Annotated in this window: 50 protein-coding genes (2 of these 50 running past the window's edge); 40 read left to right on the top strand and 10 right to left on the bottom strand. The window is 58.9% G+C overall.

Going from position 1 to position 57671, the window contains the following annotated elements:
- The 30 genes from yidD to nudK form a co-directional block, all read left to right on the top strand.
- Positions 1-237, top strand: partial view of a membrane protein insertion efficiency factor YidD gene (gene yidD / locus BM132_RS19280; protein WP_010465488.1) — the 3' portion only. It extends 9 nt beyond the left edge of the window; the window shows 237 of its 246 coding nt (coding positions 10-246); the start codon falls outside the window, past its left edge; it ends in the stop codon at positions 235-237.
- Between the two features lie 2 nt (positions 238-239).
- On the top strand, positions 240-1922 hold the full coding sequence (gene yidC / locus BM132_RS19275) for a membrane protein insertase YidC (RefSeq protein WP_092399621.1): 1683 nt from the start codon (positions 240-242) through the stop codon (positions 1920-1922).
- A 79-nt stretch (positions 1923-2001) separates the two neighbouring features.
- Entirely contained in the window at positions 2002-3372 is a 1371-nt protein-coding gene (gene mnmE / locus BM132_RS19270; protein ID WP_092399619.1) for a tRNA uridine-5-carboxymethylaminomethyl(34) synthesis GTPase MnmE, read from the top strand.
- Positions 3373-3933: 561 nt separating this feature from the next.
- Entirely contained in the window at positions 3934-5826 is a 1893-nt protein-coding gene (gene mnmG / locus BM132_RS19265; RefSeq protein WP_092399837.1) for a tRNA uridine-5-carboxymethylaminomethyl(34) synthesis enzyme MnmG, read from the top strand.
- A 5-nt stretch (positions 5827-5831) separates the two neighbouring features.
- Complete coding sequence (rsmG, locus tag BM132_RS19260) at positions 5832-6467, top strand: 16S rRNA (guanine(527)-N(7))-methyltransferase RsmG (protein ID WP_171061291.1); 636 nt, start codon at positions 5832-5834, stop codon at positions 6465-6467.
- 18 nt (positions 6468-6485) lie between these two features.
- On the top strand, positions 6486-7283 hold the full coding sequence (locus tag BM132_RS19255; protein WP_003187199.1) for a ParA family protein: 798 nt from the start codon (positions 6486-6488) through the stop codon (positions 7281-7283).
- 9 nt (positions 7284-7292) lie between these two features.
- Positions 7293-8165: a ParB/RepB/Spo0J family partition protein gene (locus tag BM132_RS19250; RefSeq protein WP_003207098.1), complete on the top strand. Its 873-nt coding sequence runs from the start codon at positions 7293-7295 to the stop codon at positions 8163-8165.
- A gap of 148 nt (positions 8166-8313) precedes the next feature.
- Positions 8314-8721: a F0F1 ATP synthase subunit I gene (locus tag BM132_RS19245; protein ID WP_047230099.1), complete on the top strand. Its 408-nt coding sequence runs from the start codon at positions 8314-8316 to the stop codon at positions 8719-8721.
- 16 nt (positions 8722-8737) lie between these two features.
- A complete protein-coding gene (gene atpB, locus BM132_RS19240; RefSeq protein WP_092399617.1) occupies positions 8738-9607 on the top strand; it encodes a F0F1 ATP synthase subunit A in 870 nt (289 codons plus the stop codon).
- A 132-nt stretch (positions 9608-9739) separates the two neighbouring features.
- Entirely contained in the window at positions 9740-9997 is a 258-nt protein-coding gene (gene atpE, locus BM132_RS19235; protein ID WP_003097235.1) for a F0F1 ATP synthase subunit C, read from the top strand.
- 58 nt (positions 9998-10055) lie between these two features.
- The gene (locus BM132_RS19230) at positions 10056-10529 is read left to right on the top strand and encodes a F0F1 ATP synthase subunit B (RefSeq protein WP_092399615.1); all 474 of its coding nucleotides are present in this window, start codon (positions 10056-10058) and stop codon (positions 10527-10529) included.
- A gap of 12 nt (positions 10530-10541) precedes the next feature.
- Positions 10542-11078 carry a F0F1 ATP synthase subunit delta gene (locus BM132_RS19225; protein WP_047230096.1) on the top strand — a complete coding sequence of 179 codons (537 nt, stop codon included), beginning with the start codon at positions 10542-10544 and terminating at the stop codon, positions 11076-11078.
- 21 nt (positions 11079-11099) lie between these two features.
- On the top strand, positions 11100-12644 hold the full coding sequence (gene atpA, locus BM132_RS19220; protein WP_025216279.1) for a F0F1 ATP synthase subunit alpha: 1545 nt from the start codon (positions 11100-11102) through the stop codon (positions 12642-12644).
- Positions 12645-12694: 50 nt separating this feature from the next.
- Positions 12695-13555, top strand: coding sequence for a F0F1 ATP synthase subunit gamma (gene atpG / locus BM132_RS19215; protein ID WP_092399613.1), 861 nt, complete (start codon positions 12695-12697; stop codon positions 13553-13555).
- A gap of 27 nt (positions 13556-13582) precedes the next feature.
- Positions 13583-14959 carry a F0F1 ATP synthase subunit beta gene (gene atpD / locus BM132_RS19210; RefSeq protein WP_092399611.1) on the top strand — a complete coding sequence of 459 codons (1377 nt, stop codon included), beginning with the start codon at positions 13583-13585 and terminating at the stop codon, positions 14957-14959.
- Positions 14960-15004: 45 nt separating this feature from the next.
- The gene (locus BM132_RS19205; RefSeq protein ID WP_060739915.1) at positions 15005-15430 is read left to right on the top strand and encodes a F0F1 ATP synthase subunit epsilon; all 426 of its coding nucleotides are present in this window, start codon (positions 15005-15007) and stop codon (positions 15428-15430) included.
- Positions 15431-15545: 115 nt separating this feature from the next.
- Complete coding sequence (glmU, locus tag BM132_RS19200) at positions 15546-16913, top strand: bifunctional UDP-N-acetylglucosamine diphosphorylase/glucosamine-1-phosphate N-acetyltransferase GlmU (RefSeq protein ID WP_092399609.1); 1368 nt, start codon at positions 15546-15548, stop codon at positions 16911-16913.
- A gap of 207 nt (positions 16914-17120) precedes the next feature.
- On the top strand, positions 17121-17897 hold the full coding sequence (locus BM132_RS19195; RefSeq protein WP_092399607.1) for a DeoR/GlpR family DNA-binding transcription regulator: 777 nt from the start codon (positions 17121-17123) through the stop codon (positions 17895-17897).
- A gap of 1 nt (position 17898) precedes the next feature.
- A complete protein-coding gene (gene glmS, locus BM132_RS19190; RefSeq protein WP_092457889.1) occupies positions 17899-19731 on the top strand; it encodes a glutamine--fructose-6-phosphate transaminase (isomerizing) in 1833 nt (610 codons plus the stop codon).
- 365 nt (positions 19732-20096) lie between these two features.
- A complete protein-coding gene (locus BM132_RS19185; RefSeq protein ID WP_092457886.1) occupies positions 20097-20813 on the top strand; it encodes a helix-turn-helix transcriptional regulator in 717 nt (238 codons plus the stop codon).
- 246 nt (positions 20814-21059) lie between these two features.
- Positions 21060-22124 (top strand): fatty acid desaturase family protein, encoded by a 1065-nt coding sequence (locus BM132_RS19180; RefSeq protein WP_092457883.1) that lies wholly within the window; start codon positions 21060-21062, stop codon positions 22122-22124.
- Between the two features lie 4 nt (positions 22125-22128).
- Positions 22129-23100 (top strand): proline dehydrogenase family protein, encoded by a 972-nt coding sequence (locus BM132_RS19175; protein WP_092457880.1) that lies wholly within the window; start codon positions 22129-22131, stop codon positions 23098-23100.
- Between the two features lie 13 nt (positions 23101-23113).
- Entirely contained in the window at positions 23114-24364 is a 1251-nt protein-coding gene (locus tag BM132_RS19170) for an ATP-grasp domain-containing protein (RefSeq protein WP_092457877.1), read from the top strand.
- Positions 24365-25567 carry an MFS transporter gene (locus BM132_RS19165; RefSeq protein WP_092457874.1) on the top strand — a complete coding sequence of 401 codons (1203 nt, stop codon included), beginning with the start codon at positions 24365-24367 and terminating at the stop codon, positions 25565-25567. It begins immediately after the preceding gene.
- 40 nt (positions 25568-25607) lie between these two features.
- A complete protein-coding gene (locus BM132_RS19160; RefSeq protein ID WP_177218193.1) occupies positions 25608-26690 on the top strand; it encodes an aminotransferase class V-fold PLP-dependent enzyme in 1083 nt (360 codons plus the stop codon).
- 649 nt (positions 26691-27339) lie between these two features.
- A complete protein-coding gene (locus BM132_RS19155; protein WP_092457868.1) occupies positions 27340-28311 on the top strand; it encodes a tripartite tricarboxylate transporter substrate binding protein in 972 nt (323 codons plus the stop codon).
- Between the two features lie 80 nt (positions 28312-28391).
- Positions 28392-28874, top strand: a complete 483-nt coding sequence (locus BM132_RS19150; RefSeq protein WP_092457865.1) for a tripartite tricarboxylate transporter TctB family protein — start codon at positions 28392-28394, stop codon at positions 28872-28874.
- 9 nt (positions 28875-28883) lie between these two features.
- The gene (locus BM132_RS19145; RefSeq protein ID WP_092399599.1) at positions 28884-30404 is read left to right on the top strand and encodes a tripartite tricarboxylate transporter permease; all 1521 of its coding nucleotides are present in this window, start codon (positions 28884-28886) and stop codon (positions 30402-30404) included.
- 122 nt (positions 30405-30526) lie between these two features.
- Positions 30527-31954 carry an FAD-binding oxidoreductase gene (locus tag BM132_RS19140; RefSeq protein WP_092458143.1) on the top strand — a complete coding sequence of 476 codons (1428 nt, stop codon included), beginning with the start codon at positions 30527-30529 and terminating at the stop codon, positions 31952-31954.
- 95 nt (positions 31955-32049) lie between these two features.
- A complete protein-coding gene (gene nudK / locus BM132_RS19135; protein WP_092457862.1) occupies positions 32050-32643 on the top strand; it encodes a GDP-mannose pyrophosphatase NudK in 594 nt (197 codons plus the stop codon).
- Between the two features lie 195 nt (positions 32644-32838).
- On the opposite strand, the gene BM132_RS19130 is transcribed toward nudK, so the two are convergent.
- Positions 32839-35052 (bottom strand): LTA synthase family protein, encoded by a 2214-nt coding sequence (locus BM132_RS19130; protein WP_177218192.1) that lies wholly within the window; start codon positions 35050-35052, stop codon positions 32839-32841.
- Between the two features lie 280 nt (positions 35053-35332).
- Between BM132_RS19130 and BM132_RS19125 the strand changes: the two genes are divergently transcribed.
- A complete protein-coding gene (locus BM132_RS19125; protein ID WP_092399593.1) occupies positions 35333-36235 on the top strand; it encodes a LysR family transcriptional regulator in 903 nt (300 codons plus the stop codon).
- Between the two features lie 125 nt (positions 36236-36360).
- Positions 36361-36987 carry a glutathione S-transferase family protein gene (locus BM132_RS19120; protein WP_092457856.1) on the top strand — a complete coding sequence of 209 codons (627 nt, stop codon included), beginning with the start codon at positions 36361-36363 and terminating at the stop codon, positions 36985-36987.
- Between the two features lie 58 nt (positions 36988-37045).
- On the opposite strand, the gene BM132_RS19115 is transcribed toward BM132_RS19120, so the two are convergent.
- The 8 genes from BM132_RS19115 to BM132_RS19080 are packed head-to-tail and all read right to left on the bottom strand — an operon-like array spanning position 37046 to position 46049.
- Positions 37046-38176, bottom strand: coding sequence for a glycosyltransferase family 4 protein (locus BM132_RS19115; protein WP_092457853.1), 1131 nt, complete (start codon positions 38174-38176; stop codon positions 37046-37048).
- Complete coding sequence (locus BM132_RS19110; protein WP_092457850.1) at positions 38177-39307, bottom strand: glycosyltransferase family 4 protein; 1131 nt, start codon at positions 39305-39307, stop codon at positions 38177-38179. It lies immediately after the preceding gene.
- A complete protein-coding gene (locus BM132_RS19105; protein WP_092457847.1) occupies positions 39298-40665 on the bottom strand; it encodes a glycosyltransferase family 4 protein in 1368 nt (455 codons plus the stop codon). The genes BM132_RS19110 and BM132_RS19105 overlap by 10 nt, the downstream gene beginning before the upstream one ends.
- Complete coding sequence (locus BM132_RS19100) at positions 40662-41927, bottom strand: ABC transporter ATP-binding protein (protein ID WP_092457844.1); 1266 nt, start codon at positions 41925-41927, stop codon at positions 40662-40664. The genes BM132_RS19105 and BM132_RS19100 overlap by 4 nt, the downstream gene beginning before the upstream one ends.
- Positions 41927-42724, bottom strand: a complete 798-nt coding sequence (locus BM132_RS19095) for an ABC transporter permease (protein WP_092457842.1) — start codon at positions 42722-42724, stop codon at positions 41927-41929. The genes BM132_RS19100 and BM132_RS19095 overlap by 1 nt, the downstream gene beginning before the upstream one ends.
- Positions 42724-44166: a mannose-1-phosphate guanylyltransferase/mannose-6-phosphate isomerase gene (locus BM132_RS19090; protein WP_092399579.1), complete on the bottom strand. Its 1443-nt coding sequence runs from the start codon at positions 44164-44166 to the stop codon at positions 42724-42726. The genes BM132_RS19095 and BM132_RS19090 overlap by 1 nt, the downstream gene beginning before the upstream one ends.
- Positions 44167-44169: 3 nt before the next feature.
- The gene (gene gmd / locus BM132_RS19085) at positions 44170-45138 is read right to left on the bottom strand and encodes a GDP-mannose 4,6-dehydratase (RefSeq protein WP_092457839.1); all 969 of its coding nucleotides are present in this window, start codon (positions 45136-45138) and stop codon (positions 44170-44172) included.
- Positions 45135-46049 (bottom strand): GDP-mannose 4,6-dehydratase, encoded by a 915-nt coding sequence (locus tag BM132_RS19080; RefSeq protein ID WP_092457836.1) that lies wholly within the window; start codon positions 46047-46049, stop codon positions 45135-45137. Before BM132_RS19080 ends, gmd begins: the two co-directional genes overlap by 4 nt.
- 425 nt (positions 46050-46474) lie before the next feature.
- On the opposite strand from BM132_RS19080, the gene BM132_RS19075 reads away from it, so the two are divergent.
- From BM132_RS19075 to BM132_RS19045, 7 genes are all read left to right on the top strand, one after another.
- Positions 46475-48070, top strand: coding sequence for a glycosyltransferase (locus BM132_RS19075; protein WP_092457832.1), 1596 nt, complete (start codon positions 46475-46477; stop codon positions 48068-48070).
- Complete coding sequence (locus BM132_RS19070) at positions 48064-49356, top strand: glycosyltransferase (protein WP_092457829.1); 1293 nt, start codon at positions 48064-48066, stop codon at positions 49354-49356. The genes BM132_RS19075 and BM132_RS19070 overlap by 7 nt, the downstream gene beginning before the upstream one ends.
- Positions 49353-50228, top strand: coding sequence for a class I SAM-dependent methyltransferase (locus BM132_RS19065; RefSeq protein WP_092457826.1), 876 nt, complete (start codon positions 49353-49355; stop codon positions 50226-50228). The genes BM132_RS19070 and BM132_RS19065 overlap by 4 nt, the downstream gene beginning before the upstream one ends.
- On the top strand, positions 50225-51379 hold the full coding sequence (locus BM132_RS19060; protein ID WP_092457822.1) for an acyltransferase family protein: 1155 nt from the start codon (positions 50225-50227) through the stop codon (positions 51377-51379). Before BM132_RS19065 ends, BM132_RS19060 begins: the two co-directional genes overlap by 4 nt.
- Complete coding sequence (locus BM132_RS19055) at positions 51373-52188, top strand: class I SAM-dependent methyltransferase (RefSeq protein WP_092457819.1); 816 nt, start codon at positions 51373-51375, stop codon at positions 52186-52188. Before BM132_RS19060 ends, BM132_RS19055 begins: the two co-directional genes overlap by 7 nt.
- Positions 52189-52267: 79 nt before the next feature.
- Positions 52268-53461 (top strand): DUF3142 domain-containing protein, encoded by a 1194-nt coding sequence (locus tag BM132_RS19050; RefSeq protein ID WP_092457816.1) that lies wholly within the window; start codon positions 52268-52270, stop codon positions 53459-53461.
- Positions 53448-55598 (top strand): hypothetical protein, encoded by a 2151-nt coding sequence (locus BM132_RS19045; RefSeq protein WP_092457812.1) that lies wholly within the window; start codon positions 53448-53450, stop codon positions 55596-55598. Before BM132_RS19050 ends, BM132_RS19045 begins: the two co-directional genes overlap by 14 nt.
- A 70-nt stretch (positions 55599-55668) precedes the next feature.
- On the opposite strand, the gene lpdA is transcribed toward BM132_RS19045, so the two are convergent.
- Complete coding sequence (gene lpdA, locus BM132_RS19040; protein ID WP_092457809.1) at positions 55669-57069, bottom strand: dihydrolipoyl dehydrogenase; 1401 nt, start codon at positions 57067-57069, stop codon at positions 55669-55671.
- Between the two features lie 319 nt (positions 57070-57388).
- Between lpdA and cfaB the strand changes: the two genes are divergently transcribed.
- Positions 57389-57671 carry the 5' end (the start) of a C17 cyclopropane fatty acid synthase CfaB gene (cfaB, locus tag BM132_RS19035; RefSeq protein WP_092399559.1) on the top strand. Its footprint extends 905 nt past the window's final position, so the window shows 283 of its 1188 coding nt (coding positions 1-283); the start codon lies at positions 57389-57391; its stop codon lies beyond the right edge, outside the window.

The following is a 57671-nucleotide window of genomic DNA, read 5'->3' as shown; positions in this document are numbered from 1 at the left end:
CTGGCACTCGTTCCGATCCAGTTTTATCGCTACGCCATTAGTCCCCTGATGGCCAGTCACTGTCGTTTCTACCCCAGTTGTTCTTGCTACGCGTATGAAGCCATAGAAAATCATGGCCTTCTGCGCGGTGGCTGGCTGACCTTTCGTCGTTTAGGTCGCTGTCATCCGTGGAATCCCGGCGGTTATGACCCGGTTCCGCCTATCCCTACCTCCCGTTCTTCTTCGATGGCCGAGTAATCATGGATATCAAACGCACGATCCTGATCGTCGCCCTGGCAATCGTGTCCTACGTAATGGTTCTTAAATGGAACCAGGACTATGGCCAGGCTGCCCTGCCGACTCAGAATGTTGCAGCCAGCAATACCGCACCGAGCTTGCCGGACACCACCACTGGCAATAATACCGCCAGCAATGACGACATCCCGCGCGCGGCAAACGATACCACTGCTCCTGCCGAAGCCCCTGTGGCTGCAAGCAAGGATCTGATCCAGATCAAGACGGACGTGCTTGAGCTGGCAATCGATCCACAAGGTGGTGACGTTGCTCAGTTGAAGCTGCCGTTGTATCCGCGCCGCCAGGACCATCCAGAAATTCCATTCCAGTTGTTCGATAACGGCAATGAGCGGACCTATCTGGCCCAAAGTGGTCTGATCGGCACCAACGGCCCGGATGCAAACCCGGCCGGCCGCCCGGTTTACTCCTCCGAGAAGAAGACTTATCAACTGGCTGACGGTCAGGACCAATTGGTCGTGGATCTGAAGTTCAGCAAGGACGGCGTCAATTACATCAAGCGTTTCACTTTGAAACGTGGCCTGTATGACGTGACCGTTTCCTACCTGATCGATAACCAGAGCGCACAACCCTGGTCCGGTGCGATGTTCGCGCAGCTCAAGCGTGACGCCAGCGATGATCCTTCCTCCAGCACCGCCACCGGTACCGCGACTTACTTGGGCGCTGCCCTGTGGACAAGTTCGGAGCCTTACAAAAAAGTGTCCATGAAAGATATGGACAAGGCGCAGCTCAAGGAAACCGTACAAGGTGGCTGGGTTGCCTGGTTGCAGCACTATTTTGTAACCGCCTGGATCCCGCAGAAAGGCGAGAACAACGTCGTCCAGACGCGTAAAGACAGCAAAGGCAACTACATCGTCGGTTATACCGGCCCGGCATTGATCGCTGCACCTGGTGCAACCGTCGAAACCAGCGCCATTTTGTATGCCGGTCCAAAAAGCCAAGCGGTGTTGAAAGAGTTGTCCCCAGGTCTGGAACTGACCGTGGACTACGGGTTCCTGTGGTTTATTGCCCAGCCAATCTTCTGGCTGCTGCAACATATCCACAGCATCGTCGGTAACTGGGGCTGGTCGATCATCTTCCTGACCATGCTGATCAAGGGGATCTTCTTCCCATTGTCGGCTGCCAGCTACAAATCCATGGCTCGCATGCGCGCAGTGGCACCGAAACTGGCCGCCCTGAAAGAACAACATGGCGATGACCGGCAGAAAATGTCCCAGGCCATGATGGAGCTGTACAAGAAAGAGAAGATCAACCCGTTGGGTGGTTGCTTGCCGATTCTTGTCCAAATGCCTGTGTTCCTGGCGCTGTACTGGGTGCTGCTGGAAAGCGTGGAGATGCGTCAGGCACCGTTCATGCTGTGGATTACCGACCTGTCGATCAAGGATCCGTTCTTCATCCTGCCGATCATCATGGGCGCAACCATGTTCATTCAGCAGCAGCTGAACCCAACGCCTCCGGACCCTATGCAGGCGAAGGTCATGAAGATGATGCCGATCATCTTCACCTTCTTCTTCCTGTGGTTCCCTGCGGGCCTGGTGCTGTACTGGGTTGTGAACAACGTGTTGTCGATTACCCAGCAGTGGTACATCACGCGTAAGATCGAAGCGGCTACGAAAAAAGCCGAGGCGTAACTTGCTCTGTGGATAACCACACAAAACGCCCCCTAGTGGGGCGTTTTGCTATCTGCCACTTTTGTCTGGATACCGGTTTATGAGCGCACCTCGTGAAACCATCGCCGCCGTTGCAACTGCCCAAGGTCGCGGCGGAGTCGGCATTGTCCGTATTTCGGGACCTTTGGCCAGCGTTGCGGCCAAGGCCATCAGCGGTCGAGAACTCAAACCGCGGTTTGCTCACTACGGCCCTTTTTTCAGTGATGACCAGCAAGTGCTCGATGAAGGCCTGGCTTTGTATTTTCCCGGTCCCAACTCGTTTACCGGCGAAGATGTGCTGGAACTGCAAGGCCATGGCGGTCCGATCGTCCTGGACATGTTGCTCAAGCGTTGCCTTGAACTGGGGTGTCGTCTTGCACGGCCAGGCGAGTTCAGCGAACGCGCATTCCTCAATGACAAGCTCGACCTGGCCCAGGCCGAAGCCATCGCTGATTTGATCGAAGCCAGTTCCGCACAGGCTGCGCGCAATGCGTTGCGTTCCCTGCAGGGTGCTTTTTCCCAGCGTGTGCATAACCTCACCGAGCAACTGATCGGCCTGCGGATCTACGTCGAGGCCGCGATCGACTTTCCTGAGGAAGAAATCGACTTTCTCGCCGATGGTCACGTGCTGAGCATGCTCGATAAAGTCCGCGATGAGTTATCCACAGTACTGCGCGAAGCCGGGCAAGGTGCCCTGTTGCGCGATGGTATGACGGTGGTGATCGCCGGAAGGCCAAATGCCGGCAAATCCAGCCTCCTCAACGCCTTGGCAGGCCGTGAGGCCGCGATTGTCACCGAGATCGCCGGCACCACCCGGGATATTCTGCGCGAACATATCCACATCGATGGCATGCCCCTGCATGTGGTCGACACGGCCGGCCTGCGCAATACCGACGACCATGTGGAAAAAATAGGCGTGGAGCGTGCGCTCAAAGCCATTGGCGAGGCTGACCGCGTGTTATTGGTGGTCGATGCTACGGCCCCGGAAGCGGATGATCCTTTCGCTTTGTGGCCAGAGTTTCTGGAAACCCGGCCTGACCCTTCGAAAGTCACGCTGATTCGTAACAAGGCCGACCTGACCGGGGAACCCGTGACCCTGGAGGTCAGTGCTGATGGCCACGTCACCATTAGCCTCAGCGCGAAATCCGCGGATATGGGACTGGAGTTGCTGCGCGAACATTTGAAGGCCTGCATGGGTTACGAGCAGACATCGGAAAGCAGCTTCAGCGCCCGCCGTCGGCACCTTGAGGCGTTGCGCCATGCCAGCGCGGCGCTGGAGCACGGTCGCGCGCAACTGACCCTCGCCGGCGCCGGTGAGCTACTGGCCGAAGATTTACGTCAGGCCCAGCAATCTCTCGGGGAAATTACCGGGGCCTTCAGCTCTGATGACCTGCTGGGTCGAATCTTCTCCAGCTTCTGCATCGGTAAATAACCCAATCCCTCAAGAACCGGGCTGCTATCGACCCTATAACGAGTCCATCCAGCCGGTTTTCTCCCCTTTTCTGGAACAATTGCCCTGCATGGCGGCTTGACTGTGGGCGGTGTCTGGATCAAAAGCCAGTTTTTCGAGGGATTAGGCCCTGTGAATAACTGGCCCTGAGCTCAGTTGATAAACCCCCTTCAAAACTGAAGATAACGGCCTCTGTGGATAACCATCCCATTCATCCACAGGCTTACACCGGTTATCCAACCCCCTCAGCCCCACATGGACACAGGGTTTTGAATCTCTGTACATATTGAATATAAAGGCCTTCAGAGCTTTATCCACAGAAATGCTGGTCAGTAAGAATAAACATAAAAACAAAGGTTTTATAAATTTCTTTCTTTTTAATTTCTTTAACCTCGACTTCTCCACAGCTGGTTAAATTTTGTGCAAAGGGTTCTTTAGGAAAGGGGAAGTCCCTATACTTGCCGACCTGGCTCGAAAAACGCCCAAAGCCAGGCTCAAACCTATTTTCCGAATTACCTGAATTAAGCAGGCACGAGGTGCGTGGTGGATTTCCCTTCCCGTTTTGAAGTGATCGTCATCGGCGGCGGTCATGCCGGTACCGAGGCAGCACTTGCATCAGCACGCATGGGGGCTAAAACCCTGTTGCTGACGCATAACGTGGAAACCCTCGGCGCCATGAGCTGCAACCCTGCCATTGGCGGGATCGGCAAAAGCCACCTGGTCAAGGAAATCGATGCCCTTGGCGGCGCGATGGCCATGGCCACCGATCAGGGTGGTATCCAATTTCGCGTATTGAACAGCCGCAAAGGCCCGGCCGTGCGGGCTACTCGTGCCCAGGCCGACCGTGTCCTGTACAAGGCCGCTGTCCGCGAAATCCTGGAAAACCAGCCGAACCTGTGGATATTTCAACAGGCAGCCGATGATCTGATCGTCGAGCAGGACCAGGTGCGCGGTGTTGTCACCCAGATGGGCCTGCGCTTCTTCGCTGATTCTGTGGTGCTGACCACCGGGACCTTCCTCGGTGGACTTATCCACATCGGCATGCAGAACTATTCCGGCGGTCGCGCAGGTGATCCCCCCTCAATCGCACTGGCTCAGCGTTTGCGTGAGCTGCCGTTGCGTGTCGGTCGCCTGAAAACCGGTACGCCACCGCGCATCGATGGCCGGTCTGTGGATTTCTCGGTGATGACCGAGCAGCCGGGCGATACGCCGATTCCGGTCATGTCGTTCATGGGCTCCAAAGCGCAGCACCCAAAACAGGTGAGCTGCTGGATCACCCATACCAACGCCCGCACTCACGAAATCATTGCTGCCAACCTGGATCGCTCGCCCATGTATTCTGGCGTGATCGAAGGTATCGGCCCGCGTTATTGCCCGTCGATCGAAGACAAGATCCATCGTTTTGCCGACAAGGAAAGCCATCAGGTCTTCATCGAACCCGAAGGCCTGACGACGCACGAGCTGTACCCAAACGGGATTTCCACCTCTCTGCCGTTTGACGTGCAACTGCAGATCGTCCAATCGATTCGCGGCATGGAAAACGCCCACATCGTTCGTCCGGGTTATGCCATCGAATACGATTACTTCGACCCGCGGGATCTGAAGTACAGCCTGGAAACCAAAGTCATCGGCGGCCTGTTCTTTGCCGGACAAATCAACGGCACCACCGGTTACGAAGAAGCCGGTGCCCAAGGCCTGCTGGCTGGCGCCAACGCCGCGCTGCGCGCCCAGGGCAAAGACAGTTGGTGCCCGCGCCGCGATGAGGCGTATATCGGTGTGCTTGTGGATGATTTGATTACCCTGGGTACCCAGGAGCCATATCGGATGTTTACCTCCCGTGCCGAATACCGCCTGATCCTGCGTGAAGACAACGCTGACCTGCGCCTGACCGAAAAAGGTCGTGAGCTGGGGCTGGTCGATGACGTTCGCTGGGCTGCGTTCTGCAAGAAACGCGAGAGTATCGAGCTGGAAGAACAGCGGCTGAAAAGCACTTGGGTTCGTCCCGGTACCGAGCAGGGCGATGCCATCGCGACCAAATTCGGCACACCGCTGACCCACGAATACAACTTGCTCAACTTGTTGAGCCGCCCTGAAATCGATTATGCCGGGCTGGTGGAAGTGACCGGTCAAGGCGCGCAGGATCCGCAAGTGGCCGAACAGGTTGAGATCAAGACCAAATACGCCGGCTACATCGACCGTCAACAGGACGAAATCGCCCGACTGCGCGCCAGTGAAGATACGAAACTGCCTGTGGATATCGATTACACGGGCATTTCCGGGTTGTCGAAGGAAATCCAGAGCAAGCTCGGTGCTACTCGCCCTGAGACCCTGGGCCAGGCTTCGCGCATCCCCGGTGTGACCCCGGCGGCGATTTCCCTGTTGATGATTCATTTGAAAAAACGCGGCGCGGGCCGTCAGTTGGAGCAAAGCGCTTGAGTTCGATGGTCACCTCGCAACACGCCGAAGAGTTATCCACAGGTGCCCGTCAGCTCGGCGTCAGCCTGACCGAAGCCCAGCACGCGCAACTGCTGGGCTATCTGGCCCTGTTGATCAAATGGAACAAGGCCTACAACCTGACCGCCGTGCGTGATCCGGATGAAATGGTTTCGCGGCATCTGCTCGACAGCCTCAGCGTCATGTCTTTCATCGAAGACGGTCGCTGGCTCGATGTCGGCAGTGGCGGTGGCATGCCGGGCATCCCGCTGGCGATCCTGTTTCCTGGCTCGCAAGTGACCTGCCTGGACAGCAACGGCAAGAAAACCCGCTTCCTGACCCAGGTCAAACTCGAACTCAAACTGGATAACCTGCAAGTTATCCACAGCCGTGTCGAAGCGTTCCAGCCTGCCCAGCCCTTCAACGGGATAATCTCCCGGGCATTCAGCAGCATGGAGAACTTCAGCAACTGGACTCGCCACCTGGGCGATGCCGATACGCGCTGGCTGGCAATGAAGGGCGTTCATCCGGCCGATGAGCTGGTAGCATTGCCGGCGGACTTCCACCTCGATAGCGAACACGCCCTGGCCGTACCCGGTTGCCAAGGCCAACGCCATCTGCTGATACTGCGCCGCACGGCATGATTGGGAATACAAGCAACAATGGCTAAGGTATTCGCGATAGCGAACCAGAAGGGTGGTGTGGGTAAAACCACCACCTGTATCAACCTCGCAGCATCCCTGGTCGCGACCAAGCGCCGGGTGTTGCTGATCGATCTCGATCCACAGGGCAACGCCACCATGGGTAGCGGTGTGGATAAACATGGCCTGGAAAACTCCATTTACGATGTCCTGATCGGCGAATGCGATCTGGGCCAGGCCATGCATTTCTCCGAACACGGCGGTTATCAACTGCTGCCGGCCAACCGTGACCTGACGGCGGCCGAAGTGGTTCTGCTGGAAATGCAGATGAAGGAAAGCCGCTTGCGCAGCGCCTTGGCGCCGATTCGGGAAAATTACGATTACATCCTGATCGACTGCCCACCGTCGCTTTCGATGCTGACCCTCAACGCCCTGGTGGCCGCCGATGGGGTGATTATCCCCATGCAGTGCGAGTACTTCGCCCTCGAAGGGTTAAGCGACCTTGTGGATAACATCAAGCGCATTGCCGAACTGCTGAACCCGGAGCTGAAAGTCGAGGGCCTGCTGCGGACGATGTATGACCCGCGCCTGAGCCTGATGAACGACGTATCGGCCCAGCTCAAGGAACACTTCGGCGAGCAGCTCTACGACACGGTCATTCCGCGTAACATCCGTTTGGCCGAAGCGCCGAGCTACGGTATGCCGGCCCTGGCCTACGACAAACAATCCCGGGGTGCGTTGGCCTACCTGGCCCTGGCGGGCGAGATGGTTCGCCGTCAGCGCCGAAACCCACGCACCGCTGCTGCCCAGCCAACTTAAGGAAACCCCATGGCCGTCAAGAAACGAGGTCTCGGACGTGGACTGGATGCACTGCTCAGTGGTCCCACTGTCAGTTCGCTGGAAGAGCAGGCCGTACAAGTCGATCAGCGCGAGCTGCAACACTTGCCCCTGGACCTGATCCAGCGCGGCAAGTATCAGCCGCGTCGGGACATGGATCCGCAGGCGCTGGAAGAGCTCGCCCAGTCGATCAAGAGCCAGGGCGTGATGCAGCCGATTGTGGTTCGGCCGATCGCCAACGGGCGCTTCGAGATCATCGCCGGCGAACGCCGCTGGCGCGCCAGCCAGCAGGCCGGCCAGGAAACCATTCCGGCGATGGTCCGCGATGTACCGGATGAAACCGCCATCGCCATGGCGCTGATCGAGAATATCCAGCGCGAAGACCTCAACCCGATCGAAGAGGCTGTGGCCCTGCAGCGTTTGCAGCAGGAATTCCAGTTGACTCAACAGCAGGTCGCCGAGGCGGTAGGTAAATCCCGCGTGACCGTGGCTAACCTGTTGCGCCTGATTGCGTTGCCGGAAGTCATCAAGACCATGCTGTCCCATGGTGATCTGGAGATGGGGCACGCCCGGGCATTGCTCGGTTTGCCGGAAAATCAACAGGTTGAAGGGGCGCGACACGTTGTCGCACGAGGTCTGACCGTGCGCCAGACCGAGGCACTGGTTCGTCAGTGGCTCAGTGGTAAACCGGCCCCTGTCGAAGCACCGAAAACCGATCCGGATATCGCACGCCTGGAACAGCGCCTGGCCGAGCGCCTAGGCTCTGCGGTGCAGATTCGCCACGGCAAGAAGGGCAAAGGGCAATTGGTGATCGGTTATAACTCCCTCGATGAGCTGCAAGGTGTCCTTGCGCACATTCGCTGAAACAATTGCTCTTGTAGCGCGCAGTCGGAAATCACTACCTGGCAGTTGAATAGGGGCAGAACCGCCCCTATACTCTGCGCGCATTTTGTCGGCACAAATTATGCCAAGTTATTGAATTATGGCGGCCGATCATTGGAGAGCAAAAGCGATGGAAACACGCACGCCAAACCGCTTGCCGTTCCATCGTCTGGCTGTTTTCCCGGTGTTGATGACCCAATTCGTCGTTGTACTGATCGCTGCTTTGGCGCTCTGGCAATGGAAGGGAGTCGTCGCCGGATACTCAGGGCTTTGCGGAGGCCTGATAGCCTTGCTTCCCAATATTTATTTCGCTCACAGGGCATTTCGGTTTTCCGGCGCCCGAGCAGCCCAAGCCATCGTCCGGTCTTTTTATGCCGGTGAGGCGGGGAAACTGATTTTGACGGCAGTGCTGTTTGCATTGACGTTCGCAGGTGTGAAGCCACTGGCGCCGCTGGCTGTATTCAGCGTCTTCGTGCTGACCCAACTGGTTAGCTGGTTCGCTCCCCTGCTAATGAGAACAAGACTTTCGAGACCTTAGGGCGTTTGAGGCAACCATGGCAGAGACAACCGCTTCGGGCTATATCCAGCACCACTTGCAGAACCTGACCTTCGGGCAGCTACCCAATGGCGGCTGGGGCTTTGCTCACACCGCAGCAGAAGCCAAGGAAATGGGCTTCTGGGCCTTCCACGTCGATACCCTCGGCTGGTCGGTCGCACTGGGTCTGATCTTCGTGCTTCTTTTCCGCATGGCGGCGAAGAAGGCGACTTCCGGTCAGCCTGGTGCACTGCAGAACTTCGTTGAAGTATTGGTCGAATTCGTCGATGGCAGCGTGAAAGACAGCTTCCATGGCCGTAGCCCGGTAATCGCACCGCTGGCACTGACCATCTTCGTCTGGGTGTTCCTGATGAACGCCATCGACCTGGTACCGGTCGACTGGATTCCTCAGCTGGCCATCCTGATCTCCGGCGATTCGCACATCCCGTTCCGCGCCGTGTCGACTACCGACCCGAACGCGACCCTGGGCATGGCGTTCTCGGTTTTCGCACTGATCATTTTCTACAGCATCAAGGTCAAGGGCATCGGCGGTTTCATCGGCGAACTGACCCTGCACCCGTTCGGCAGCAAGAACATTTTCGTTCAGGCCCTGCTGATCCCGGTGAACTTCCTTCTGGAGTTCGTGACCCTGATCGCCAAACCGATCTCCCTGGCCCTGCGTCTGTTCGGCAACATGTATGCCGGCGAGCTGGTGTTCATCCTGATCGCCGTGATGTTCGGCAGCGGTCTGCTCTGGCTCAGCGGCCTGGGTGTAGTTCTGCAGTGGGCGTGGGCTGTGTTCCACATCCTGATCATCACCCTGCAGGCGTTCATCTTCATGATGCTGACCATCGTCTACCTGTCGATGGCGCACGAAGAAAACCATTAAGGCCAGTCTCGACTAGTCTGATGTCCTTCCCGGTCACACGGGAAGGGGCCCGAACGGGCTTGATGAAACGATTTGTTTTACCGCTTTAATCTAAAAAACCTAAACCATACGACGTAAAAGTCGGGAGGAAAGATGGAAACTGTAGTTGGTCTAACCGCTATCGCTGTTGCACTGTTGATCGGCCTGGGCGCACTGGGTACCGCAATTGGTTTCGGCCTGCTGGGCGGCAAGTTCCTGGAAGGCGCCGCGCGTCAGCCAGAAATGGTTCCAATGCTGCAAGTTAAAATGTTCATCGTGGCTGGTCTGCTCGACGCCGTGACCATGATCGGTGTTGGTATCGCTCTGTTCTTCACCTTTGCGAACCCGTTCGTTGGTCAAATCGCTGGCTGATTACTCGGATGTCTCGAGTAGATTGGTGTGATGGACAACGTAACTGCGAGGTGTTGGCGTGAACATTAATGCGACCCTGATTGGCCAGTCCGTTGCGTTCCTGATTTTTGTACTGTTCTGCATGAAGTTCGTATGGCCTCCGGTCATTGCGGCATTGCACGAACGTCAAAAGAAGATCGCGGATGGTCTGGACGCTGCCAGCCGTGCAGCTCGCGACCTGGAGTTGGCCCATGAGAAAGTGGGTCAGCAACTGCGCGAAGCGAAAGCTCAGGCAGCTGAAATCATCGAGCAAGCCAAGAAACGCGGTACCCAGATTGTCGACGAAGCCCGTGAACAGGCTCGCGTCGAAGCTGACCGTGTGAAGGCTCAGGCTCAAGCCGAGATCGAACAGGAACTGAACAGTGTCAAAGACGCCCTGCGTGCCCAAGTGGGTAGCCTGGCCGTTAGCGGTGCTTCGAAGATCCTGGGTGCCACAATCGATCAAAACGCGCACGCAGGGCTGGTTGACAAACTGGCTCGCGAAATCATCTAAGCGAGGGCGATCATGGCAGAACTGACCACGTTGGCCCGACCTTACGCTAAGGCGGCCTTCGAGCACGCTCAGGCCCACCAGCAACTGGCCAATTGGTCAGCCATGCTCGGCCTGGCAGCAGCGGTGTCACAAGACGACACCATGCAGCGCGTGCTCAAGGCCCCGCGACTGACGAGCGCAGAAAAGGCCGCCACGTTCATTGACGTGTGCGGCGACAAGTTCGATGCCAAGGCACAGAATTTCATTCACGTCGTTGCCGAAAACGACCGTCTCCCGCTTCTGCCGGAGATCGCCGCTCTTTTCGACCTGTACAAGGCCGAGCAAGAGAAGTCGGTAGACGTGGAAGTGACCAGTGCTTTTGCATTGAACCAAGAACAGCAAGACAAACTCGCCAAGGTTCTCAGTGCACGACTCAACCGGGAAGTGCGTCTGGACGTTACGGAAGACCCTGCCTTGATTGGTGGTGTCGTTATCCGCGCCGGTGACCTGGTTATCGATGGCTCGATTCGCGGCAAAATCGCGAAACTTGCCGAAGCATTGAAATCTTGAGTTTGAAGGGGCAGCAGAGCAATGCAGCAACTCAATCCTTCCGAAATAAGTGAAATTATCAAGGGCCGCATCGACAAGCTCGATGTGACCTCCCAAGCCCGTAACGAAGGCACTGTCGTCAGCGTATCTGACGGCATCGTGCGGATTCACGGTCTGGCCGACGTCATGTACGGCGAAATGATCGAGTTTCCGGGCGGCGTCTACGGTATGGCCCTCAACCTGGAGCAAGACTCTGTAGGTGCCGTGGTATTGGGCGCGTACACGTCTCTGGCTGAAGGCATGAGCGCCAAGTGCACCGGCCGCATCCTCGAAGTTCCGGTTGGTAAGGAACTGCTGGGTCGCGTAGTCGACGCACTGGGTAACCCAGTTGACGGCAAAGGTCCGCTGAACAACACCGAGACCGATGCGGTCGAGAAAGTTGCTCCAGGCGTGATCTGGCGTAAGTCGGTAGACCAGCCTGTACAGACTGGCTACAAGGCTGTCGATGCCATGATCCCTGTCGGCCGTGGCCAGCGTGAGCTGATCATTGGTGACCGTCAGATCGGTAAGACCGCTCTGGCAATCGACGCGATCATCAACCAGAAGAACAGCGGCATTTTCTGCGTCTACGTGGCAATCGGTCAGAAGCAATCGACCATCGCCAACGTGGTTCGCAAGCTGGAAGAAAACGGCGCCCTGGCCAACACGATCATCGTGGCTGCCAGTGCTTCGGAATCTCCTGCGCTGCAGTTCCTGGCACCGTACTCCGGTTGCACCATGGGCGAATACTTCCGCGACCGCGGTGAAGACGCGCTGATCGTTTATGACGATCTGTCCAAGCAGGCAGTGGCTTACCGCCAGATCTCCCTGCTGCTGCGCCGTCCACCAGGCCGTGAAGCTTACCCAGGCGACGTGTTCTATCTCCACTCCCGTCTGCTGGAGCGCGCATCCCGCGTTTCGGAAGAGTACGTAGAGAAGTTCACCAACGGCGCAGTGACCGGCAAAACCGGTTCCCTGACCGCACTGCCGATCATCGAAACCCAGGCTGGCGACGTTTCCGCGTTCGTTCCGACCAACGTGATTTCCATCACCGACGGTCAGATCTTCCTGGAATCGGCCATGTTCAACTCCGGGATCCGTCCTGCTGTGAACGCCGGTGTTTCGGTATCCCGTGTGGGTGGTGCCGCTCAGACCAAGATCATCAAGAAGCTCTCCGGTGGTATCCGTACCGCTCTGGCTCAGTACCGTGAACTGGCGGCATTCGCCCAATTCGCGTCTGACCTGGACGAAGCGACCCGTAAGCAACTTGAGCATGGTCAGCGCGTTACCGAGCTGATGAAGCAGAAGCAATACGCTCCGATGTCGATTGCTGACATGGCGTTGTCGCTGTATGCCGCTGAACGTGGGTTCCTGACTGACGTCGAAATCGCCAAGGTCGGCAGCTTTGAACAAGCGCTGATTGCTTACTTCAACCGCGATCACGCCGATTTGATGGCGAAGATCAACGTGAAGGGTGACTTCAATGACGAAATCGACGCTGGCATGAAAGCCGGTATCGAGAAGTTCAAGGCCACCCAAACCTGGTAAGCCGCAGCGGGAGTCGCAAGGCTCCCGCTTGCTAACCTGATAGGTGTTACATGGCAGGCGCAAAAGAGATTCGCAGTAAGATTGCGAGCATCAAAAGCACGCAAAAGATTACCAGCGCCATGGAAAAAGTGGCGGTCAGCAAAATGCGCAAGGCACAAATGCGCATGGCTGCTAGCCGTCCCTACGCGGAGCGCATCCGCCAGGTAATTGGTCATCTGGCCAACGCCAACCCGGAATATCGCCACCCGTTCATGATCGAGCGCGCCATCAAGCGCGTCGGTTACGTTGTGGTGAGCAGTGACCGTGGTCTGTGCGGTGGCTTGAACACCAACCTGTTCAAGGCCCTGGTCAAGGACATGGCTGTAAACCGTGAACAAGGCGTCGAGATCGATCTGTGCGTGATTGGTAGCAAGGGTGCGGCTTTTTTCCGCAACTTCGGCGGTAACGTCGTTGCAGCTATCAGCCACCTGGGTGAAGAGCCGTCGATCAATGATCTGATCGGCAGCGTCAAGGTGATGCTGGATGCTTACCTGGAAGGCCGTATTGACCGCCTGTCCGTGGTATCCAACAAGTTCATCAACACCATGACGCAACAGCCTACCGTGGAGCAGTTGATTCCACTGGTGGCGACCCCGGAACAGGAACTCAAGCACCACTGGGACTACCTCTACGAACCGGATGCCAAAGAGCTGCTTGACGGCTTGATGGTCCGCTACGTGGAGTCGCAGGTTTACCAGGCGGTGGTCGAGAACAACGCAGCTGAACAAGCGGCGCGGATGATCGCGATGAAGAACGCTACCGACAACGCCGGTGATCTGATCAGTGATTTGCAGCTGATCTACAACAAGGCGCGTCAGGCTGCGATCACCCAAGAGATCTCGGAAATCGTCGGCGGCGCTGCCGCGGTTTAACGGTTCAAATATTCAGAGGATCCAGCTATGAGTAGCGGACGTATCGTTCAAATCATCGGCGCCGTTATCGACGTGGAATTTCCACGCGACAGCGTACCGAGCATCTACAACGCGCTGAAAGTACAAGGCGCGGAAACCACTCTGGAAGTTCAGCAGCAGCTGGGCGACGGCGTGGTTCGTACCATTGCGATGGGTTCCACCGAAGGCTTGAAGCGCGGTCTGGACGTGATCGACTCTGGCGCTGCCATCTCCGTACCGGTCGGTAAAGCGACCCTGGGCCGGATCATGGACGTACTGGGCAACCCGATCGACGAAGCTGGCCCGATCGCCACCGAAGAGCGCTGGGGCATTCACCGTCCTGCGCCATCCTTCGCTGAACAGGCAGGCGGCAACGACCTGCTGGAAACCGGCATCAAGGTTATCGACCTGGTTTGCCCGTTCGCCAAGGGCGGTAAAGTCGGTCTGTTCGGTGGTGCCGGTGTGGGCAAGACCGTAAACATGATGGAACTGATCCGTAACATCGCCATCGAGCACAGCGGTTATTCCGTGTTCGCCGGTGTGGGTGAGCGTACTCGTGAGGGTAACGACTTCTACCACGAGATGAAGGATTCCAACGTTCTGGACAAAGTGGCACTGGTTTACGGTCAGATGAACGAGCCGCCGGGAAACCGTCTGCGCGTAGCTCTGACCGGCCTGACCATGGCCGAGAAGTTCCGTGACGAAGGTAACGACGTACTGTTGTTCGTCGACAACATCTACCGTTACACCCTGGCCGGTACTGAAGTATCCGCACTGCTGGGCCGTATGCCTTCGGCAGTAGGTTACCAGCCGACCCTGGCTGAAGAGATGGGCGTTCTGCAAGAACGTATCACTTCGACCAAGGAAGGTTCGATCACCTCGATCCAGGCGGTATACGTACCGGCGGACGACTTGACCGACCCGTCGCCAGCGACCACCTTCGCCCACTTGGACGCCACCGTCGTTCTGTCCCGTGACATCGCTTCCCTGGGTATCTACCCAGCGGTAGATCCACTGGATTCGACTTCGCGTCAGCTGGACCCGAACGTGATCGGCCAAGAGCACTACGACACCGCTCGCGGCGTTCAGTATGTGCTGCAGCGCTACAAAGAGCTGAAGGACATCATTGCGATCCTGGGTATGGACGAGCTGTCGGAAACCGACAAGCAGTTGGTATCCCGCGCTCGTAAGATCCAGCGCTTCTTGTCGCAGCCGTTCTTCGTGGCTGAAGTCTTCACCGGTGCCTCGGGTAAATACGTTTCCCTGAAAGACACCATTGCTGGCTTCAAAGGCATCCTCAACGGTGACTACGACCACCTGCCAGAACAAGCGTTCTACATGGTCGGCGGCATCGAAGAAGCGATCGAGAAAGCCAAGAAACTGTAATCCCGGCGCCCGGCAACGGGCGCTAATTTAGGTTGAGGCAATCAGATGGCTATGACAGTCCATTGCGATATCGTCAGTGCGGAAGGGGAAATCTTCTCCGGTCTGGTCGAGTTTGTGGTTGCGCACGGTGAGCTGGGTGATCTTGGTATCGCCCTGGGTCACGCACCGCTGATCACCAGCTTGAAGCCAGGTCCGATTACTCTGACCAAGCAGGGCGGGGAAAGGGAGGTGTTCTACATCTCCGGCGGTTTCCTCGAGGTTCAGCCGAACATGGTCAAGGTCCTTGCCGACACCGTGCAACGTGCCGCCGACCTGGACGAGGCCTCTGCTCAGGAAGCCGTCAAGGCTGCCGAGAAGGCTTTGCACGAGCGGGGCGCGGAGTTCGACTACGGTTCTGCTGCCGCACGTCTGGCCGAGGCCGCAGCTCAGCTGCGCACCGTCCAGCAGATCCGCAAGAAGTTCGGCGGCTAAGCCGTCTGCTTTCTGTGCGATTGATTAAAAAGGGTAGCCTCGGCTACCCTTTTTTCTTTTCCCGATACTTATCATCTGGTCGCAGCCGCTGACCACCCAGGATTGGTAGCCAGTCATGTCTCTCGAAATCGTTATCCTCGCGGCGGGTCAAGGCACTCGCATGCGTTCGGCGCTGCCCAAGGTATTGCACCCGGTGGCCGGCAACTCCATGCTCGGTCATGTTATCCACAGCGCCCGGCAACTTGATCCACAGCGCATTCACGTGGTGATCGGCCACGGGGCGGATGCTGTGCGTGAGCGCCTGGCGGCGGATGACCTTAATTTTGTCCTGCAGGATAAACAACTGGGGACCGGCCACGCGGTGGCCCAGGCGGTGCCATTTATTACCGCTGATACGGTACTGATTCTCTACGGCGACGTTCCGCTGATTGAAGTCGATACCTTGCAGCGTCTGCTCAAGCACGCTGCTCCCCAGCAATTGGGCCTGTTGACCGTCGAGCTGGACGACCCCACTGGTTACGGCCGCATTGTGCGCAACGCCGACGGCCAGGTAACAGCGATTGTCGAGCAAAAGGACGCCAACGAAACCCAGCGCGCGATCACCGAAGGCAACACCGGGATCCTTGCCGTGCCGGCTGAGCGACTGGGCGACTGGATGAGTCGTTTGTCGAACAACAATGCCCAGGGCGAGTACTACCTGACCGATGTGATTGCCATGGCTGTCAACGATGGGCTGGTGGTCGCCACCGAGCAGCCGCTGGATGCCATGGAAGTGCAGGGCGCCAACGATCGCCGGCAACTGGCTGAACTGGAGCGTCACTATCAATTGCGCGCCGCCCGCCGCCTGATGGCGCAGGGCGTGACCCTGCGCGACCCGGCCCGTTTCGACGTGCGCGGTGAAGTCAGCGTCGGCCGCGATGTGGTCATCGACATCAACGTTATCCTCGAAGGCAAGGTCATCATTGAGGACGACGTGGTCATTGGCCCGAACTGTGTGATCAAGGACAGCACCCTGCGCAAAGGAGTGGTGATCAAGGCCAACAGTCACCTCGAGGGCGCCGTGATGGGCGAAGGCAGCGACGCTGGCCCATTTGCTCGCCTGCGTCCGGGTACCGTGCTGGAAGCCCGCGCCCATGTGGGTAACTTCGTCGAGCTCAAGAATGCCCACATGGGCGAAGGCGCCAAGGCCGGTCACCTGACCTATCTGGGTGACGCTGAAATCGGTGCACGCACCAACATTGGCGCCGGCACCATCACCTGCAATTACGACGGTGCCAATAAGTATCAGACGACTATTGGTGAGGACGTGTTCATCGGCTCCAATAATTCGCTGGTTGCACCGGTGACCATCGGTGATGGATCAAATACCGCAGCAGGTTCAACCATCAATCAGGATGTGGATAAGTCCCAACTGGCTGTGGCCCGTGCGCGGCAGCGCAACATCGATGGCTGGAAGCGCCCGGTAAAGATCAAGAAAAGCTAAGTTATCCACACATCCTCTGTGGCAGCGGGCTTGCTCGCGAAAGTGGTGTATCAGGTAAAGCAGTACCCGCCTGACACGCCGCTTTCGCGAGCAAGCCCGCTCCCACATTGTGTTTATGATTTCTGAATTTTTCTTCCCTCGCCTTGACGATTTCGCTGCAATAGGTTTTGATTACTTACGTTATCTTTCGAATCGAAACTTATCCTTATGTCCAAGCGCAACACACCACAGCGCCGCCACAACATCCTTGCCTTGCTTCAAGAGCAGGGCGAAGTCAGTGTTGATGAGTTGGCCAAGCGCTTCGAAACCTCGGAAGTTACGATTCGCAAGGATCTCGCCGCGTTGGAAACCAATGGTTTGCTGCTACGTCGTTACGGTGGCGCGGTGCCCATGCCGCAGGAACTGGTCGCCGATAACGGGCAAGCCGTCTCCAAATACAAACAAGCCATTGCCCGGGCCGCCGTGAAGCGGGTCCGCGAACATGCGCGGATCATCATCGACAGCGGCAGCACCACCGCGGCAATGATTCCTCAGCTTGGACTGCAACCGGGGTTGGTGGTGATGACCAATTCTCTGCATGTCGCCAGTGCCCTGAGCGAGCTGGAGCATGAACCGGTGCTGTTGATGACCGGTGGCACCTGGGATCCTCATTCCGAGTCGTTCCAGGGCCAGGTCGCGGAGCAGGTCCTGCGCTCCTACGATTTCGACCAGTTGTTTATCGGTGCCGACGGGATCGATCTGGTCCGAGGCACCACCACCTTTAACGAACTGCTGGGCCTGAGCCGTGTGATGGCTGAGGTTGCCCGCGAAGTGATCGTGATGGTGGAGGCCGACAAGATCGGCCGAAAAATCCCCAACCTGGAACTGCCGTGGAGCAGCGTCCATACCCTCATTACCGATGATCGCCTGCCCGTGGAGGCCCGCGATCAGATTCAGGCCCGTGGGATCCATGTGATCTGCGCGTCTGTCAGCCAGGAGAAATAGCATGTGTGGAATTGTCGGCGCCGTTGCTGAACGCAACATTACTGCAATCTTGCTCGAAGGCCTCAAGCGCCTCGAATACCGCGGTTATGACAGCGCCGGTGTGGCGGTGTTTACCAACGACAAGAAGCTTGAGCGCATGCGACGCCCAGGCAAAGTCAGTGAACTGGAGCAAGCGCTGGACGCCGAGCCGCTGGTGGGGCGCCTGGGCATTGCCCACACCCGCTGGGCCACTCATGGCGCGCCGTGCGAGCGTAACGCCCACCCGCATTTCTCCGACAACCTGGCGGTCGTGCACAACGGCATTATCGAGAATCACGAAGCGCTACGTGAGCAACTCAAGGCACTCGGCTACGTATTCACCTCCGACACTGACACCGAAGTGATCGCCCATCTGCTGAATCATAAGCTTAAAGACCTGATGGACCTGGCTGCGGCGCTCAAGGCCACCGTCAAGGAACTGCACGGTGCCTATGGCTTGGCGGTGATCAGCGCCAAGCAGCCGGATCGTCTGGTAGCCGCCCGCAGCGGTAGCCCGTTGGTGATCGGTCTGGGCCTTGGGGAAAATTTCCTGGCTTCCGATCAGTTGGCACTGCGTCAGGTCACTGACCGCTTCATGTACTTGGAAGAGGGCGATATCGCCGAAATTCGCCGCGACAGCGTGCAGATCTGGGACATCGACGGCAAAGCCGTGGAGCGTGAGACTGTTCAATACCGTGACGGCGCCGAAGCCGCCGACAAGGGCGAGTTCCGCCACTTCATGCTCAAGGAAATCCACGAACAACCGGCTGTGGTGCAACGCACCCTGGAAGGCCGCATGAGCCAGAGCCAGGTGCTGGTCCAGGCGTTCGGGCCACAGGCCGCCGAGCTGTTCGCCAAGGTTCGCAACGTGCAGATCGTTGCCTGCGGCACCAGCTACCACGCCGGGATGGTTGCTCGTTACTGGCTGGAAGAGTTGGCCGGTATTCCGTGCCAGGTCGAAGTCGCCAGCGAATTCCGTTACCGCAAAGTGGTGGTGCAACCCGACACCCTGTTCGTGACCATTTCCCAGTCCGGTGAAACCGCCGACACCTTGGCTGCCCTGCGTAACGCCAAGGAGCTGGGTTTCCTCGCCAGCCTGGCGATCTGCAACGTGGGCATCAGCTCGTTGGTACGCGAATCCGACCTGACCCTGCTGACCCAGGCTGGCCGTGAAATCGGTGTGGCTTCGACCAAGGCGTTCACCACGCAATTGGTGGGGCTGCTATTGCTAACCCTGTCCCTGGGCCAGGTACGCGGCACGCTGGGTGAGGGTGTCGAGGCAACACTGGTAGAAGAACTGCGCCGCCTGCCGACCCGCCTGGGCGAAGCCTTGGCCATGGACAGCACAGTGGAAAAGATCGCCGAGCTGTTTGCCGAGAAGAACCATACCCTGTTCCTGGGCCGTGGCGCCCAGTTCCCAGTGGCGATGGAAGGGGCCTTGAAGCTCAAGGAGATTTCCTACATCCATGCTGAAGCCTACCCGGCCGGTGAACTCAAGCACGGCCCCCTGGCCCTGGTGGACAACGACATGCCAGTGGTCACCGTGGCACCCAACAACGAGCTGCTGGAAAAGCTCAAGTCCAACTTGCAGGAAGTGCGCGCTCGTGGCGGCCAACTGATTGTCTTTGCTGACGAGAAGGCCGGCATGACCAATGGCGAAGGTACTCATGTGGTGCACATGCCGCACATTCACGACATCCTGTCGCCGATTCTCTACACGATCCCGCTGCAGTTGTTGTCGTACTACGTCGCCGTGCTCAAGGGCACTGATGTCGACCAACCGCGTAACTTGGCGAAGTCTGTGACAGTGGAGTAAAGCTCGGCAACCGGGACAGGGCGACTCGCTCGATCGTAACGGAACAGGAAAGCGGCTGGCGGCCTCGCGTTTGAATTCAGTGGAAACGGAGCGAGGTTGTTGGTCATCAAACACCTCTATACGTCGAGCGTTCTCGTTTCGCGAGGTGTTCGAAGCGCAGAGCGCCTGACCAGAACGGGCCTCGCCTGCCCACTCTCGGCTCCTTGTCGGAGCACTGGACAAGGCTGGTAGGGCATGTTCTATTCTTGTCTTTGATATGGGAAATTTCCTACAGGGTGGTTCGACTCTGATGAGGTGCTTCAGGATTAAAGCGCCTCCTCCAGATCGCTAGTCTCCGCCGTTGTCACTTATCAGGGATGATATTCATGCGAAGCGATAGTCCAACCAATAACAACGCGCCCGTGCAGCCCGTCGACGTGCACCAATTGCTCGATGCTGAGCTGAGCAAGCGTGGCCTTGGGCATTTCGAGGTCTATCAGTGCGGGCCGACGCTGGATGAAGCGGAAATCATCACCAATTATCCCGATGCGTTGGACCGCGGTGACTCTGCGGATGACTTCTACCAACGCGGTCAATTGCTGTCTTTGTCCAAGCGCCGCATAAAACCGTTTTTCTGGAGCGATGAAAACATTCTAGCGCCTGCAGCAGAAGCGGTCCCGGTGCCGGGGCCCTGTGCACCCGTCGGCGAGGGAGCCAGTTTTATCGTGCATGGCAATCGGGGTTTTTATTCCATCCTCAACCTGTGCAGCTTCGGCGAACACCAGCAGTTTCGCGAGAGAGTGCTGGCTAACAAAAGTGAGCTGCAGATGCTGCTGGTCTCGGTCTACGACGAGGCCTTGGAAAGCGACGTAGCCGTGCGCCCCCCCGTTTTACAGGAAACTGTACTCACGCCTCGGGAAACGGAGGTATTGTCCTGGACCAGCCTGGGCAAGACCTATAATGAAATAGCGCTCTTGGTTTCAATGAGCCCGCGCACCGTCAAGTTCCATATGAAGAATATCTTCAGCAAGTTGGATGTCACCAACGGAAAGTCCGCAATTTGCAAAGCCTTGCAACTGGGCTACATCCGCGAACAGGCCTGATCAGCAGGCATTCCCATCTGCCAGTGCGACGCCAGCCGGTGAATTTTCACCGGCTGCCGTGTGAGTGCGCGCGTAATTTGGCCCTACCTGTCTAAAAGGGCAGCTTGTTCGCGATCAAGCGGTGCTTTAGTTTTTTTGCGGCCGATGGGTCTAGCTCAGGCAAACAAACAATAGCCGCAACCCCTGAAAAACTTAGCCCAGCAATGAGCCTGGTGTTGCAGCGTGCCGCTTAATTATGGAGTGATTATGCTGGTCGATAAAAACAAAGAGCCTGCTGGCGAATACGCTGTGGGTATTTCCCGTGAAACCTTCGGAATGCTCAAGCATCTGTGCAAGAAGGATAACTATCACTGGGCCATAGCGCTGGGTAAGGACTATGCAATCATCGTCTTTGCCATCTACCTGTCCCTGGGTGTCAGCTACTGGTTCTATCCGCTTTCGCTATTTCTGATCGGTACCACCCAACGTGCCCTGACGAATGTGCTACACGAGTCAACCCACAAGGTCTTGGCGAAAAACCGCGCGATCAACTGGGTCGCCGGTACATTTCTCTCGGGCTACCTGGTTTTCCATCTGTATCAGTCCTACAGCACATCGCACATCAAGAACCACCATGTGCACTTGGGGCATCCGGAAAAAGACCCTGACTACAATTTTCATCTCAAATGCGGCTTATACGACTTGCAACAGAGCGAGCATGAGTTTTTCTTGAAAAACGTGGTGATGGCGCTGTCCGGCTACAGGACCCTTCAGTACATCAAGTATGTGGTCAAGGACCGGGTCCAGGGCCAGGACCCCCGCATCCGCAATGAACGCAGAGTGATGTGGGCCTACTGGGCGGTGATTCTGGCGGTGGCCGTCTGGTTTGGCGTGGTCGCTGAACTGGTGCTGTTCTGGCTGGTACCGCTATTCACCACCGCCGTCGCCGTAGGCTGGATCATCGAACTCGCCGAGCATTATCCGCTGCCTGCCGCAGAGACCGACAAGCTCTTGCTGACGCGTAACCGTAAAGGCAACGTGCTGGAGAACTTCTTTTTTGGTCGCCATGACGATAACTATCACCTTGTGCACCACCTGCACCCGTCGATACCCCATTGGAATATGCGCAAGGCACATAAGCTGCTGATGTCCCACCCTGAGTACGCGCGCTGGGACAACATGTGGGCCGGTATTTTTACTCGCGACCGGCATAGCCGCCACAAAGAGACCCTCCTCAGTTACGCGGCCAAGTTCCGCGCCCACAAGATTGCCAATCAAGGCGACGATTCGAGTTTCGCACGTCGCATGCTCAACCTGGCTTACGGGGTTTAACGCCATGAACATTACTGATAACAGCTTGCTGGCTACCCTGGCCCTGAAGAAACTGGCGGCGAACAAGACCTATCGTGACTTGTTCCTGGCCAGCGAGACGCTGCGTGATTTCCTGCGGCCTGCAGCCCTTCGCTACATCATTTCCGAAGACCGCCTGGAGATGCTCGACAAGCTGGCTGCCCTGTTGGGAAAAGGCTATCGCACGGGCGTCGAGTTCGTCGGCGAGGAAGCGACTACGTTGGCCGAAGTGACCACTGCAACCGACGAATACCTGAAGCTGATCGACTTGATCGTGCAGCATCCCAAGCTCGGCGAACCACCTCAACTGGGGTTCGACCTGTCTAACGTCGGCACTATCATTTCTCGGGAACTGGCGATCGAGAACTGCTCGAAGATCCTGACCTATGCGGCCGACAAGAATGTCGGTGTGATCATCAGTATGGAGCGCTCCCAATGGACGGACTCGATCCTCGATATCTTCCTGCAACTGATCGGGCGCTTCCCCAACGTGGGGATCACCCTGCAGGCGCAGTTGAACCGAACCTCGGATGACCTGGGGGCGGTCCTGGAAACCGGCTGCAAAGTGCGCCTGGTCAAAGGCGTCTATGCTGAGCCTGCCGCGATTGCTTTGCCCCGCGGCGAGGCCCTCAACGAGCGTTACCTGGGGCTGCTGGACCGGATCAATGGCGGCCGTGGGCAGTTTGCTTTCGCGACCCAGGACCCGTTGCTGATTGAAGAAATCCTCACCAGCCACATCGCCGACCGCGGCGAGCTGGAGATGCTCCACGGCGTGCGCCCTGAACTGATCAAGGCGGTAAAAGACCAAGGCCAGGTCAGGGCCCGGGTATCGGCGGTGTATGGCACCAACTGGTACTTGCATCTGCTGCACCGTGTGGCTGAGTTTCCGCAGAACATTTTCCTGGCGCTGGATGACGTGGCTTCGCCACGGGCTTCTGAAACCGCCACTCATTACTGAAAAGGACATTCTTATGAAGCAGTATGTCGCGTTGGTGGATGTCTATTCGAGCGGTAATTTCCTGCCGCAGTATTTCCGGGATGCCGGTTTCAGCCTGATCCATGTACAAAGCACCCCCGAGTTGATGCCGAGCATGCTCGGGCCGAACCTGTCGGAGTTCGAGCACAATTTGGCATTCAACGACAATGCCGAAGAGATCGTACGACGCCTGCGTGAATTCAACGTAGTCGCCGTCATTGCCGGCCAGGAGCCTGGCGTGCCATTTTCCGACTACTTGAGTGAACAGTTGCAATTGTCCACCTCCAACGGCAGCGCTGGCTCACGCGCCCGCCGCGACAAGTTTGAAATGATCAAAAAAGTCGCCGCCGCGGGCCTGTTGACGGCACGTCAGATCAAATCGTCTGACCCCGCCGAGCTGCTGGCCTGGGTAGAGGCCGGCCAAGTGTTTCCCTGCGTGATCAAGCCGCTGAGCTCGGCCTCGACCGACGGGGTTTCGATCTGCCATAACGTCGAGGACGTCAAGCGTGCTTGTGAGGAAGTGGTGTCTAACCTGGATATCTTCGGCTTGGCCAATACCGAGATTCTTTGCCAGTCCTACCTCAAAGGCCCGGAGTACATCGTCGATACTGTCAGCCGTGATGGGCAGACCTACGTCTGTGGAATCTGGCGCTACGTGAAGCGCGAAATAAGCGGCGGCAAGAACATCTACGACCGCGACGTGCTGATTGCCCCGGACAGTGCCGAAGCCAATGTGCTGGTGGACTACATCGTGCAGGTACTCAAGGCGCTGGGTATCAATAACGGCCCGGCCCATTCGGAAGTGATCCTCACCGAAGCCGGCCCCGCTCTAGTGGAAGTCGGTGCTCGTTTGAACGGCAACATGGAACCCAAATTCCATGACATCAGCCTGGGCGGCAACCAGGCACAGCTTACCTACCTGGCGTACTGCGACAGTGAGGCGTTCAAGGCAAACTACGCCGGCAAGCGCTACCACAAGCTCAAGGAAGCCTGTGTCATCAACACCGACACCACGCTGCAAGGTGAGGTTACCGGATTCAATGAAGCGGCCATCCAGCTGATTGAGGGGCTGCCCTCGGTGCATAAGCTGAGCGTCAAATACAAGGCTGGCAAGCTGATGAAAAGGACCGTGGACCTGCTCAGCAGTCCGCTGCGGGTGTTCCTGGTATCGGAGAGCCAGCGCGATATCGACCAGGATTACGAGCAGATCCGTCAATACAAAGACAACGTCTATGTGATCCGCTGAATGATGGACACTTATCGCACGTTACGCGGGCTCAACGCTCGCTTGCAGCTATTGTTCCTGATCACCCTGGTGTTCCGCATGGGCACCATGGCGTTCCCTTTCTATGCGGCGTACCTGATTCATCAGCACGCCATATCGGCGGGCACCGCAGGCTTGTTGGTGGGCGTCTATGGCGCGGGGGCGTTGTTTGTGGACTTGATCATCGGCGGGGTGATCAAGCGGTGCTCCGCCAATCGGGTGATCCTCGGTTCGTTGCTGCTCAACGCGCTGCTGCTGCTGATCATTCCGTCGGTGGATAACCCTGCGGTGCTGTTTGTGCTGTCGTTTCTGTGGGGCGCCTGTTATGAGGCATTCACCCCCGCGACGTTCTCCGAAACAGTCAGCCATAGCAGTAGTGAGTCGCGCAAAGTGGCGTTCTCTTGCAATCGCTTGGCGATCAACATCGGCATGGCGATCGGGCCACTGCTGGGCAGCTTGATTTTCCTGAGTAACGCCGACGCGGTGTTCTACATCAACGCGGCGTTGTCCCTGGTGGCCTTCGTTGCCTGCCTGTGGTTCGGACGTGCGGTGCCGGTAGCCCAAGGGGCTGCCGTCGTCAGCAAGGGCAATGGGTTGCCGGAGAGTGCACTGCACGAGCGCTCGCGCTTGCTGGTGATTTTACTGGCAGCATTGCCGGTGCACATTGCCTATGCGCTACCGCCGACTTTCCTGTCGGCCTACATCATCAACTACACCGAATTGCCGGCGTACTACGTCGGTATCATTTTTTTCGTCAATGCGCTGTTGGTGATCGTGTTCGAAGTGCCGATCAACCAGCGTATGTCGCACCTGTCGAGCAGCCGGTCGCTGGTGGCCGGTTTCCTGGTGGCCGGTGTGGGGTTCTTCCTGATGGGCTTCAGCCATATCGGCGCATTGTTGCTGGTGGCCACCGTGTTCTGGAGCCTGGGGGAGATGATCGTGTTTCCAGGCATCACCCACTACGTCAGCAGTATCTCCAGCCGTCATACCGTGGACCGCAACCTCGGCTATTACTCGGCGGGGGTCAATATCGGCGTGATGCTCACGCCGTCGCTGGCGTTCATGCTGGTGTCACAGCCATCCCTGCCTTCGCCGTGGCTGCTGGCGGGCACGGTATTGCTGTTGTTCGCGGTGGCGGTGGGGGTAATGAAAGGGTCGACTGTCTTGTGGAACAAGGAAGCGTGAAATGAATGTGGTGCATCTGAACACTGCTGGTGCGGGACTTATGTCGTCGGCTACTCTGAATGCGATCCAGCGTTTTACCGCCATTGAGGCGCAAATGGGCAGCTATGAGACCGAACTGGCCTACGAAGAATTGCTCAACGTCGACCTGTATCGGGTGGCGGCCCGGCTGTTGAATGCACAGCCTTCGCAGATTGGCTTTTTCAGCAGTGCCACGCAAGCCTGGACCAGCATTCTCAGCAAACTGCAATTCCCCCGAGGTAAGCGGGTTTGGGTGTCGACCTCGGAATACGCGGCGAACCTGATCTTCTTCAACTACCTCAAGCTATCGCGTGAGATCCGCGTCGAAGTGATCCCGACCACGGCCACCAGCCCGCTGGACTTGGAATGGGTGCAGCGGCATTTGGACGAGGATGTGTTTCTCGTCAGTGTTTCGCATCTGCCCTCGTGCTGCGGGGTGATCAATCCAGTGGAAGCGCTGGGGGCGCTGCTCAAAGGCTCGAACGCGCTGTATGTGGTGGATGCGTGCCAGTCGTTGGGGCAGTTGCCGCTGGATGTGCGCGACATACGCTGTGATCTACTGACGGGCGCGGGCCGCAAGTTTCTCTGCGGGCCCCGTGGCAGTGGGATTGCCTACGTGTCGCCCCGGCTGCTTGGGCAGTTGCAGTTGAATTTTGCCGATTTGCACGCCGCCAGCACGGATGGCCAGGTCAACCGGGTGGACATGTCCGGCGCGCGGGTGCTGGAGATCGCTGAAAAGAGCTTTTCGGCGCTGGTAGGGTTGCACACAGCGTTGCAGGAGTACGTGCAGGTGGGCGGCGGACAGGTGAGCGCGGAGCCCTATGCGCTGTTGGTGCAGGAGCTGCGGCGTCTGCCGCAATTAACGCTTATGTGTGACCAGTTCAAACAGAGCGCAATTGCCTCTTTCGTGCCGCACAACATGCCGGCCCAGGCATTTGTCCGCCAGGCCCGCGAGATGGGGCTAAACCTATGGGCGGGCACCGCCGCCCATACTCCTTTGCTGCTCAAGGACCTGAACGTCACACACTTCGTGCGTGTCTCAGTGAGCCGGCACATCACCCTCGCCCAGATTGAACAGGCTCTGGTGACCCTGCGGAGTCTTTAGCTGCGGCCACTCACTGGGCGGCGATGGTTTAGCCGTCACAGGCGCTTTGCTGCATTTTTCTGGAAGCCGCGGAATCCGTAGGGGGGGTGACAATCTTTATTCTCGCGGGACAAGAGTGGTTGGCCCCCTGCGTCTTGATATTACCGCTGGCTGAACCCACGGCCCGATCCGGACCGCCCCGGTGATTGCCGCTCGTCTGATCTTCACACTGCCTCTGATCTCATGAGCGTAAACATGAGGCGATGTCGCCCCTCTCTCGGCAGCTCAGCAAATATCCGCGTTGACAAAAATTATTTTAGGTGACGATAATCGGCCAAGTCGTACGACAACGTATGACATAAAATAATAAAATCGACGCAGGCTCTGCTATGCCATTCGCTCCGACGGCTCATCAGCATCGCTCTCTGCCCGTTCTGCATAACAGTGCAGGGGCGCATCTCTTCCCGTTTTCGCATTCCCGCCAGGCGGCTCACGGCTTTTCAGCCAGTCAAATCTGTTCGCCTGGGCAAACCCCTTTGCATCGTTCGCCTCGAGCCGCGCTCCCGTCTGGCATTGCCACTGCGCGCAGGGTGATCACGCCCCCGATTCATCCTCGTCACACCCAACGCCCTAGCAACACCTTCTACGGCAGCATCTCTGGAGAAAAATAATGAAAAAAACACTATGCGCCTCTCTCATCGCGTCCTTCTTGACCCTTACGGCCGGAACGGCCGTTGCCGCTGATGCGAGCGACTGGCCGACACGTCCGGTGCAGGTGGTGGTTATTGCCAACGCCGGCGGCGATACCGACTTCAACGCACGGATGATGGCCAAGTACTTTACCAAGCTGACCGGCAAGTCCATGGTCGTTACCAACATGGCCGGCGGGGGCGGCACCATCGCTGCCGACGCGGTCAAGAGCGCGGCGCCAGATGGCAACACCATTCTGTTCACCCACACCGGTCAGATGATCGTTAACGAAGTGGCAGGGTTGTCGGAAGATCGCTTCGATGCGTTCGATGTCTCTTGCATCGCTGGCGTCGATAAAGGCGCTGTGTTCGTCTCTGCCAAAAGCTCGGGCATCGACACCCTCGATCAGTTGATTTCACAGGCCAAGGCCAAGCCAGGCACCATCACCTACGGCACCGAGATGGGTAACTTCTCGCACCTGCAAGGCTTGATGTTCGAGAAGCTCGCCGGCGTCAAACTGAAGATGGTCGACAGCGGCACCGTTTCGGAAAAAGTGGTGGCCTTGCTGGGCAAGCGCATTGACCTGGGTGCTATCAGCTATGGTTCGGTTCAGGACTACATTGCCAGCGGCAAGATGACTGCTCTGGGACAGCCAAACGCAGAGCGCAACCCGCTGCTGGGCGACGTCAAGACGTTTAAGGAGCAGGGTGTGGATCTGGTCCTGGACAAGCCTTACATCGTGGCTTTCCCGAAAGGCACAGACCCGGCCATCGTCAAGAAAATGGCTGACACCATGAAGAAAATCACCGAAGAACCTGAATACGCTGAAGAACTCAAGAAATCGTTCAAGCAGCCTGTCAGCTTCCAGGGCACCGAAGAAGCCATTGCTACGCTGACCAAAACCCGTGACGACTTCATGCAGTTCAAGGACGAAATGCGTAAAGCCAAGTAAATCCTGGGAAACAGGAGGGGGCGCTTACCGTATTGGCCAGCGCCCCTTTGCTCGGCCCTTCAAGTGAAAGAGGATCCTGTATGGATACCTACAAGAGAAATGAATTGTTCGCCGGCCTGGCGATGCTCGGTGCTGGTGTAGCGTACATGTTGTTGACCACAAACCTGCCGCGCCGCAGTTTTGTCGACGCCGCCTTTGTGCCCTGGATTCTTTCCGGCGCGCTGTGCCTGTTGGGCGTGTTGCAATTGCTGGCCTGGAAAAAACTGCCCCAGCAACGTGCCGAACCCACCGAGCCCGCCGAAGCAACTGAGTCGATCGACTACCCGACCGTTATCAAATCCATCGCGCTGGTGACGCTCTATACCGCACTGCTGGAAATCGTCGGTTTCGCGATCATGACCGCGCTTTACCTCTACGCCCAATTCATCGTGTTGACCCCCGCGGACCAGAAGGTCAAGCACCTGCGTTATGCCGTGATTGCGGTCGTTTCGGCGGCATTGATTTTTGTGATCTTCCGTGAGGGCTTCGATTTGATGCTGCCCGTCGGTCTATTGGATTTCTAGGGGACGGTGATGATTGAGCTCCTGCAACAAGGCTTTGGTGCCGTATTCTCGCCCTACGTATTTGTCCTGATCACCCTCGGCGTTGCGGTGGGGATCGTCTTTGGTGCGGTGCCCGGTCTTTCGGCCACCATGGCCATCGCCCTGTGCTTGCCGCTGACCTATTCGATGGGCCCGGCCACTGGCCTGTCACTGCTGGTTGCGCTCTTTGTCGGCGCTACCTCGGGGGGGCTGATTTCAGCGATATTGCTTAACATACCGGGTACGCCGGCCTCCATCGCCACCACGTTCGATGGTTCGCCGATGATGAAAAAGGGCCAGGGCGTCAAAGCGTTGGGCATTGGCGTGGTGTTCTCGTTCCTGGGCACGATTTTCAGCATTGCGGCGTTGATGTTTATCGCCCCGATCCTGGCTGACGTGGCCTTGAGTTTCGGTCCCCACGAATATTTCTCCATCGCTGTTTTCTCGCTAACCCTGATTGCCACACTGTCCACCGGATCGCTGGTTAAAGGGTTGTTTGCCGGTGCCTTGGGCTTTGCCTTTTCGACTGTTGGGATCGCCCCGGTCGAGGCCATCCGGCGCTTTACCTTTGACCTGCCGAGTCTTAACGGTGGCTTCGCCATGCTGACCGTCATGATTGGGATGTTTGCGGTCGCCGAAGTGCTGAAATTCGCCGAAAGCGCCCGCTCGAGCCACCGTGCCAAGCCACAGAACATCAGCATGAAGGGCGTCAAGGGCTTTGGTTTTTCAATCAAGGAGTTCATCAGCCAATTGCCGAACGCGACCCGCTCGTCGTTCATTGGCCTGGGCATCGGGATCCTGCCGGGCATCGGCGCTGGTACCTCGAACATTGTTTCCTATATCGCGGCAAAAAAACGTTCCAAACACCCAGAAGAATTCGGTAAAGGCTCCATCGAGGGCGTGGTTGCCAGTGAAACCGCGAACAACGCCGGTATTGGCGGTGCGATGATCCCGCTGCTGACCTTGGGGATTCCTGGTGACACCACCACGGCGGTGATGCTTGGCGGCTTCATGATTCACGGGATCCAGCCGGGCCCACTGTTGTTCATCAGTCAGGGGCCGCTGGTCTACACCATTTTTGCCGCGCTGATCCTGGCCTCGTTGCTGATGTTGGTGCTGGAGTTCTACGGGCTGCGCATCTTCATCAAGCTGTTGGCGGTGCCCAAGCACATTCTGTTGCCGATCATCCTGGTGCTCTGCGTAGTCGGTGCGTTCGGTCTCAACAGCCGGATCTTCGACGTCTGGGCGGTGTTGCTGTTCGGTTTGCTGGGCTATGGCTTCGTCAAAGGTGGCTTGCCGATTGCGCCGTTCATCATTGGCTTCATCCTCGGACCTATGGCTGAAACCAACCTGCGTCGAGGTCTGATGCTTTCGGATGGCAACTTCAGCGGTTTCCTCACCACGCCGATCTCGGCGGTCTTCCTGGCCCTCGCAGCGGCGTCTGTCTCTTGGCACCTGGTGACGGTGATCCGTCACAAGAAAAGTGCCGCCATTGAGCTGATGCGCAGCTAGTTCATCTCAATCGGTCGCTTCCACTGCTGCAACGCACGATGTGCGCTGCAGCAGCCGAATTCAAACGTCCGGAGTCAGTCATGCAAAACCCCAATCCGCTCCCTTCGGCCGATCTCGACCCCATGGCCTGGAACACCTTGATCCAAAGCGTCGAGCAAGTGGTCGGCGCGGCGGGGCTGGTGCGTGATCCTGAACTTATGCACAGCTACCTGACTGACTGGCGTAACGCTTATCAAGGCCGGGCCGCACTGGTTGTGCGCCCGGCCACCACTGAAGAAGTGGCGGCGGTGGTGCGGCTTTGCCATGACGCCCACGTTGCCTTGGTGCCGCAGGGCGGCAACACCGGATTGTGTGGTGGCTCGATCCCTGATTCGTCTGGCCGCCAGGTGGTGTTGTCCCTGACCCGGATGAAGCGCATCCGCGAAATCGACCTGGCCAATGAAACCATTACGGTCGAGGCCGGGGTGATTCTGCAGCAGTTGCAAGAAGCCGCCAGCCAAGCCGGTCGCTTGTTCCCCCTGTCACTGGGGGCCGAAGGCAGTTGCACGGTGGGCGGCAATCTGGCCACCAATGCCGGCGGCACGGCAGTGCTGCGTTACGGCAACATGCGCGAGCTGACCCTGGGGCTGGAGGTGGTATTGCCCGATGGACGTGTCTGGCACGGCTTGCGAGGCCTGCGCAAAGACAACACCGGTTATGACCTCAAGCATTTGTTCATTGGCTCAGAGGGCACGCTTGGCATTATCACGGCGGCGGTGCTCAAGTTGTTTCCGGCGACTCACAGCACGGCAACCGCCTGGGTCGCGCTGCCTTCTGCGCAGGCCGCCGTAGACCTGATCGGGCATGTTCGCAGCCTGTGCGCCGACCGTCTGACGGGTTTTGAGATGATGTCGCGCCAGAGCCTGGAGTTCGTTCTGGACCATGTGGCCGGTTGCAGTGACCCCTTGCAGGGGCCGCACCCGTGGTACGCCTTGATCGAATTGCGCGACACGGTGCCTGACGCGCCTTTGGAGTCGTTGCTTGAAAGTGGCCTGGGCCATGCTTTTGAGGCCGGGTGGGTGATCGATGCCGTGATCGCCAGCAACCAGACTCAGGCTGCGGCATTGTGGGCTCTGCGCGAAGGTATTTCCGAGGCGCAGAATCATGAAGGACCGAGCCTCAAGCATGACATCAGCGTGCCCGTCAGCCAGATTCCGGTGTTCATCGAGCGTACCGATAGCGCCTTGCAACAGGCGTTTCCCGGCGTACGCATTGTTTCTTACGGTCACATGGGTGATGGCAACCTGCACTACAACATCAGCAAGCCGCTGGGGCATGCCGATGCCCCGTTCAAGGCCCAGGAACAAGCGATCATGCAGGTCATCTACCAGATGACGAGCGCTTTCAACGGCAGCATCAGTGCCGAACATGGTCTGGGGCAAGCCAAGCCGGACGCGGCGGCGCATTTCAAGGATCCGCTGGAGATCGAGTTGATGCGTGCCATCAAGCGCACACTGGATCCGACCGGGTTGATGAACCCCGGCAAGGTGTTTGCCACCGGGCTGGAGTGATCGATCCTGCCTCTGCTAGCCTGCCTCAATCATGGCAGGCCGTCGGCCTTTACGGCCGCTCTGCCGCTTTCAGACACTGGATATGGAATGGCTGAATGACACAGGCAAACACCAAAGATCGCGTGCGCATCAAGAAAGTCGAAGTGCTCTCGGACAACTGGTACGTGCTGCGCAAAACCACCTACGACTACCTCGGCCGCGATGGCCAGTGGCGCGAACTGGCCCGCGAGACCTACGATCGGGGCAACGGCGCGACCATCCTGCTGTACAGCAAGGCCAAGCAAACCGTGGTGTTGACTCGGCAGTTCCGCTTCCCGGCCTTCGTCAATGGCCACGAGGGGCTATTGATCGAAACCTGTGCCGGCCTGCTGGATAACGACGATCCGCACACCTGCATCCGTAAGGAGACCCAGGAGGAAACCGGCTATATCGTTCAGGATGTACGCAAGGTGTTCGAGGCATTCATGAGCCCAGGGTCAGTGACAGAACGCGTGCATTTTTTCGTCGGCGAATACTTCGACGAAGATAAACAGCATGAGGGCGGTGGGCTGGAAGCCGAGGGCGAGGAAATCGAAGTGCTGGAGATGTCCCTCGACAAGGCGCTGGGCATGATCGAAACCGGGGATATCTGCGACGGCAAAACCATCATGCTGTTGCAGTACGCCAAGTTGCATCGGTTGCTGGATTAGTCTGCTGCTTGCTAAGGCCGAGAGCTTGAGCCTGCGTTTCAAAAAAGCCATTCAGTCAACAAAGGCGGTGCGCGAGTTGTTGCGCGCGCCGCTCTGCTGATCACGTTCGATCCTTAAGTAATTGGTCAATCATTGATCAATTCAGCCCGGGGCGATGTAAGGTTCAGTGCTGCTCATGGGCTGCGCGGTGTTCATTCAACTGGACTGGGCGTCACTGTCTTCCTGGACGAGGTTCAGGTAATCCGAGGGCTCCGTTTGCTCCGGCAGTTCGGTCACGACACTGAAGTCACTGATTTCGATGGCGCCCACCCCGTGCCCCAGCAGATGGAAAGAGAAAGCCTTGCGGGGTTGCGGGTTATCGAAACGGATGTTCATCACCAGCGGCTGTTCGGGCGTCACCGCCACTTCCGTCGGCAGGTCGATCGCTACATCCTGCTCGAACTCTTTAGCCTTGAGGGAAATATAGGCCGCATTGTCCGGACCCAGGGCGCGGATGGTCAGGCTGACGCGGGTCTGTGAGCCCTTGGGCATCTCCAGGTACTGGGCGCCGATCAGGTTATCGGTCCAGTCGTTGGTGATTTGGGCCGGAAGCGGGATTTGATCGGCGCTGCCAAACTGATAATGCTGGTTGAGCGGTGTATGGAGCAGGGTGCGGTCCAGAGCCGAGCCTCGCGCGCTGATCAGCCTGGCGCGCTGACCTCTGTATTGCCCGCCATAAGCGACGCGCTCAGTGATGAAGCCTTCGCTGGAGTAAAAGCGGCAACGTTGCAGAAAATCGCATTCGGTGAACGTGCCTTTACCGTCGTGATAGCGCAGCTTGCCGTTGGTGAACGACATCATTTCCCGACCCGTTGCATAGTCCCTGAACATCGAGCGACCGGACAACGATTTGGGCACCTTGAAACCGAAGTAATCGAGGACTGAGGCAGTCAGGTCGACATGACCGTAAACCCCTGACTTGATCCGGGGCAATGGCTCCGGCGCCAATGTCAGGTTGAAACCCCAGGATGACGCCAGGCGCACATCGTCGATGCCGTGGGATTCGTCCGAGGTGATGATCACCAGGGTGTCTTTCAGCACGCCTTGGCGTTCCAGTCCCGACATGAAGCTGTCCAGTGCGTCATCCAGGTAACCGACGGCCGCCTGCTTGGTAGTGTCGTAGCGTTGCAGGTAGTCATCCGGCGCTGAGTAGGGCTGGTGCGTGCCCACCGTCAGCAGCGTCAGCATCCAGGGCTTCTTTGCCTGTTGCAGTTGTCCGACGTAATCCAGCGCGCCCTCGAAGAATGTCTTGTCGTCCTTGCCCCAAGGGAATTCCAGATAGGCAGGTTTGGTGAACCAGTCCATGCCCAGGGTGGTGTCGAAGCCGATGTGCGGCATGATCCGGTCCTTGGCCATGAAACGCAGGCCCGCACCTTGCAGGAAATGCGTGGAGAACCCGTTGCGGCGCAACTGGGCCGGCAGGCAGGCCTGATTGCGCCGGGCCAGGTTCAACATCTCGACGCCTTTGGGCGTGCCGTCGTCGAATTTTTCGTAATCGCCACACAGCATCGAGTACAGGCCGCGAATGGTCTGGTGGTTGTGCAGGACGTAATCAGGGGTATTCATGCCGCGCTCGGCCCAGGCACTGAGGTGCGGCATCAGGTCTTCCTGATAGCTGCTTTTCAGGGCCTGGCGGTTGACGCCCACATAGGCGCCGGGGATGCCTTCCAAGGTGATGATCAGGACGTTGCGGGCCCGGCCTGGGGCAGGCAGGATTTTCTGGCCTTCAAGATCGAGCCGGGTAAGACCCTCCATCGGCGGGGTTTGAACCACTGCATCATCTTCAAGCCATAGCTGGGTACGATCCTGCCCGGCGGCAACGGCGGCCGTGACAAGTTGGTGGGGAAGATTGAACAGGTTCCATTGGTCTGCCTCACTGGGTCGCCAGGATTGCACCACACTGTGGCTCAGTAAGAGCACTATCGGCAGCGCCCAGGCGTGGCGCGGCAAGCGAGGTGCCATATACCACCGGCGGGGCCATTGGACAATCAGCCAGACCGCCACCGCTGCCAACTGAATCGCTGCGAGCCAGGGATGGGCGAAGCCGCCGCTGGTGGAGTTTTCGACGAATTGCGGGTCGGTCAGGTAATGCAGGTCCGATGGGGTGGGCATGCGCCCGACAGCACTGACCAGTTCGATGCTGGCCAGCGTCAGCATGCTCCAGACCAGCAAAATGGGTAATGCCACCCACCAGGGACGACGGTAAAGCAGCACGATCAGCAACCCGCCCATGCCCAGGTCAGACAGATAGCCCAGCGGATCGGACCATCCTAGCGAGAGGCGCAGGCTCATGGGGATGATTAATGCACATCCGGCCAGGGCGATGAGAGGGGCGAGGGGGTGGGTGAAGCCGCGGTAAAAAACGTTCACAAAAAGAGGCCTTCCGCTGGACGCCAGTGAGGCACGCAACTTGTGGACACGGGCTTGTGAGTAAGCCCGTGTCCACAAGACTTACGTCATGGTTAGAGTCATTAAGTTGTCATGAAAGTATGCTCGATGGTACCAAGCATAGTCGCAATTGACCGGGTCGATGTGCCGATGCCCGCTCGCGTTGCGCTGTGGTTCGCTGGCACGGCCCCCTACAATGGCGGTACGGCGCTGATTTGAGGTGTGCAGCCAACTTGTATCAAGGTTTTTCGCTGGAGGATGAATGGACAGGTTTCAGGAAATGCAGGTTTTTGTCGCCGTTGCCCAAGACTCCGGTTTCTCGGCGGCTGCGCGACGCCTGGGCTTGTCGGCGGCCAGCGTCACACGTGCCGTGGCGGCGTTGGAGCAGCGCATCGGTACGCCTTTGTTGGTGCGCACCACCCGCAACGTCTACCTGAGCGAAGCGGGCCAGCGCTTTCTTGAGGACTGCCGGCGAATTCTGGCTGACTTGCAGGAAGCCGAGGATTCAGCGGTCGGCAGTCATGCCCAGCCCCGCGGGCAATTGACGATTACCGCGCCGGTGCTGTTTGGTCAGTTGTTTGTCACGCCGGTGCTGGTCGATTACCTGCAGCAATTCCCTGAGGTGGGCATCAATGCCTTATTGCTGGACCGTATCGTCAGCATGGTCGAGGAGGGCATAGACATTGCCATACGCATCGGCGAGTTGCCCGACAGCAGCCAGCACGCCGTGCGTGTGGGTGAAGTACGACGGGTGGTTTGCGGTTCCCCTGAGCTCTTCGCTCGCCATGGCCGACCCGCACACCCGCAGGACCTGGAGCACATGCCGGTGGTCGCCTCATCGGCCACCGGTCAGATCAGAAACTGGACGTTCATCGACGCAGGGCAACCGCTCTCTGTGCGGCCCGCGCCGAGACTGGTAGTCACGGCCAACCAGGCTGCAATCACGGCGGCCTGTCAGGGGTTGGGGTTGACTCGTGTCTTGTCTTATCAGGTGATGAGCAACGTTGCCAACGGTGAACTGGAGATCGTTCTGGCTGACTTCGAACTGCCGCCCCTGCCGATCCATGTGGTGTACCAAGGTGGACGCAAAGCGCCAGCGCGAGTCCGCAGTTTTGTTGACTTTACCGTCCGTGCGTTGCGCGAGCATCCGGCGTTGAAAGGCTGAGACATTGTTTCGCCGTTTGAAACAATGGATTGCATATTCGGGGGATTCTCTAGTCCTGAGTTCAAGCGGAAGATGACCCCATCGACGCCGTTCTGCTGATGGCGTCATTTGCAGCGGAGTCGACCATGAATCCCATCAAGCTTTATCACTTCCCGCTTTCCGGCCACGCACATCGCGTACAACTAATGCTTTCCTTGCTTGAACTGCCCGTCGAGGTGATTTTCGTCGACCTGGCTAAAGGCGCCCACAAACAGGCAGATTTCCTGGCAATTAATGCCTTTGGCCAAGTGCCGGTCATTGACGATGACGGTATGGTGCTGGCCGATTCCAACGCCATCCTGGTGTACCTGGCGCACAAATATGGCAAGGGCCGCTGGCTGCCAACGGATCCGGTCGGCGCCGCCCGGGTGCAGCGCTGGCTGTCGGTGGCAGCGGGGCCGCTCCATGCGGGGCCGGCCACTGCTCGGCTGATCACGGTATTCGGCGCGCCCTACAACGCAGAAGATGCGATCACCCGCTCCCATAGCTTGCTGAAAGTCATTGATCAACATTTGAGCGACAGCAGGTTTCTGGCGAGTGACGCTGCGACGATTGCCGATGTTGCCGGCTACAGCTACATCGCCCATGCCCCGGAGGGCAATGTGTCGCTGGAGGACTACCCCCACGTACGTGCATGGCTGGGACGGATCGAGGCCTTGCCCGGGTTCGTCGGCATGCCGCGTACGGCTGCCGGTTTGCAACAGCAGGCCTAAAAATGCGTTGAGCAACCTTGAGGCGAGGGGATTTATCCGCTCGCCTCATTGACGGGTGTTACGCGAAGGAAAGCGCCCTTTGCTCCAGCAACGTCTCGTACAGTTGCAGCCATTTGCGGCCCATCTCCTCAGAGGTGAACAACTCCCGGTAACGTTCTTCAGCCCTGATGCCCATTTCCCTGGCCTGTGCCGGGTTGTCCCATAGGGTACGCATCGCTTCCCGGAAAGCTTCGGGGTGGCTGGGGGGCACCACCAGGCCTGTTTCATTGTGGATATTGATGTAGCTGGTGCCGGTGCCGATCTCGCTGGAGATCATCGGCTTACCATACATCGCGCCTTCGAGCAGAGAAATGCCAAACGCTTCAGAGCGCAGGTGCGACGGGAACACGATGGCGTAGCTCAGTTCCAGCAATGCCACCTTGTCTTCATCGCCCAGGCGTCCGAGGAAGTGCAGGTTGCGCAGGCCCAGCGCCTGCGCCTGGGCATGCAGTTCTTTCTCCAGCGGACCGGCACCGACGATGACCACCGGATAATCCAAACCTTTGAGGGCGTCGAGGAGAATGTGCAGGCCCTTGTAGTAACGCATCACCCCCACGAACAGAAAGAAGCGCTCGCCCAATTTGGTCTTCCACTGCGCGATGCGTTCAGCGTCACGCTGTGGATAACTGGCTTTGTTCAAGCCATAGGTAATGACCTGGGTCTTATCGCGGTACTCCTTGAGCACGTCGCTGGTATGCACATAGTTAGGCGACGCCGCGACAATACGATCCGCGCCGTTCAAGAAGCGTCGCATCAGAGGGCGATACAGCTTCAGCAGATGCCGCTGACGCACGATGTCCGAATGGTAGGTGACCACATAGGGTTTTTTCAGTGCGCTGCAAAAATGCACCAGGTCCATGAATGGCCAGGGGAAGTGATAGTTGATTACGTCCGCTTCGGCAGCCAGCTCGCGGAATTTCTTGAAAACACTGTAGGAGAACCCGGTGGAGGCCAGTTGGAAGTCCATCCGGGCCTGATGAACCTTATGCTGTCGGATGGTGATCGGACCCGGCGCCGGATCGTCGCTCAGCGTCAGCACGGTGTTATCGATACCCAATCGGTCACTGCTGTCGCACAGCTGGAAAATAACCTGTTCGATGCCGCCCATGGAGTCCGGCAGATAGGTTTTGTAAAAGTGCAGGACTCGCATTCAACCTCCCAGAACCTGGCGATACGTTTGGGCCGTCACCTTGGCGCACCGTTGCCAGGAAAAAAGCGCCGCTTGTTGCAACCCGGCTTCACGACATGCCTGCCAATGCAGGCGATCTTCGATCAACCGGTCCATGGCTTCGCGCATGCCTTGGGGATCGTCGGGCTCGCAATAATTGCCGGCCGCTCCGGCCACTTCCGGCATTGCCGAGCAGCGCGTGGTGATCACCGGGGTGCCGCTGGCCATGGCTTCGAGTACCGGCAGGCCAAAGCCTTCATAGCGTGACGGAAAGATCAGTGCACGTGCCCCTGCCAATAGCTGGGCTACCTGTTCGTCGGGCAAGTAGCCCGCGAGACAAACATGACCTCCGGCCAGGGCATTTTTCAACTCGTCGCTGAGTTGTGCACGCTGCCATCCGCTCATTCCTATGATGAGCAAAGGGAAAGTCTGACGGACGGATTCGGGCAGCCTGGCGTGGGCGCGCAGAGCCAGCGACAGGTTCTTGCGTGGCTCCAGGGTGCCGACACACAGAAAATATCGGCCTGCTTCCAACCCATGGGCTTTGAGAACCCCATCGATGGCTTCGGGTTCGCGCGGATGGAAACGTGCCGCAGCCCCCAGCGGGGCGACTCTCAAGCGTTCCGCGCAAAGACCGAAATGTTCTCGGGCTTCATCGGCGATGAACTGCGAGTCCGTCAGAATCAGCTGCGACTGCTCTACCGCACGGCTGAGCCGACGCTCGATTTCCCTCAGTCGTGCCGGTGGTTGCGTCTCGGGGTAGCGCAGGTGCGTCAGGTCATGCAGCGTCATCACCGTTGGCCCTTCGAAGGCCAGGGGCCACAGGCTCGGTTCGTGATACAGGTCGATGGCGCGGGAACGGCCCTGATCGAAGCGTTTCTGCTCCAGCCAGCGCCGCGCCCGATAGGCCCCCGGTACCTGGCGCAGCAAAGGTGTAAGTCGCGAGTAACCAGGCGTGGCCGCTTGCGGCAACTGCGAGCTCCAGCCCCAGCCGTGGAACAATGACAGCTGTACATCCGGCTCCTGGGCCAGGGCAGTGGCCAGTTCCGCCACGTAATGGCCGATGCCGGTGCGTGGCGCCTGGAGAATCCGGGCGTTCAGAGCTATTCGCATGCTGTTTCCCTGTCGAGGATCACTTCATCAATGTGTCGCTCGATGCGCTCCACCAATTGCGCACTGGCCTGGCGCCAGCTCAGCCATTGCCATTGATCGAGGGGACGACTGGCCGGGAAAACCCCGCTGTTTTCCATGCCGGTCACCAGGTCTGCCAGGCTCTGGGGATCTTCGAGATTGAAATAGGCCATGAATTCACCGCCGATTTCCCGAAATACCTCAATGTCGCTGCCCATCGCCGGCAAGCCGCGTTGCATGGCCTCCACCAGCGGCAGACCAAAGCCCTCAACGTAGGACGGGAACACCAGCGCAGTGGCATTTTGGTAGGCGTGTTCCAGGCTATGGTCCGAAAGGTTGTTGAACATAAACAGGCGGCTGTTGAGTTGCGGGTGACGCCTTATGCGCTCGATCAAGTCCTCACATTTCCAGCCAATTTTTCCGACGATGCATAACCTTGCCTTTGAGCCGGCAGCCCAGGCGCGTTCGAACGCATCGAGCAGGTAAGCGTGGTTCTTGCGTGGTTCGATGGTGCTGACCATCAGGAACACCGGTTCGGGCTGCATGAATACTCGCAGCAGTTTGCTGTCGATGGTGCTGGTGTCATCCACCAAATCCAGTTCGCTGCCCAAGTGGAAATAGTCGAACCAACGTTCACTTACCTGCTGTTCGCCAACGCGCTGTTCCATCTCCAGCCGAACCTGGTCACGGATGGTGCTGGAGATCGCGATGTAACCGTCAGCGGTGCGGGCAATCCAGTCGAACCAATGATTGAACACCTTGACCAGGCCGGCGTCGCAGAACTGCGGATGGGTCAGGGGAATCAGGTCGTAGATCACCGATACAATCCCGACGCCATCGCGCTTGAGCTGTTCGGCCAGAGGAAAGAAATCGGCGTGCCAGGAAGAGTCCAGCAACACCAACTGATCGCCGGGCCGGTGTTGCAATGGTACGCAACGCCTCGGGACGTGCTGGTGTTTGAGCAAGCGATCGAGCACCCGGATCGGAATGCTCAGAAAACCCAGGGCAAACAGCCGGCAGCCTAAGTACAACACGCGGCGTGCCCATCGCGACTGGCTGAAGGGGCGTCGCCGTTCAAGCGTCCGATGCCTGAGCCAGAACAGGCTGGCGAATTGCTCCAGCCGTACCCGCAGGCTGACCAGATCCAGCCCCCTGGAGGGCATCGGGGCGAGGCTCTTCACTTCATACAACTTGCCTTTCAGTATCACGACGGGGATGCATTCGTGCTCTGCTTCTCTGGCCGGCAGTTCGCGGATAACGTTGCGCACTACTCGCTGAATCCCGGAATTGGCTCTGGGATGTTCATACACGTAGGTGCATTCCATCAGCAGGCGAGTCATGGCAGTTCCTTTTGCGTCAGTTCCTCGACCGCTGGTAATGCCGTGCGCTGGATGCTGGTGCGGGCCTGCAGCCACGAACAGCCAACGAAATCTTCCTGGCGATTGTTGATGACGTGGAACACCAGCCCGTAGTCGCGCCACTCGAAGTTGCGGTCCAGGTGCGAATCCAGTCGGGACAGGCTCAGCGCGACGGAGTAATTGCCCTTGCCCAGGCGCATGTCAAAACTGAAACGGAAGGTGACGTGTTCGCCGGCCTTGAGGTCCGTCACGGCTTTATCCTGGCGATGGGTGTTGATGCCGTACATGGGCTGACCGAGGCGGTCCTTGATCAGGAAGCCCAGCACCAGGCGCTCGATTTCCTGGCGGATCTCGACCCGGACCTGCAAGACCATCGGTTGGCCGATTTCAGCCACTTCCACCGGCTGGTCCTGACTGTTCAACAGCTGAACATCAACAATGCCGGCCTCGCCAGTGCCGGAGATGGTACGTACCTGGCCGTTGGCGAGCATTTCCTGGCGGACGATCTGGCCCTCGCGCTGGGCCAGCATCGCGTTGTAATAATCCATCACCTCTTCCGGCTTGCCGCGCATGGCCATGCGCCCGTGCTCCAGCAGGATGGCGGTGTCGCAGATCGACTGAATCGCCGAGCGATCGTGGGACACGATCAGCAGCGTCGTACCGGCTTTGCGAAACCTGCGGATGCGCTCAAAGCTTTTATGCTGGAAGTAGGCGTCACCCACCGAGAGAGCTTCATCGACGATCAGGATATCCGGGCGGCGGGCCGTGGCGACGCTGAAGGCCAGGCGCATTTGCATGCCACTGGAATAGGTGCGTACTGGCTGGTCGATGGCCGCGCCGATTTCGGCAAAACCTTCGATCTGCGGCATCAATGCTTCGATTTCCTCCACTTGCATGCCCAGCAACTGCCCGGCCATGAAGGCGTTCTGGCGGCCTGTGAAGTCCGGGTGGAATCCCATGCCCAGCTCCAGCAACGCCGCGACGCGGCCGCGCAATTGAATGTGGCCGCAGGTGGGTTGGGTGGTGCCGGTGATCATTTTGAGCAACGTGCTTTTGCCCGCGCCGTTGACCCCGACGATGCCGACGGCTTCACCGGGCTGGATCTCGAAATCGACGCCCTGCAAGACCCAGTGCAATTGATGACGCGGGCGGGAAAAGGGAATCAGCCATTCGAACAGCCGGCTCCAGCGGTTTGGATACTGCTTGTAGGCCTTGCCCAGGCCACTGACGCGTAAATGCCCCATCAGAGTTCATCCACCATTTCACCGCCGCGCCGTCGAAACATCCGCAAACCGGTGACGCACATCAGTAGGCCGATGACCAGCAGCGGTGTCAGCGAACTCCAGACCGGCCATTGGTTGTACAGAAACAAATTCTGGTAACTCTGCATCAGCGCCGTCATGGGGTTGAGGGCCAGCAATTGCTGGATCGACGGCGGAAGGATGGTCATCGGGTAAACAATGGGCGTTAGCCAGAACCAGAATTGCAGGCAAATACCGAACAGTTGCCCGACATCGCGAAAGAACACATTGAGAATCCCCAGCAACATGCCCAGCCCAGCGGCGAACATCACTTGCAGGGCCAGCAAGGGCACCAGCGCCAGTAATGTCATCCCCGGCCAGCGGCCGGTGATCAACAGGAAACCGAGAAACAGCCCGAGGATGATCGCGAAGTTGATCCCGGCGTTGAACAGCACAATCACCGGCAGACAGATTCTGGGAAAGCTGATTTTCTTCAGCAGATTGGCGTTTTCCAGAAACATGCCCTGACTGCGGGTCGTGATCTCGGCGAAGAACCCCCAGGTCAGCAGCCCGGCGCAGAGGTAGACGCTGTAGGCCATGCCATCGTCCACCCCCGGCAGGCGGGCACGCATGATGTGGGAAAAAATCACGGTGTAGACGAGGATCATCGACAGCGGGTTGAGCACGGTCCACAACGCGCCGAACAAAGAATTGCGATAGCGCGCCTGGAATTCGCGCTTGACGCTGCCGAGGATAAAACCGCGGTAGCTCCACAGCGCACGGTGCAAGGTCAGCAACATCAGACGGCCCTGCCGTAGTGATCCTCGAAACGCACGATGTCATCTTCTCCCAGGTACTCACCACTCTGGACTTCGATGATCACCAGATCGATGACGCCGGGGTTCTCCAGCCGATGGCGGTGCCCTGCGGGGATGAACGTCGATTCGTTCTTGGCCACCAGATGAGCTTCAGAGCCATTGTTGGTGACCTTGGCCATGCCTTCCACGACCACCCAGTGTTCGTTGCGGTGATGGTGCATTTGCAGGGACAGCGCCGCGCCTGGCTTGACCACGATGCGCTTGATCTTGAAGCGCGGGCCTTGTTCCAGCACGGTGTAGCTGCCCCATGGACGGCTGACCGTGCGGTGCAGGCGATAGGATTCGTGCTCCTTGTCCTTGAGCTGGCGCGCGACGCGCCGTACATCCTGGGCTCGGTCAGAATGGGCGACCAGGATGGCGTCGGCGGTGTCGATGATGATCAGGTTTTCCACACCGAGTGCGGCCACCAACCGTCCTTCACTCTGGACATAGTTGTTCTGGCTGTCGATGAACAACGCCTCGCCGCTGACGCGGTTGTTCTGTGCATCGGCGGGCACCAGATCGGCGACGGCACTCCATGAGCCGATGTCGCTCCAGTCGAAGGCGGCGGGGACTACCACCACATTATTGGAGCGCTCCATCAAGGCGTAGTCGATGGAGATGTCCGGCATTTCGGAAAAATGCGCGGCGGACAGTTCCTGTTGCACGCAACCTGATGTCTCCACGGCCGTGCTCGCGGCTATGCAGGCGCGAGCCTGTTCCAGCAACGCCGGGGCGTGGTTCTGCAATTCCGCCAACAGGGTTTTGACTGAAAAACAGAACATGCCCGAGTTCCACAGGAAACGGCCGCTTTCCAGATAGTGTGTTGCGGTTTGCAGGTCGGGTTTTTCGACGAAGCGCACGACCTTGGCAGCGCCCTGGGTATCCAGGGGTTTGCCGCGTTCTATATAGCCGAAGCCGGTTTCCGGTGTCGTGGGCAGTACACCGAAGGTCACCAGGTAACCGCTTTTGGCCAGTTGCGTGGCATGCTCCACGCTAGCCTTGAAGGCCGCCTCGTTCTGGATCAGGTGGTCTGCGGGCATCACCATCAGGATGGCGTCGTCACCATGCAGGGCTTGCACCGCGAGCGTCGCTGTGGCGATGGCCGGCGCGGTGTTGCGGCCCGTCGGTTCAAGTACGAAATGGCCGCGATGGCGTGCCAGATGGGCGCTTTGGTAGTGGTCGCGGCTCTGAAAGTAATACTCGCGATTGGTCACGGTAACGATGTCGCCGCGACCGTCGAACAACCCGGCGGCGCGTCGGTAGGTCTTGCTCAGCAGCGACTGGCCGTCAGGCAGGATCATGAAGGGTTTGGGATGGCCCTCGCGGGACATCGGCCACAACCTCGTTCCGGCACCGCCGGAGAGAATCATGGGAATCAGCATGGCCTACTCCTTGGCGACGCGTTTCATGTCCGCATCCATCATCATGCGGATCAGGGTGTCGAGGTCGGTACTGGGTTTCCAGCCAAGAACCCGTTGGGCCTTGGCTGGGTTGCCGAGCAACACGTCCACCTCGGCCGGGCGGAAAAACGCCGGGTCGATCTTGACGAAATCGCGGTAGTCCAGGCCCACATGCTCGAAGGCTATCCTGCACATCTCGCGCACAGTGGTGGTTACGCCTGTGGCAACCACGTAATCGTCGGGTTTGTCCTGTTGCAACATCAGCCACATGGCTTCGACATAATCGCCGGCAAAGCCCCAGTCGCGCTTGGTGTCGATATTACCCAGGCGTAACTCCTGCTGTTTGCCTTGCTTGATGCGCGCAGCGGCGTCGGTGACCTTGCGCGTCACGAACTCGATGCCGCGCAGGGGCGATTCATGATTGAAAAGAATGCCGCTGCTGGCGTGCAGACCGAAGCTTTCGCGGTAGTTGACGGTGATCCAGTGACCGTACAGTTTCGCCACGCCATAGGGGCTGCGTGGGTAGAACGGGGTGTGCTCATCCTGCTGCTCGGCCTGGATAAGGCCAAACATTTCGCTGGTGGACGCTTGGTAGAAACGGGTTTGAGGGCTGAACTGGCGAATGCCTTCGAGCAGGTGGGTCACCCCGAGGCCATCGACGATGCCAGTGGTCACCGGCTGGTTCCAGGAAGCTGCGACGAAACTCTGCGCGGCCAGGTTATACACCTCGTCCGGCGCTGACTTGATCACGGCGCGTTGTACCGAGCAGGCGTCGGCCATGTCGCCGTCCAGGTATACGATGTCGTTCTCGATCCCGGTTTCGCGTAGCCTCCAGCGCGAATCGCTGCTTCGCCGGGCCACCAGGCCATGGACTTTATAACCCTTGTCGAGCAGTAACTTGGCCAGATACGCGCCGTCCTGGCCGGTGATCCCTGTGATCAATGCACTTTTCATTCTTGTTGTACCCGTATCTCCCAGTCGGACAGGATCGCCCGCAAGGATTGTTGTGTTGTTGTTTCAGGCGTCCATCCTGTGGCCTGGCGTAGCTTGGCAGGGCTACCACAGACGCGACGCTGTTCTGCGCGACGAAGACGCGCGGGGTCCTGGATCAGTTGCACATCGACCTGGGCGATGTCGCCCAATTGTTCGATCAGGCTGCGAATGCTTTGCTCGTGACCCGAGCAGATGTTGTAGGTCTGGCCCGACACGCCGTGGTCCAGCAGTGCCAGGTAGGCTGAAATCACATCGCCTACGTCAAGAAAGTCGCGGGTGACATCGATATCGCCCACTTGCAGCTGGGCCGATTGCAGGCCCAGCTTGATACGGCTGATCTGCCGGGCCGCGCTGGCGATGACGAAGCTGTCTTTCTGACCGGTGCCGATGTGGTTGAAAGGGCGGGCCACCAGCACCGACCAGCCTTCGCTCATGCCCCATTGCAGGCTCAGCAGTTCGGCTGACAGCTTGCTTACGGCATAGGGGTTGCGCGGAGCAGGGGGGTGCAATTCGGTAATGGGGAGCTGGGTTTCGTTGACCTGGCCATACACATCACCGGAGCTGACATACAGAAATGTTCCGGTGAATCCTCGGGCCTTGAGGGCCTGGAGAAGATTCAAGGTGCCAAGCAGGTTGATTTGCAGGGTGCGGGCCGGATCGCGAAAGGCTTCGGGAACGAATGTCTGGCCCGCCAGGTGAATCACGGCATCGGGGATCTGCGGCCAGAGACCTTCCAGGGATCTACCGTCTGTCAGGTCATAACGGGTAGGGACGGGCATCACCTGCCAAGTGGAATCAGGGGCATCCAGGCGAGATTTGATGTGGCGTCCTACGAAACCGCTGAGGCCTGTTACGAACAGACGTTTTTTCAAGCACCAGTCCTCTCGATACGAACTTCGTCTGGTGCAGATCTGAGTAGGATATTTCCGTAAGTTCGGAGAAACCCAGTTGAAAGTCAGCCCAGATGAAGCTTTTGTTGTAGTTGTTTGGTTGCCAATCTGTGCCAATTTCGAAGCAATTTCAACCACACAAACCGTGACCGGTCGGTTCTCATATTTATAGCCGGTTTATTCTCATTCGCCTGTTCACGAACCCTTGGCTGATGTGGTTAGAATGCCCCTTGTCACGATCCCTGCGATGTCGATTTCAAGTCGAGCCACGGGGCAAGGGCCACTAAAAACAAGAACGAGACGGGTACGCAGACAATCGACGAGCAACGGCCGCCTGGCCGGGCCGGTTCGTGAGTCGACCGTCATGAGGTGGAGTCGCCGGGATGGCCGCTCCATGATGGGATGCCATGAATTTCATTCTTTACTCGGACGTAAACGATCACTCCATCAGCCAGAGCCTCGGCCGCCCTGAGTACAGTTATTACTTCGTGCTCAAGGCTTATCGCCCCGTGCTGGAAAGCCTGGGCCGGGTGCATGTGGTGTCATCGGTTGCCGAGGTCGATCCGCTCTATCAAACGTTGCAGCAGGCGGGGCAGGACTGCCTGTTTCTTTCGTTTTCACCCCCCCACAAGACGCCTGTCGATCTGGCGTGCCCCATGGTCTGCGTGGTGGCCTGGGAGTTCGACTCGATCCCGGCCGAGCACTGGGATGACGACCTGCGCCATGACTGGAGCCGCACGCTGGCGCGCCATGGCCGGGTGATTACCCTGTCCAGCCACACGGCCGAGGCGATCCGTCGTACGTTGGGCGAGGATTTCCCTGTGCTGGTTTTACCCACGCCACTGTGGGAACGCTTCGCTGCGGTTCGTGAGCAATATCCCATCACACCGGTCAATCCGGGCACGGTCTTACAGATCAAAGGCTGCATCATCGACAGCCGTCCCCTTGGGCTGTCGGCAGATGGCTTGATTGCGCCGCTTGCCGAAGCGGCATCGGGGAGGGCGTCCAGCGAACCTGCGGCCCTGACGTGGCGGCGCCGCGCTTTCATCTCCCGGCATTACCTACGCGAAGTGCTGCGCGCCGTGACCGCGAAGGCCACCCACGGGCCGTTGTGGCTGATCAAGCACAACCTGTTGTGCTGGTATCGCGAAGCGGTTCGCGACTTGGTGCCAGTGCCGGTGCGCATTTTGGTGAGCCGACTGATGAGAGGCCCGACGCGGCCTGTGCCAGGTGTCGTCGAGCCAACTTCAGAACCGGCGCCATCGGAACATCCCCAGGCGGTGCTGCCGGACACCCGTCGGGTGGTGGAAACCGAAGTCAGCGGGGTGGTGTATGTCAGCGTGTTCAACCCCGATGACGGTCGCAAGAACTGGCATCACTTGATCACGGCATTTTGTTGGGCGCTGCGGGACGTCGAGGACGCCACGCTGGTGCTGAAAATGACCCAGAACGATCTGTCGACCTACTACGTCGAATTGCTCACGCTGCTGTCCCAGCTATCGCCGTTCAGCTGTCGGGTAGTGGTGATGCACGGCTATCTGGAGGACGAACAATTCGCCCGGTTGTACGGTGCGGCGAGTTTTTACGTCAATGCTTCGCGCTGTGAAGGTTTGTGCCTGCCGCTGATGGAGTTCATGTCTTGCGCGCGCCCGGCCATCGCGCCGGACCACACGGCGATGCGTGACTACATCGATACCGAAGTGGCCTTTATCGTCAAATCCAGCCATGAACCCACCATCTGGCCGGAAGATTCGCGCATTTTGTACCGTACCCTGCGCCATCGGCCCGACTGGGGATCGCTGAAACTGGCTTACCAGCAGAGCTACGCCATGGCCCGGCATCAGCCGCAGGCCTACCAGGCCATGGCGGTGGCAGCGAATGAGCGCATGCGTCGCTATTGCGGTTTTGCCCCGGTGCAGCAGCGCCTGGTGGATTTCCTGGCCCCGCAAGGCAGTGCCGAGAATACGCCGCTGCTGGCCCAGGTGGGTTACACATCATGCTGATCATCGTTTATTCGGAAACCAACCAGAGCAACATTCTTGAGAATCTTGGCAAGCCCGAATACAGCTATTACTTCGTGCTCAAGGAGTTTCGCCCGGTGCTGGAGCGGCTGGGGCAGGTCGTTGAAGTGACCCGGCCGGAAGAAGAAGTCGATCAGCTATATGCCGATTGCCTGGGGCGCGGCGAGGATTGTGTCTTCCTGTCCTTTTCCCCGCCCCATCGCACAGATGCCCACTACGCCTGCCCGACGATTCCCGTCTTCGCCTGGGAGTTCAGCACCATCCCGACCGAAAGCTGGCAGGGTGAGCCGCGGCACGACTGGCGGGTGGTCCTTGGCGCGACCGGTATGGCGATTACCCATTCCAGCTTCACCGTCCACGCCGTGCGGGAGGTAATGGGGGCGGACTTCCCCATCGCCGCCATTGCCGCTCCGGTATGGGACCGGTTTTACGCGCGCGGTGCGATGCTGGCCCAGCGACCTACGGTCGATCACATGCGACTGCAGTTGCGCGGGCTGTTGATCGACAGCCGCACCGTCGACCTGCGGCCCTACGGCCCGCCAGCGCACCAGGCCGGTACGGCGCTGGTTTTTGATGCTCCGGCCGAGGATTGCGAGCTGCTTCTGGACGGAGTGGTGTATACGTCGGTCTTCAACCCTTACGATGGGCGCAAGAACTGGAAGGACATGATCAGCGCATTTTGCGCGACGTTCCGCGATGTTCCTGACGCAACGCTGGTGCTCAAGCTGACCCACCACGACGTCACCGCTGCACTCAACGACATGCTGCACCATGTCTACAAGAACCAGTCATACCGCTGCCGTATCGTGCTGATCCACGGTTACCTGGCGGATGCGGACTACGAGCGATTGGTGGAGGCCACTCGCTACGTGGTCAACTGCTCCTACGGCGAAGGCCAGTGTTTGCCCCTGATGGAGTTCATGTCCTGCGGCCGGCCGGCGATTGCACCCTTGAACACGGCGATGGCCGATTACATCGACCATGACAATGCCTTTGTCGTCGAGTGCACCGAGGAACTGACGGCCTGGCCCCATGACCCCCGTGCAGCGTTTCGTACCCTGCGTTATGTCACCGATTGGGACTCGCTGTGCTCGGCCTATCGCGCCAGCTATGACGTGGCCAAAAACGACCCCGAGCGTTATCGCCGCATGTCGGCCCATGCCGTGCGCAGCCTGGAAACGTTCTGCAGCCAGGCCAACGCCGAGCAGCGTCTGCGGGGGTTTTTTGAACAGGTATTGGAGCGTCGCCGGAACGCACAACAGCCATGATCGGGCGGTTGCTGGCGTGGCTCAGGCCGCCCGTCGTACCTGCTGCGCCGCCATCGACTGGCGTCGTGTCGCCCCGTGACGTGGGCCTCTACGACGCAATGCTCGACGGCTGGTTTCTCAACGACAGCGGCGAGTTGCTCAAAGGCTTCGCTATCACCGCCCAGGACACCTTGTTGGACGTCGGTTGCGGGGAGGGCGTGGCGACTTTGTTTGCAGTGCGCCAAGGCGCTTCAGTGATTTTTACCGACAGCGAATACGACAAGGTGCGAAACCTGGCCCACCAGGTCGAGGCCCAGACCCGCGCGCCGTTTCTGAGCCTGGTCAGTAACAGCCTGCCGTTGCCGCTGGCCGATGGCTGCGCGAGCAAAATTGTGTGCATGGAAGTGCTCGAGCATGTCGACCAACCCGAGCCGTTCATGGCCGAACTGGTGCGCATGGGCCGGCCAGGGGCGCAGTACCTGCTCAGTGTGCCGGCCCCGGTGGGCGAGCATTTACAGCAGGGCATCGCACCGCCGGGTTACTTCCAGTCTCCCAACCATGTGCAGATTTTCAGTGCCGAACGATTCGCTGCATTGGTGGAGGATGCGGGGCTGGTCATCGAGAATCGCCAGGCCAGCGGCTTTTTCTGGGTCATGGGCATGATTTTTTTCTGGGCCAGCGAACGCGCGGCCGGACGAGCCCTCGAGGGGGCGGTACGTGACCGGATCCAGGCGCCTTATCCGCCGCTGATGGAGAGCTGGGCGAGCCTCTGGCAGGGCGTGCTGACACGACCCGATGGCCTGGCGATCAAGCAGGTCCTCGATCAATTCATGCCCAAGAGCCAGGTCATCATTGCCCGCAAACCCGATCCTGCCACCCGGAGCTCAGCATGAGCAGCAAACGAATCATGGACATCGAGTTGTTGCGCGCCGTTGCGGTGATGGGTGTGCTGTTTCATCACGTACAAGGCATGCCGTTTCCCGGTGGGTGGCCGCGCCTGGCGGCTCTTTCCGGTAACTTCCAGCTGTGGTGGGGCGTGGATCTGTTCTTCGCCATATCGGGTTTTGTCATTGGCCGCAGTCTGATCCCGCAACTGCGCGGTTGTGACAATTCTCGACAGTTCTGGGCCACCGCCCGCGAATTTTGGCTTCGCCGGGCGTTTCGCCTGCTGCCGTCGGCGTGGCTCTGGCTGGTGCTGATGCTGCTGGCTGCGTTGTTTTTCAATCGCTCCGGCGCGTTTGGCAGCGTGCAAGCCAATGTACAGGCGACCCTGGCCGGTTTTCTGCAATTCGCCAATTTGCGTTTTGCCGATGCATTCATGCGCTATGAATATGGTGCGAGCTTTGTGTACTGGACGCTCTCGCTGGAAGAGCAGTTCTATTTGATTCTGCCGCTGCTGGTGTTCGTCTCCCGCCGGTATCTGGTTTGGGTGCTGCTGGCGGTGGTGCTGGTGCAGTTTTTCACCTGGCGCGCGGTATGGCTTTCGGTCATCCGCACAGACGCCCTGGCCCTCGGCGTGCTGCTGTCGATCTGGAGTTTGCGCCCCGATTATTGGCGGTTCGAACCCAAGTGGCTACGTTGGCCCGGGCTAGGTGTGTTGCTGATGGCAGGCCTAGGCAGCGTGATGGCCTGGATCGCGACCGAGCATTTCAATTTGTCTTTCTACCGTCTTGGCGTTATCGCGCTGCTCAGTGCCGTGCTGGTGTGGGTGGCCTCTTATGACCGGGACTATCTGCTGCCCCGCAGCCCGGTGAAAACCGCGCTGACCTGGGTCGGCAGCCGCTCCTACGGGATCTATCTGATCCACATCCCGGTGTTTTTCCTGCTGCGCGAGCTGTGGTTTCGTTTTGCCCCGCTGGGGTCGCCGGACGTGGCGAGTGATCCCTGGTTGGCCCTTGCCTGTGCCTTGACGCTGATCGGGCTGTTGAGCGAACTCAACTACCGGATGGTTGAAATGCCCATGCGCCAGCGCGGCGCTCAACTGGTTGAACGCCTGCGTGCCGCCCGTCCCGTCCTTCCCGTCTCTGGAGCCCCTTCATGCTGAGTCTTTTGAAGAAACTCACCACGGGTACGCCCGCGCCCGCAACGCCCGCGGCCGACAAGGTCGATCCCTATATGCTCGGGCTGCACGATGCGATGCTCAGCGGCTGGTTCAATCAGCAAACCGGAGAACTGTTCAGCGGTTTCCCGGTTGCGCCTGAGGACACATTGCTGGACGTTGGCTGCGGCGACGGTGGCAACGTGCATTTTTGTGGCATGCGTGGGGCGAAGATCATCATCGCCGACATCGACGCGGCCAAGGTCGAGGCCACCCGTCAGCGCTTGAGCGACACTCCGGCGCGTGACGTCGAATGCCATGTGACCGACTGCAACCCGCTGCCCATTGCCGATGGAACGGTCACCCGCGTGGTGTCCACGGAAGTCATTGAGCATGTCGACGACCCGGCGCAGTTTCTCGCCGAGCTGGTCCGGGTCGGCCGGCCCGGCGCGCTGTACCTGTTGAGCGTGCCGCACCCCAGCTCCGAAGACCTGCAAAAGGACATCGCCGCACCGGAGTATTTCCAGAAGCCCAACCACATTCGCATCATCAGCGAAGAGCAGTTCAAGGCCATGGTCAGCGAGGCCGGGCTGGAAGTGTTGAGTCACAGCCAGTACGGTTTCTACTGGTCGATGTGGATGCTGTTGTTCTGGGAAGCGAAAGTCGATTTCAGCAACGCCGACCACCCGCTGCTCAACCATTGGGCAGACACCTGGCAAGCGGTGCTCAATTCGCCCCGCGGCGCGCAGATCAAGCAGGCGCTGGATGCGGTGGTGGCCAAGAGTCAGGTGATTATTGCGCGTAAGCCTGAATGACAAGGTGCTGAGGATGAATTCATTTGTGGCTGGTGCGGGAGGGGTTAATCTGCCAGCCTTTTTTGGGTGCTGAAATTCCATGGTGTTTCTTTTCCGGCTATCGCTGACCCTTGCCGCGTTGCTTTTAAGCGGCTGTGAACAGTCCCCGTCCCCGGCTCTCGACCACCAACTCTATGTCTGGCAGCGCCAGTGGACGCCGGCCCACGCGCCGGCGCTGCGGCAAAGCCATAAGGATTTTTCCAGCCTGCGCATTCTTGCCTTGCAGGCCTTTCCCCAGGCCGGCTGGAGCCGCGCGCGGATCGATGCGCAACTGCTCAAGGCGGACGGTCGACCGCTGATCGCAGTGATACGCCTGGACGGTCAGCTCAGATTTCTGGATCAGGACGATGTGATCGCGCAGATCCAGCAACTGCTGAGCGACTGGCAAGCGCAAGGCCTGGCCCCAGTAGGGATCGAGATCGACCACGACGCCGGCAATGCACGACTGCCTGCCTATGGCGCATTTTTGCACCGTTTGCGGCAAACCCTGCCCGCCACGCTGGGGCTGAGCATCACGGCACTGCCGGCGTGGCTCGACAGCCCTGCGTTGCCAGGGCTGCTGCGGACGGTGGACAGCAGCGTGTTGCAGGTCCACGCGGTCAGTGATCCCCGGCAGGGGCTGTTCGACCCGAAACAGGCGTTGCGCTGGGCTGAGCGCTGGAGCGATATGACCACGCGACCGTTCTACCTGGCCCTGCCGGCGTATGGCGTGGCGCTGTTGACTAAGGAGAGTGGGGGCCCGGTGGTTGAAAGCGAAGTGCCGATCGATCAAGGCGGCGAGCGTCGTGAGCTGCTGGCCGACCCGCAGCAAGTGGCCGGGCTGGTGGCAGAACTGCGCGCCGACCCGCCGACACATCTGGCCGGGTTGATCTGGTTTCGCCTGCCGCTGGCGGATGACCGACGCGCCTGGAGTTTGACCACCCTCGGTGCCGTTGCACGAGGAGACCGCCTGGACAGTCGGTTGGCCTTGCGTGTGCAGGAACAGGGCGGGCTTTACGATATTGAGTTGGCTAACCAGGGCAATCTCGACAGCCCCTGGCCCCAACGCCTGACCTTGGTCGTTGGCGCCTGCGACGGTGCCGATGCGCTGGCGGGGTACACGTTGCAACAAACGCCCGGACTGCTTACCTTCACCCGCATTCAGGAAGGCCGCCTGGCCGCCGGCGGCCAGCGTGCCGTTGGCTGGGCGCGCTGTACGAAAATTGACCAAGGAGGTTTCAATGTTCACCCGTAAGTGGCCCAGTCGTCTGCTCTGCCTGAGCCTCAGCCTGCCGTTGGGTCAGGCGCTGGCCTGCGGACCGGACTTCCCGATGCGCCTGCTGGATAACCGCAGTCAATCGCTGGCGGATTTGCCCGAAGGCAGCTTTCGCTTCGAGATCAGTCGCCTCGGCCACGCCATAGCCGGGCTCAAGCCGGCCACCGATGCGACGGCCAACCCGGATCAGCGCTACGGTGATTTACCTTCCTACGTCGAGCAGCGCAACAAGGCCGAACGGCTCGGCCTGACCCCGCCGCAGCAAGCGGTCGTGGAGCGTGTGCGGGCGCTGACCGACGTTCAGCAGGTCACCACCGAAGCGGCGAATCTGCCTGCCGAACTGCGCTTGTACGCGATCGGCGCGACAGCCTTCAACGCCGGCGAGCATGCGCTGGCGGTCGATTCGTTCCGTCAGTTACTCGCGTTGCCGGCGAACGAGCGCCGGTTGCGCAGCACGTGGGCTGCGTATTCCCTGGGGCGAGCCTTGTTCGCCATGAGTAGCGAGGCGGGCAGCGGTGAACCTGCAGTATTGCTGGACCAGGCTCAAGAGGCGTTCCGTCAGGCTCGTCAGTTGAGCATCAGTGGCTTCAGCGACCCGTTGGAGCTGGGTGTCGCCAGCCTCGGCGAAGAAGCCCGGGTTGCCTACATCCGTGACGACTGGAACAGTGCCATTGAACTCTACGCCAGCCAGAACCAGTTGGGCTCTGAGGTCGGCTACAGTTCGTTGAAACAATTGGTCGGTGACCTGAACGAGCTGCCGGACGAGCAGTTGATGCGCCTGCTCAAAGGCAAAGCAGTGCAGCAACTGCTCACCGCTTCGTTGCTCAGCCGCATCGGTTGGTCATTCGGTGAGCAACCGGCCGGCGAGAAGCGGCTGGTCCAATTGCTGCAAGCCAGCACCCGTGACAGCCTCGATAATGCCGACCGTCTGGCGGCGGTGAATTATCAGCAAGGCGATTATGCCGCCGCCAAGGCGTTCCTGGAAAAGGCCGGGGATAGCGGGCTGGCTTGGTGGCTGCGAGCCAAACTGGCAGTGCGCGAGGGTGACAAAGGCGCCGCGGCAGCGGCTTACGCCAAAGCCGCCCAGGCGTTCCCCAAAGACGAGTCGTGGGGCGAGCGACGCACGCCGGATTGGAGTTACGAATCCGTGCAACCCAAGTGTCGGGTCGAAGGCGAAAGCGCGATCCTGGCCTTGCAACGGGGCGATTACCTTCAAGCCTTCGATCAGCTCTACCGCAGCCAGAGCATTTATTGGTATGACGCCGCTACGGTCGCTGAGCGAGTGCTGACAGTCGACGAGCTCAAGCAATACGTCGACGCTCAAGTCCCGGCGGTGCCGCCGTTGAGCCAGCAGGATCGCGACAATTACGTGCAACTGCCGGTGGCCGCGAACCTGCGCAATCTGCTGGGGCGTCGCCTGCTACGAGAAGGACGCTACGACGAGGCGCCGGACTACTTCGACAACGTCGAGCTACAGAACCAGGCTCGAGCTTATGGGCAGTTGCGTCAGGAGGCCGAGTCCAAGTGGTGGCCCACTCGACGGGCCGAGGCGTATTTCAATGCGTCCTGGTTCGCGCGTACCCAGGGTATGGAACTGCTCGGTTACGAGATGGCGCCGGACTACGCCACCTTTGGCGGCAACTATAGCCTTGAGTCAGCTGAACTGAAGGTTGGACCGCTGATCAGCGAAGGCGAGTTGCAACGCCAGCAGGCCAGCGCCGCGCAACCGCAAGCGCGTTATCACTATCGTTTTGTCGCCACGGCGTTGGCGAGCCAGGCGGCCGATAACCTGCCTCATACCAGTCATGCGTTTGCGGCGGTGCTGTGTGCTGCGGTGGGGTACAACTCCAGCCTGGCGGAGCAACGCGCGTTGTATCAACGTTATGTGCAGCACGGCCCTTACGTGGAGTGGGCCTGGGATTTTGGCCGGCACTGCCCTTATCCCGATTTTCGCAATGCGGACAAACGCTACGTGACCCAGGCCCTGGAGCCGATTCGTTCGGCGTTGCGGCCCTACAAGGTTTGGCTGCAAATAGCCGGTGGCCTGCTGGTGGTGGCGCTGGGGCTGGGATTGATCAACCTTCGCCAGCGCAAGGCCCGAATTTCGGCTCGCTAAGCTTTGTGTGTACATCCAGGCACGCTGGGAGCAAGTCTTGCTCCCAGCGTGTTGTGGATAAACTCACGCATTACATCTGTGTCGCCATGCCTTCCACATTCATCGCCGCCTGGCGCAAGGCTTCCGAGCGGGTAGGGTGCGGATGGCAGGTCAGGGCGATGTCCTGGGCTGAGGCACTGAACTCCATGGCGACGCAGTATTCCCCGATCATCTCGCTGACGCTCGGCCCCACCAGGTGTACGCCGAGGATTTCATCGGTCCGTTCGTCGGCCAGTATTTTGGCGAAACCTTCGGTCTCGTGATTGATCTTCGCCCGGCTGTTGGCCGTGAACGGAAACTTCCCGACCTTGTAGGCACGGCCTTCAGCCTTGAGCTGTTCCTCGGTCTTGCCGACGCTGGCCAGTTCTGGGCGGGTGTAGATAACGTTGGGGATCAGGTCATAGTTGACCTCGCCGGCCTTGCCGACGATCTGTTCGATGCAGGCCATGGCTTCGTCTTCTGCCTTGTGGGCCAGCATCGGGCCGGATGTCACGTCGCCGATCACCCACACGCCGGGCGCTTCGGTGCGGTGGCCCTTGTTGGCGAGCAGGCCGCGTTTGTCGGTGCTGAGGCCGACGTTCTCAAGCCCCAGCCCCTGGGTGTACGGCCGACGACCAATGGCGACTAGCACATAATCCGCGTCGAGGGTCTGCGCCTCGCCACCCGTGGCGGGCTCAACCTGCAATTGCACGCCGCTGGCCGAAGAAGTGGCGCCTGTGACTTTGGAACTCAGTTTGAACTGGATGCCTTGTTTGGCCAGGGCCCGTTGCAAGGTCTTGCCGGCCTCACCATCCACGCCAGGACAGACGCGATCGAGGTACTCCACCACCGTGACCTGAGCGCCCAGGCGCCGCCAGACCGAACCCAATTCGAGGCCGATGACGCCCGCGCCGATCACCACCAGATGACGCGGCACTTCACTCAAGGACAATGCACCGGTGGAGTCGAGGATGCGCTGGTTATCGATCGCCACACCCGGCAGGGGAGTGGGCTCGGAACCGGTGGCGATGACGATGTCCTTGGCGCTCAGTATGGTCTTGCCGCCGTCTTCAGCGGTGACCGTCACTTTGCCGGGCCCGTCGATGTGGCCCCAGCCCTTGACCCATTCGACCTTGTTTTTGCGAAACAGGAATTCGATACCCTTGGTCAGTCCCGCCACGCTCTCGTCCTTCTGCTTCATCATTTGAGCGAGGTTGAGGGTGGGGCTGACTTCGATGCCCAGATTGGCGAATGGCGTTCCCATGGCCGCTTCGTACAGCTCCGAGGCGTGGAGCAATGCTTTGGAGGGCATGCAACCGACGTTCAGGCAGGTGCCGCCCAAGGTGGCTCGGCCCTCGACACAGGCAGCCTTCAACCCCAACTGTCCGGCGCGAATCGCCGCGTTATACCCACCGGGGCCACCGCCCAGAATGATCACGTCGTAGTTGCTCATGGCTCTTCTCCCGCTCGGCTTGAGAAAAATTATGAGCGTAATGTGGGCGTTTTCGAATGGCTTGGTCAAGGGCCAGGATTGAGATGGGTTGGTTTGCTGAGTTTAGTTCCACGTGGAACAAATGGCGTTGCTCAGGGTGCCGGTCTTTGGTGGCTAGGCCTTGTTCAGTCAACGCGCCCCGGGATCTAAATGCTGAAAATGACCCTCAGAAGGGAGGCAAGGGCAGCGCGATAGAAAAAGGCTATAAATTCCATAGGCTGCTACTTTTCCAGGATGGTCTACCCTCATTTCAGACGTCTGAAACAAGGGGGGCTATCTCATGCTCGCGCAACTTCCACCGGCCTTACAGAATCTGCATTTACCGCTTCGGCTGCGGCTCTGGGACGGTCATGAATTTACGCTGGGTGCCGATCCCAGCGTCACGATCGTGGTCAAGGACCCACAGATGGTCGCACAACTCACCCATCCCAGCCTTAATTCATTGGGAGCGGCGTTTGTAGAAGGCAAGCTGGAACTCGAAGGATCGATCCACGAAGTCATCCGCGTCTGTGATGAATGGAGCCAAGCCCTGCTGGCCGAAAACGTTGATTACCTGCCGGTAC

The organism is Pseudomonas sp. NFACC45, assembly GCF_900113505.1.
Lineage (GTDB): Bacteria > Pseudomonadota > Gammaproteobacteria > Pseudomonadales > Pseudomonadaceae > Aquipseudomonas > Aquipseudomonas tehranensis.
The sequence above is the reverse complement of the archived record's forward strand: the minus strand, read 5'-3'. Positions and strand labels throughout refer to the sequence as shown.

Coding starts and splice junctions, on each gene's coding strand:
- BM132_RS19150 (WP_092457865.1), top strand. CDS start 28,392: ATGGATACCTACAAGAGAAATGAATTGTTCGCCGGCCTGGCGATGCTC.
- BM132_RS19090 (WP_092399579.1), bottom strand. CDS start 44,166: ATGCTGATTCCCATGATTCTCTCCGGCGGTGCCGGAACGAGGTTGTGG.
- BM132_RS19225 (WP_047230096.1), top strand. CDS start 10,542: ATGGCAGAACTGACCACGTTGGCCCGACCTTACGCTAAGGCGGCCTTC.
- rsmG (WP_171061291.1), top strand. CDS start 5,832: ATGGTCACCTCGCAACACGCCGAAGAGTTATCCACAGGTGCCCGTCAG.
- BM132_RS19250 (WP_003207098.1), top strand. CDS start 7,293: ATGGCCGTCAAGAAACGAGGTCTCGGACGTGGACTGGATGCACTGCTC.
- BM132_RS19075 (WP_092457832.1), top strand. CDS start 46,475: ATGAATTTCATTCTTTACTCGGACGTAAACGATCACTCCATCAGCCAG.
- BM132_RS19115 (WP_092457853.1), bottom strand. CDS start 38,176: ATGCGAGTCCTGCACTTTTACAAAACCTATCTGCCGGACTCCATGGGC.
- BM132_RS19255 (WP_003187199.1), top strand. CDS start 6,486: ATGGCTAAGGTATTCGCGATAGCGAACCAGAAGGGTGGTGTGGGTAAA.
- BM132_RS19065 (WP_092457826.1), top strand. CDS start 49,353: ATGATCGGGCGGTTGCTGGCGTGGCTCAGGCCGCCCGTCGTACCTGCT.
- BM132_RS19185 (WP_092457886.1), top strand. CDS start 20,097: ATGCGAAGCGATAGTCCAACCAATAACAACGCGCCCGTGCAGCCCGTC.
- BM132_RS19100 (WP_092457844.1), bottom strand. CDS start 41,927: ATGGGGCATTTACGCGTCAGTGGCCTGGGCAAGGCCTACAAGCAGTAT.
- BM132_RS19180 (WP_092457883.1), top strand. CDS start 21,060: ATGCTGGTCGATAAAAACAAAGAGCCTGCTGGCGAATACGCTGTGGGT.
- atpE (WP_003097235.1), top strand. CDS start 9,740: ATGGAAACTGTAGTTGGTCTAACCGCTATCGCTGTTGCACTGTTGATC.
- BM132_RS19045 (WP_092457812.1), top strand. CDS start 53,448: ATGTTCACCCGTAAGTGGCCCAGTCGTCTGCTCTGCCTGAGCCTCAGC.
- atpB (WP_092399617.1), top strand. CDS start 8,738: ATGGCAGAGACAACCGCTTCGGGCTATATCCAGCACCACTTGCAGAAC.
- BM132_RS19195 (WP_092399607.1), top strand. CDS start 17,121: ATGTCCAAGCGCAACACACCACAGCGCCGCCACAACATCCTTGCCTTG.
- BM132_RS19205 (WP_060739915.1), top strand. CDS start 15,005: ATGGCTATGACAGTCCATTGCGATATCGTCAGTGCGGAAGGGGAAATC.
- BM132_RS19155 (WP_092457868.1), top strand. CDS start 27,340: ATGAAAAAAACACTATGCGCCTCTCTCATCGCGTCCTTCTTGACCCTT.
- BM132_RS19245 (WP_047230099.1), top strand. CDS start 8,314: ATGGAAACACGCACGCCAAACCGCTTGCCGTTCCATCGTCTGGCTGTT.
- BM132_RS19145 (WP_092399599.1), top strand. CDS start 28,884: ATGATTGAGCTCCTGCAACAAGGCTTTGGTGCCGTATTCTCGCCCTAC.
- mnmE (WP_092399619.1), top strand. CDS start 2,002: ATGAGCGCACCTCGTGAAACCATCGCCGCCGTTGCAACTGCCCAAGGT.
- gmd (WP_092457839.1), bottom strand. CDS start 45,138: ATGAAAAGTGCATTGATCACAGGGATCACCGGCCAGGACGGCGCGTAT.
- BM132_RS19055 (WP_092457819.1), top strand. CDS start 51,373: ATGCTGAGTCTTTTGAAGAAACTCACCACGGGTACGCCCGCGCCCGCA.
- glmU (WP_092399609.1), top strand. CDS start 15,546: ATGTCTCTCGAAATCGTTATCCTCGCGGCGGGTCAAGGCACTCGCATG.
- lpdA (WP_092457809.1), bottom strand. CDS start 57,069: ATGAGCAACTACGACGTGATCATTCTGGGCGGTGGCCCCGGTGGGTAT.
- BM132_RS19105 (WP_092457847.1), bottom strand. CDS start 40,665: ATGACTCGCCTGCTGATGGAATGCACCTACGTGTATGAACATCCCAGA.
- atpG (WP_092399613.1), top strand. CDS start 12,695: ATGGCAGGCGCAAAAGAGATTCGCAGTAAGATTGCGAGCATCAAAAGC.
- BM132_RS19140 (WP_092458143.1), top strand. CDS start 30,527: ATGGCCTGGAACACCTTGATCCAAAGCGTCGAGCAAGTGGTCGGCGCG.
- yidC (WP_092399621.1), top strand. CDS start 240: ATGGATATCAAACGCACGATCCTGATCGTCGCCCTGGCAATCGTGTCC.
- BM132_RS19170 (WP_092457877.1), top strand. CDS start 23,114: ATGAAGCAGTATGTCGCGTTGGTGGATGTCTATTCGAGCGGTAATTTC.
- BM132_RS19110 (WP_092457850.1), bottom strand. CDS start 39,307: ATGCGAATAGCTCTGAACGCCCGGATTCTCCAGGCGCCACGCACCGGC.
- BM132_RS19060 (WP_092457822.1), top strand. CDS start 50,225: ATGAGCAGCAAACGAATCATGGACATCGAGTTGTTGCGCGCCGTTGCG.
- atpD (WP_092399611.1), top strand. CDS start 13,583: ATGAGTAGCGGACGTATCGTTCAAATCATCGGCGCCGTTATCGACGTG.
- BM132_RS19120 (WP_092457856.1), top strand. CDS start 36,361: ATGAATCCCATCAAGCTTTATCACTTCCCGCTTTCCGGCCACGCACAT.
- BM132_RS19095 (WP_092457842.1), bottom strand. CDS start 42,724: ATGTTGCTGACCTTGCACCGTGCGCTGTGGAGCTACCGCGGTTTTATC.
- BM132_RS19165 (WP_092457874.1), top strand. CDS start 24,365: ATGATGGACACTTATCGCACGTTACGCGGGCTCAACGCTCGCTTGCAG.
- BM132_RS19125 (WP_092399593.1), top strand. CDS start 35,333: ATGGACAGGTTTCAGGAAATGCAGGTTTTTGTCGCCGTTGCCCAAGAC.
- glmS (WP_092457889.1), top strand. CDS start 17,899: ATGTGTGGAATTGTCGGCGCCGTTGCTGAACGCAACATTACTGCAATC.
- BM132_RS19070 (WP_092457829.1), top strand. CDS start 48,064: ATGCTGATCATCGTTTATTCGGAAACCAACCAGAGCAACATTCTTGAG.
- atpA (WP_025216279.1), top strand. CDS start 11,100: ATGCAGCAACTCAATCCTTCCGAAATAAGTGAAATTATCAAGGGCCGC.
- BM132_RS19160 (WP_177218193.1), top strand. CDS start 25,608: ATGTCGTCGGCTACTCTGAATGCGATCCAGCGTTTTACCGCCATTGAG.
- BM132_RS19050 (WP_092457816.1), top strand. CDS start 52,268: ATGGTGTTTCTTTTCCGGCTATCGCTGACCCTTGCCGCGTTGCTTTTA.
- nudK (WP_092457862.1), top strand. CDS start 32,050: ATGACACAGGCAAACACCAAAGATCGCGTGCGCATCAAGAAAGTCGAA.
- BM132_RS19175 (WP_092457880.1), top strand. CDS start 22,129: ATGAACATTACTGATAACAGCTTGCTGGCTACCCTGGCCCTGAAGAAA.